Below are 57671 nucleotides of genomic sequence, written 5' to 3' on the forward strand. Positions count from 1 at the left end.
CGCCTTCGGTGTACAGCCGCGCCAGCAGCGGCATCAATTCGAGGATGCGATACGGCTGCAGCAGTAGATGGTCGTTCTCGACCGCGTTGCCCATCGCCACCGTGATCTGCAGTTGCCAGTGGCTGGCGCCGACCTGGATGAGCTTGTGGAACAGCGGTTCCAGCTGTTCAATCGTCTCCGCGCCGATCTGCGTGTTGCAACTGGCGCCGAGGCCGAGTTCCTTCGCGGTCTCGATCGCGCGGATGCCTTCCTGCCACGCGCCCTTCACGCCACGCACGCGATCGTGCAGGTCTTCCATGCCGTCGAGCGACACGCCGATGCCGAAGAGGCCCGCGCGCTTGCCGTCTTCGAGCCGCTTGCGCGTCAGCGCACGCGCCCCGGTCTGCATGCCGCAGCGGATGCCATGGTGCGCGATGCGCTCGACCAGTTGCAGCCAGTCGCGACGCAGGTAGGCCTCGCCACCGATCAGCGTGATCTCGCGCGTGCCCAACGCCGCCAGCTGGTCGATGACCGACAGCGCCTCCGCCGTGTTGAGTTCGTCGGGACGCCGCTTGCCCGCACGCGAGCCGCAGTGCTGGCACTTGAGGTTGCACGACAGCGTGATTTCCCAGACCACGTGCACGGGCACGTGGCGATTCAGATCGATGAGGTTGCGCGCACGCGCCGGCTGCAGCTTCGTCAGCTCGTCCATCTCGCCCCCTGCCTTCCCTGGATGAGAAAGTGACCGGCCGCCCATCCCTGCATGGAACGGCCGGTCACCCGGAGAACCGTACTGCGCGGATCAGGACTTGCCGGCGTTCAACTGCGCCAGCAGGCCTTCGGCGACCTTCGTCAGACGCTCGACCTCGGCCTGGTCGCCGCGATCCTTCGCCTGCTGGATCGCGAGGCCGTACGGCGTCACCGACACCGCGCCGCTCTCGGGATTGGCGATCATCTGCGCATACGCGGCGATCTCGCCCTTGATGCGCCCGATCTCGGCCTGGTCGCCGCGTGCCAGCGCATCCTGGATGGTGACCGCGTACAGCGGCCGGATCACGCCGCCCTGCGCGGCCAGCGCCTTCTCCACCTGCGGCAGCAGGCGCGCGACGTCGGCGGCGTCGGACAGGAACTTCACCGCGTCGTCGCGGGCCTTCTGCAGATCAGCGAGCGTGCCGCTCTTCAGCGCGTCCTGCATGGCCACGCCGTACAGCGGAATGAAATGCGGGTTCGGGGTCGACATCGGCAATCTCCGTCATGGATGGACGAAACGAATCACCAGTTCCTTGTCCTGGAAATCCCTGCAAAGCCGGACATGCAGCGGGGCCGGTCCATGCCGAAGAAGGAACTGCACCGGGATGCGGGAGCGCGACATCGTCCGCGCCGGATCACGGCGCCGAGTGGCCAATACCCCCTGTGTCGGAAACCTGCATCGCGTCCATGGCGTCATGCGCGTCGGCATGCTGCGACATGTCCTTGTCCAAGCTTCCTGCGGTCAATCTAGGACCGCGCTTTCGTCGCTGTCAAGGCAAATCGCGACGAACGCGATTCGTATTTTCAATGCACGAAAAGCACTGCATTTTCCGAGGAATCACGAATGCCTGCGCCTCTTTCGAGTGATGGAATCAATCGCGATCGAAACGCGCGAACACGCCGCCTCGAAACCGCGAAGGCATGCAGCGTCAAGCTTCGTCCGAAGGACCTGCATCCATCTCCGACCCTTGCGCCTGCGTCGTTGCCGGACGACGTCATCCGCATCGCAGCTCGACGCGCCGCTGTGCGGGTTGCAGGCGCTGCGCCCGTCGGACGGCACACCGCTCACTCGAACCACTGCTTCGACCAGAGGGGTACGCGGAAAAAGGCATCGGCCAGCGCATCCGGGCAGCGGCCGTCGCCCTGGCCATCCATGCCACCGCCGGGGATGCAGACCTCGCGCCCCCAGCCGTCGTAGAGAACGCGGTAGCCGTCGGCGGCATCTTCCAGCAGCAGGTAGCGATCACCGCCCAGTCCCGGGACCCGGACAATGCTGCTCGGTGGCGACACCTCCGATGTCACGGCGATCTGCCACAGCATCGACGCCACGAAGACCGGAGAGGCGACGAACAACCAGAAGGACGCACCCGCGATGGCGATCCCGACCAACCAGCGTCGCACGCGGCGACGCCTCGACGACTCGGGCTTTTGCATGATGCGATCTCCGTGATCAAGTGGCGGCGTGCGGGCATCCTGACGCATCGAGGAGCCCGCGGGCGACGCAGACATCGCCATTCGGCGTCACACTCGTCACCGGGAGCAGGCAGCCACGCCCACACGCGAGGCCGAAGCTCGCGCATCCTTCACCGCGACGAGCCGCCCGTCGTCACGAGCATCAGCTCACCATCCGGTCGAGGACATGGCATCGGCTCGACACGCCGATCAAGCCCGAGATGCACGCACTGGAAGGGCCATACCCCGTCACGGGGTTCGATGTCCTTGTCGAGCATCGCGATGTCCAGCGATCCGTCCGTGCGCTGCCACGATTGCACCGCCGCATGCGGCAGGATCGCGAGCACATCGACGCGGAGCTTCCGGTCGCCGTTGCGCGTGACCAGCAGCAGCTTTCCGTCATCGGCCCGCATGTGCCAAAGGCCCGTCACGACGACATGGCCGAAAGGCATCCGATGGAGACCGACGACATTCGTGTCCAGCAGCCGCACGACGGTGCCGTCGTCGTACTGGAAGGACAACCGACCGCCCCATTCACCGTGATCGCTGCCGAGCAGGCGGCCGCCGAAGGCGGGGATCTGGTGCTGGTAGCGGTCGCGGATGGGCGGGGTGCCCGACGGGATGGCCGATGATCCGGTTTCGCCGCAACCGGCGATCGCACACGTCAGCAGCGCAATGGCGGACAAGCGCACGTGTCACCTCGCTTCGAGTTCCCTGCTGATGGCAGAGGCTGGTTGCTTTGCACCCAGCGCATGACGGATCGGAACATCGCTGGGTCGATGACCTAAGGTCTCCCCACTTTTTCCTAGGAAATTTACCCACGCCACGTTCCGGTCCTGCTGGCAATCCGAACCAACTGCGGCGGCCAACATCGCTGCCGCAGCCATTCCAGACCTCGGCGTTGATCGCTGTACCGGTGGCGATGATTTTTTTGGGACGTCATCGGGTCAACCTTCACGCCCTCCGTCCTGAATGCTTTCGCCAGCAGCCATGCCGCAAAGGCCGCCATTGCATGAAGCAACAGCAATACGGCCAACCGCTTCGGCCCCCGGGTCAAACTGTCTTCGAATCCCATCCCGAAGCGATGGCTTTTCAAATCCCGGAATGCCAGTTCGATCTGCATCCGTCTGGAATAGATCGCCACGATCTGTGCTGCGCTTGCCACTTGTGGTGACAGTGACGTCGCAAGCAACCAAGGCTCGCGTTCGCGCTTGAGGATCTTCTCGATTGTCCTGCCGCGCGATGGTGTGCTCGCACGCGTGCCTTGCTTGCGAGGTCTGCGCCGGATGCGGACCAGAAAGCACATCCACGGCCGACCCTTCACGATCTCCCACTGTCCCAACGCTTGGGCATCCCCTCTAGCGCCCGCATGCAGCGTGTTGCACGGGCGCCAGGCACGATGCCCTTGCCTGACTTTCGTGTTGTTGCGCAATCGACCGACATAGTCCCACCCTCGCGCAGCAACCGCCCTGAACCAATCGCTCCGAAAGCCGGCATCGCTGACGATCACGGGGCGCTTTCCCGCCGGAACCATTTGCGCCAAGGTCTCAAGAAACGCACGCTGCGCCCGTGGCGAGTTCAGCTCCGAAATCGGATAAATCCGTTCGCACACCGTGAGCGATCGACCGCCTACCGGCACCGCCGCGCGTAGCAGGCACCAACGCCCGTCACCCTTCAGATCCGACCAGTCCACCACGATCACCGGACAGGTCTGAGGCATCAGCCAGATCGCCATTGCAAGATGCAGGGCATCCAGTTCCCTGTGCAGATGCCGATTGCTCAGCAATCGGTCCAGCGCCTTCAGCGGCGCGTGCGCAAAGGTGGCGCCGGGCCAGGAACGGGCAAGATCGGTCAACGTCAAACGACGGCCGCCGATCAACGACTCGACGGCGCGCATCAAGACCTTGCGTCGGCCACCATGCATGGGCTCTAGCGCAGGCGAGAGCGCGCGGTTCAAAATCCCGGTAGCGTGCATGGCGTGGTCCTCAGGCTTCGACACCCCGAGGAAAAAACCGCGTCATGCACGCGCCGTTTTTTGCGGACACTACCCCCTATCTCATTGATCCGCAATCAGAAAAAGTGGGGAGACCTTAGGTCGATGACCCAGCCTACGGCCCTCGCACCGATTGACGTCTGGCGCCTGCTCAATTGCAGAGACGCCCGTTGTATCCGGCGATGTAAACGTAGAAGGCCATGGCGAGCAGCAGCATTTCGTGGCGGGTCTTCCTTCGGGTCGACGTCGTTCGGGAAAGCTCGCGGACCCAGACGGCCCAGATGCAGAGCAGCACGGCGAGGGTCACCGACCACGCCCGGAACCCGTGCAGATGCGGCCTGCCTGGCCCCACGTACACGTCGTCGATGATGGCGCCGAACAGACAATAGGCGCCGGCCAGGATCCCCAGCCCGACCAATACGACTTCATCGGTTTTGGAATGCTTGCGCCTCAACGGCCCCGACCTCCGATCATCTGCAAACCCGTGAACTCGTCCCGCACCCGCCGAGGGAATCGCAGGCCGGGCGCGAAGCGCCCGGCGGTGAAGCCGTCACCCGGCGCCGTCGAGCGGCACCAGGCGGCTGTCGGCATCGTATCGCAGGCCGCAGAGCATGGCGGCCATGCCGCGCAGGGTGGCCTGCGGGCTGGCGCCGCTGTCTTCGCACAGGGCGATGAACTGCGGCGGGACTTCGACGATGAGGACGTTGGACGGCTGGAACTGCGGCTTGGACATGGCGGAACTCCGCTTCGCCCGGAACCCGAAGTGGGCACCGTTGGCGAGTCCGAACCGCATCGCGCGCAGGCGCGTCAAGGTTTGCGCAGCAACTCGCCCCCGACCTTGACGCGCCGAGCACGGTGCGATGCTGGGACGACAACGGTGGGCACCTACACAACTCAACCCGCCTGCGCCTTTGATTTCGATGCGTCTGCCGAGTTCTCCGCTTCAACATCGGCGGGCCCAGGGCCCGCCCTACGAAAAACTTCTTGCTCGGCCGTAGGGCGGGCTCAAGCCCGCCTTACGAGTTGCGGCGGGACTTCGACGATGAGGACGTTGGACGGCTGGAACTGTGACTTGGACATGGCGGAACCCAATTTCGCCCGGCAGCCACTGTGGCCGCCGTTGGCGAGTCCAACCCGCATCGCGCGCAGGCGCGTCAAGGTTTGCGCAGCAATTCACCTCGACCTTGACGCGCCGAGCACGGTGCGATGCTGGGACGGCAACGGTGAGCATCTATCACCCTGTCCGTGCAGGCTTTGGCTTTTGTAGGGCGCATAAGCCGAAGGCGTCATGCGCCGTCATGGCTCGACGATGTCGGGGTCTCGAAGAAGGTGCATGACGCTTCGCTTATGCACCCTACGAAGCGTATGCACCTAACGGCCTTACGAAAAATCTTTTTTGCTCAGCCGCAGGGCAGGTTTAAGCCCGCCTTATGATTTCAAAAGAATTACTAGGTGCCCACCTGACGCAATTTTTCGATTGCCTTCTCAACAACAAGGTCAAAATTTCTTTCAAACTCATTTGAATTGTAAATTATCCCCTTGTCCTTGAATGGTTGCGCAGGATTACTTGACGTGCGAAGCCTGAAGCCTGTTTTCGCATTGTAGGAGTAAGATGTAAAAGTGGCATTAGCGGATTTACTTTCCGGGTGCTCAATAAGGTTGTTTCTTGCAAACAGCACGCCTTTGCACTTAAATGATTGCAAATGAGGCAACGGAATGCTCTTATGCGTCAATATTTTGTAAATTCGATGAGCAAAGTAATAATATGATTCCACATAATATCTTGCGCTTTTAAACAAAATATCGCCATGTGCAATGAGCTCAAGGTGATCACTTGGATCCATCTCAGCTGAATCATATAAATCCACATAGTGCTTTATCTGACAAAGTGAATGCGATAGTTGCCACAGCCTATCAGATACTTCAAGCGCAGCATCTTCATTAATCTTTATACCAAGACCATTGCATATTGCTGTGTAGCGTTCAAAATTTCTTCTCATTTTTTTCTTTTGCTCTTAACTTGGCATATACCGAATACTGACGCACAACATATCACCATGCAACAAGACTTCGGCAATACCGAGCGCAGCATAAAAGCGTATTGAGAATCTCTGCACGGCGTAGATCATGCATGTTAGGCGCCGGTGCGCCTTTATCTTACGCCGCCGCAAATGATCGCCTTATCAAGTTAGCTCGGCCGTAGGCAGAGCGAGTTTGCACTCATCCCGGCGAATATGCAGCCACAGGGGAAAGAACGAGATCGTTGAGAACGGTGCCACCGTCACGCTCAACCACTACATCAACATTTCTTTCATGCGCTTCAAGAAGATCAGTCTGCGACTGCGCCCTTAATGCCTCGATCACACCTAAAATCGGAAAATCTCGCCGCATCTCGAGCTCTCTCGCGACTTGCCGATCCGCAGGAACTGGCAGCGCAACTGGTGCAGGCAACCTAGCGTCGTAAGCGATGAATTGCTGAACAATCCTCCATCCCGTAAAAAATAATTCCATAAACGATCCATCATAAGGAATCGGGCAGACCACAAGATTCTTAGCATCGTCTCGAAATACCCTATCGCTTGCTCCTTGCGTTGCGGGCACTATGCCAATACGGAGCCCTCTGGCGCCTTCTAACTGCCGCGCATTGATCTTTAGAGTTGTGCCCAGCCAGCGATCGGCATCCGTCGTTCCAAAAAAAAGATCGGCTTTCCAAAGCCCGTTGATAGATGAAGGCAGAGATGCGCGCGTTTCCGGCCGATGGAATGCCGACGCAAGCATGTTCACGTAGGCCTTCAATTTTGGGGGTTGCGATTGAACGCCTGTCAAAATTCTCGACTCATCGGTTAGCAGCTCATTAGCTGAATCGATAATCCGTGTCTTTCCAGATTTTTCAACGCCAAAAAGTATCGATTGAAATGAATCGCCGGGCAACCTGCAGAGCCTTGAAGCTTCCGAAAGCCGATCCAACACTACTGGATCATTTCGCCTTATCGCGTCGTGTATCGCCCACTCAAAACAAAATCCGATATCACCAGCGCCCTCACGATAGGCTCTAGGAAGCATGAACAATCTCATTCCGTCAATGCCACCGAGCTCTTTTAATACGTCCGCCTTAATGCCCGCCAGTAGTGCAGTCAAAATAGGCCGCACAATCGCAATCCTCGCTAGGACCTCGCTGCCAACCGGGTTTTGTTGACTCTGAACCAATATTTTTATCGAAAAGCTCCCACGAGGCCGATTAAGCGAACTTAATGCCCCCCATCCAACGCCTTGAGTTCGCTCACGAGCTGATTCGCCATGTCTGCGCCATCGCCGTACAGCATCCGGGTGTTGTCAGCATAGAACAGCGCATTCTCGATACCCGCAAACCCCGTGCCCTTGCCGCGCTTGATGACGATGGTGTTCTTGCTGTTGACGACGTCGAGGATGGGCATGCCGTAGATCGGCGAGGCGGGGTCGGTCTTGGCGACGGGGTTGACCACGTCGTTGGCGCCGATGACCAGCGACACGTCGGTGTTGGCGAACTCGGGGTTGATGTCGTCCATGTCGGCGATGAGGTCGTACGGCACGCCGGCTTCGGCGAGCAGCACGTTCATGTGGCCGGGCATGCGGCCGGCGACGGGGTGGATGGCGAACTTCACCTTCACGCCGCGCTCGATCAGACGCTGGGTGAGTTCCCAGATCTTGTGCTGGGCCTGGGCGACGGCCAGGCCGTAGCCGGGCACGATCACCACGCGTTCGGCGAAGGCCATCATCGCGGCGACGTCGCTGGCGTCGATGGGCTTCTGGCTGCCGGTGATGGCCTGGGCCTCGCCGGTGGCGCCGAAGTTGGAGAACAGCACCGACTTGATCGAGCGGTTCATCGCCTTCGCCATCAGGCGGGTCAGCAGGATGCCCGCGGCGCCCACCATCATGCCGGCGATGATCAGGGCCTCGTTGCCCAGCACGTAGCCTTCGAACGCGACCGCGAGGCCGGTGAAGGCGTTGTAGAGCGAGATGACCACCGGCATGTCGGCGCCGCCGATGGGCAGGGTCATCAGCACGCCCAGCGCCAGCGCGGCGGCGAAGAAGCCGACGATGTACGGCAGTTCCAGCGTATGCAGCGCCATCGCACCCAGCACGACCGCGGCGATCGCGACCAGCGCGTTGAACACCTGCTGGCCGGGGAAGGTGTAGCGCTTGTCCATGCGGCCGTCGAGCTTGGCCCAGGCGATGATCGAGCCGGTCAGCGACACGGCGCCGATCAGCGCGCCGATCACGGCCAGCGCCAGCGTGACGTTGTTCGGCGATTCGCCGCCGGCGGAGAACTTCAGCAGTTCCACCGCGCCGATGGCCGCGGCCGAGCCGCCGCCCATGCCGTTGAACAGCGCGACCATCTGCGGCATGTCGGTGATGGCGACCTTCTTGCCCCAGATCCAGTTGACCGCGACGCCCAGCACGATGGCGACGGCGATCAGCGGCAGGTTGTGCAGGCCGGGCAGGAAGAACGTGGCGATGGTGGCCAGCACCATGCCCACGCCGGCCCACTGGATGCCGCTGCGGGCGGTCTTCGGCGAGGCCATGCGCTGCAGGCCGAGCAGGAAGAGGGTGGCGGCGACGAAGTAGCTGGCCTTGACCAGCAGCGAGAGCAGTTCGACCGCGCTCATGCCTTGTCCCCCTTCTTCGAGGACTTGAACATGTCGAGCATGCGTTCGGTGACGACGTAGCCGCCGGCGGCGTTGCCGGCGCCCAGCAGCACGGCGACGAAGCCGACCGCCTGCTCCAGCGGAGTCTCGGCGTGGCCCAGCACGACCATGGCGCCGATCAGGACGATGCCGTGGATGAAGTTGCTGCCGGACATCAGCGGGGTGTGCAGGATCACCGGCACGCGCGAAATGATCACATGGCCGGCGATGGCCGCCAGCATGAAGATGTAGAGCGCTACGAAACCATCCACGGACGATGTCCTCTCTTCCCCAGGGCCTGTCCGCATCATAACCGCGGGATGAATGCGACGGGGGCTGTCAACCGGCGCGGCATCGGGGCGTTCTCTGTCCCGCCGGCCGGCAAGCCCCCGACCACTCCGACAGGACCCCGATCATGAAATCGCTCCTTGCCCTTCCCCTCGCGCTGGGCGCGCTGCTCGCCGCCGGTTCTTCCCTCGCCGCCGATCGTGGCGACCGCCTCGACCACCGTTTCGACCGTCGTGGCGAACAGGCCGAGGCCCGCTTCGACCGCAAGGGTGATCGTCTCGAACACCGCTTCGACCAGCGCGCCGCACACGCCGAGACCAACGGCCACGACCAGCGCGCGGACCGGCTGGCGCAGGCCGGCGATCGCGCCGACGCCCGCTTCGACCGCAAGGGGAACCAGGCGGAGCAGCGCTGGGACCGTCGTGGCGACCGCGCCGAGCGTCGCTGGGACCATCGGCATTGAGCGGCGCCGATGGCGGACGGCTCGCCCGGCGGTCGCACCGCGCCTGCGGTACCGCATAAGCTTTCGCGCGTGAGTCCGGACGCAGGCCAGCGCGTTGTCCCCGCCGTTCCCTCCCCGGGGGCGGTCGGGGGCCTTTCCTTCGATGCCTTCCTGGAAGGCATCTCGGCGCGCGCGTTCCGGTTCGCCGAACTGGGGCTGCGCCACCGCGAGGACGCACTGGACGCAGTGCAGGACGCGATGATCCGGATGATGGGTTATCGCGACCGGCCGTCGGACGAATGGACGCCGCTGTTCTGGAGCATCCTGCGCAGCCGGATCGTGGACATCCAGCGCCGCGGGCTGTTCCGGATGCGCTGGCTGGTCTCGCCGAAGTCGTCGCGCGATGGCGAGGACGACATCGACTGGACCGAACAGGCGCCCGACGGCGCCCCCGATCCGTCGCAGGCCCACGATCATCGCGAGGCCTACGACACCCTGGCCGAGGCCCTGCGCGCGCTGCCCGCGCGGCAGCGCGAAGCCTTCACCCTGCGCGTGCTGGAAGACTGCGATGTCGCCACCACCGCGCGGATCATGGGTTGCAGCGAGGGGTCGGTGAAGACCCATCTCTCCCGCGCCCGCGACACCCTGCAGAAACGACTGGAGGATTTCCGATGACCTCGGATCGCCCCACCCCCGCCGAAACCGCCTTCGACGCCGCCGCACGGCGCGCCCACGCGGCCTCGCTCGACCGTCTGTCGCCGCGGGTGCAGGCGCAGCTCGTGCAGCGCCGGCGCGCCGCGCTCAAGGGCGAAGCCCCGGCCGGCGTCCGCCTGTGGCCGATGCTGGCCGTCGGCGGCAGTGCCGCGCTGGCGCTGACGGTGGGCCTGCTGTTCCTGCGCACGCCCGCCGACGACGCCGGCCGTGCACCGGCGCAGGCGCCGGCCATTGCCGAGGTCACGCCCGATGCGACGCCGACTGCGCCCCCCCCCGATCTGCCGGCAGCCGTACCGATGCCGCAGCAGGTCGCAGTCGCACCCGCGCCCGCCGCGCAGACGGACGAGGTCGTCGCCGTCGACGCACTGCCCGCCGACTGGACCGCCGCCGACTTCGACGCCGCACAGGCGGCCGGCGACCTCGGCGCGATGGACGAAAGTCCCGATTTCTATCTGTGGCTGGCCGCGCAGGGCGACCAGTCCGCCGCCCCGGAGTCGCTATGAACCGCTCGTTCCTGTCGCTGCTGCTGGTGTGCGCGGGCCTGCTGGCGCCGGCCGCTGCGCCGTTCGCGCAGTCCACCTCGCGCCCCCCTCCGCCCCCGCCGATGCGCCCGGGGACCGCGGCACCGGCCTCGCTGCCCGACTGGGACCACCTCTCGCCCGCGCAACGCGACGCGATCATGGCCGTGGTGCGCGAGCGCTGGAACGGCAACCCGGGCCAGCGCGCGCGGATGCTGCAACACGCCGAACGCTGGCGGCAGATGACGCCCGACCAGCGCCGCCAGGCGATGCACGGCCAGCATCGCTGGGAACAGATGTCGCCGGAGGAACGCGAACGCGCGATGTCCGCCTACCGGCAATCCCGCGGCGAGCCTCGCAACGGTTTGCCGCCGGACCAGCGCCAGCAACTGCGCGACGACCTCCGCGGCCTGCCGCAGGAGGATCGCCGCGACCTGCGCCGCCAGTACGACACGATGTCGCCCGAGCAGCGCGAGCAGATGCGCCGGCAGTGGCAGTCGATGACCCCGGAACAGCGCCGCGAGTGGATGCGCACCCGGCGCCGCGGCGGGCAGGGGGCACTGTGACCCCGCGGCAGCGGCGGGGAACCCCCTGGCCGCTGCTCGCCTTCCTCGCGGTGCTGGCCGCGAGCCCGTTCTTCCGCGCCGCCACGCCGGCGGCCGAAGCCGCACCGTCCGCTTCGACGCTGCGCGACCTCGCCTACGGCCCGGACCCGCACCAGCGCGTCGACGTGTATCTCCCGTCGAATCCGGTGCATGCGCCGACGCTGGTCTACGTGCACGGCGGCGGCTGGCAGGGCGGCGACAAGGCGTCGCCCGCGGGCATCGATGCCAAGCGTCGGCGCTGGAACGCACGCGGGGCGATCGTGGTGTCGGTCGACTATCGCCGCGTGCCGGCGATCGATCCGATCGAACAGGCCCGCGATGTCGGCCGCGCGCTGGCCTGGGCGCAGGCGCGTGCCGCGCAGGCCGGCGGCGATCCCGATGATTTCGTGCTGATCGGCCATTCCGCGGGCGCGCATCTCGTCGCGCTGCTGACCGCCGCGCCCGAGCTGCAGCGCGAGACCGGCGCACGACCGTGGCGGGCAACGGTGTTGCTGGATTCGGCCGCCGTCGACGTGGTGGCGACGATGCAGGCCCCGCCGGATCGTCCGCTGTTCGCGCAGGCCTTCGGTGACAATCCGGCGTTCTGGCAGGCGGCTTCGCCGCGCCACAGGCTGAAGGCGGCCACCGCGCCGATCCTCGCGGTCTGCGCCGAGGCGCGCCCGGATTCCTGCACGCGCAATCGCGACTTCCTCGCCCGCGCCGCGAACTTCGGCACGCGCACGCGGCTGCTGCCGGTGGCGCTGGATCACGGCGGGATCAATCGCCGGCTGGGCGAGGACAACGCCTATACCGAGGCGGTCGAGACCTTCCTGCGCGAAGCGGGCGTGCGACTGGACGCGACGGACGCGATCAGGGACAACCCGCGCCTTCCATCGCCAGCACCGCCGCGAACTGCGGCAGGGCGTTGAGCCGGCCGGCTTCGGCCTGTTTCTTCGCGTCGTCGAGATAGATGCGCGGGCGGCCCTGCGCGTCGGGGCGCAGCGGGGCGGCGTCGGCAGGCTTGCGCCAGATCCGGATCACGGCAACCTGCTTCGGGCAGGCGGCATTCGGCACGCGGAGTTCGTCGTTGAGGATCCAGCCACGCTCGGCGGCCGGCATCGCCTTCGCCGGATCCACCAGCCGCGCCCGCGGCTGGCAGCGCGGCGCGGTGCGTGCGGCACCGAGCAGGTAGGGCTTCGCGGGGTCGGCGACGAAACGGCCCCGCAGGTAGGCGCAGGTCTCGGGGATGATCCGCAGCGTGTGCACCTGGCCGACCGCCTGCGCCGGGAACGGGTCGCGCTTCACTTCGGGCCCCTGCGCGCCCGCCCAAACCGGCCACGAAAGCGCCAGGACCAGGGGCACCGCCATCGGCAGCGGGCGAACGAAGCGACGGGACGGCAGGCGCATGCGGGAATCCGGAAGAAGAAGACGGGACGGAAAGCGCCCCGGACACTGCCCGAATGCGCGTGAACTTGGGCTGGATCAAATCATCGCGTCGCATGCCCATGCATGCTGCGGCGCACCAACCGTGAAGGCCATCGCGCCCCCGTCGTCGCCGTTTCCACCCGGCGCGACGGCTGTGCCATAGTCGGGCGGTTGCCCGTCCAGGCCGCAAGGCCACACGGTCACGTACGGTCCGGCGGAGGATGCCTCCGTGCCGTTTTTCGCAGCGATTTCCGACTCTGGGGAGGGTTTCATGCTCGAGCAACACGCAATGTGGATCGCACTGGCCGCAGCGGCCATCGCGATCGTGTACGGCATCGTGTCCGCGCGCTGGATCATGGCGCAGCCCGCGGGCAACGAACGCATGCAGCAGATCGCCGCGGCGATCCAGGAAGGCGCCGGCGCGTACCTGCGCAGGCAGTACACGACCATCGCCGTGGTCGGCGTCGTGTTGTTCGCGGTGATCGGCCTGGCCCTCGACTGGCCGACCGCGATCGGATTCGCGATCGGTGCGGTGCTCTCGGGCGTGGCCGGCTTCATCGGCATGTTCGTCTCGGTCCGCGCCAACGTGCGCACCACGCAGGCCGCCACCAAGGGCCTCAACGACGCGCTGGCGGTGAGTTTCCGCGGCGGCGCGATCACCGGCATGCTCGTGGTCGGCCTCGGCCTGCTCGGCGTGGCCGGCTACTACTGGTTCGTCGGCAAGGGCGCGACGGACGAGGCCGGCATCAAGGCCGCGCTGCAGCCGATGATCGGCCTGGCGTTCGGCTCGTCGCTGATCTCGATCTTCGCGCGCCTCGGCGGCGGCATCTTCACCAAGGGTGCGGACGTCGGCGCCGACCTCGTGGGCAAGGTCGAGGCCGGCATCCCCGAGGACGACCCGCGCAACCCGGCCGTCATCGCCGACAACGTGGGCGACAACGTCGGCGACTGCGCCGGCATGGCCGCCGACCTGTTCGAGACCTACGCGGTGACCATCGTCGCCGCGATGCTGATCGCCGGCATCTCGTTCGCCACCTACGGCAACGGCGGCGTGCTCTACCCGCTGGTGCTGGGCGCGGTGTCGATCGTCGCCTCGATCGTCGGCACCTTCTTCGTGAAGGTCGGCAGCGACGGCAAGATCATGAAGGCGCTGTACAAGGGGCTGATCGTCGCGGGCGTGCTGTCCGCGATCGGCTTCTACTTCGTCACCCAGCAGATGATCGTCGCCAACGCCATGCCGGTGTTCTACTGCGCGCTGATCGGCCTGGCGCTGACCGCGGCGATGGTGGTGATCACCGAGTACTACACCGCCACCGAGTACGCCCCCGTGCAGCAGGTCGCGAAGGCCTCCGAAACCGGCCACGGCACCAACGTCATCGCCGGCCTCGCCGTGTCGATGAAGTCGACCGCGCTGCCGGTGCTCGCGGTCGCCGCCGCGATCTACGGCTGCTACACGCTCGCCGGCCTGTTCGGCATCGCGGTGGCCGCGGTGTCGATGCTGTCGATGGCCGGCGTGATCGTCGCCCTCGACGCCTACGGCCCGATCACCGACAACGCCGGCGGCATCGCCGAAATGTCGGAGCTGGGCAAGGACATCCGCAAGACCACCGACGCCCTCGACGCCGTGGGCAACACCACCAAGGCCGTGACCAAGGGCTACGCCATCGGTTCGGCCGGCCTGGCCGCACTGGTGCTGTTCGCCGACTACGCGCACAAGCTGCACGAGCGCATGGGCGATGCCTACAGCGATGCGATCTTCGCGATCAACGACCCGAAGGTGCTGATCGGCCTGCTGATCGGCGGCATGATCCCGTTCCTGTTCGGCGCGTACGCCATGCAGGCCGTGGGCCGCGCCGCCGGCGCGGTGGTGGAGGAAGTGCGCCGCCAGTTCCGCGAGATCAAGGGGATCATGGAAGGCACCGGCAAGCCGGAGTACGACAAGGCGGTCGACCTGCTGACCCGCGCGGCGATCAAGGAAATGATCTTCCCGTCGATGCTGCCGCTGATCATCCCGATCCTCGTCGGCTGGTTCCTCGGCCCGGCCGCACTGGGCGGCCTGCTGATGGGCACGATCGTCACCGGCCTGTTCGTCGCCATCTCCATGTGCACCGGCGGCGGCGCCTGGGACAACGCCAAGAAGTACATCGAGGAAGGCCACCACGGCGGCAAGGGCAGCGAGGCCCACAAGGCCGCGGTCACCGGCGACACCGTCGGCGACCCGTACAAGGACACCGCCGGCCCGGCGATCAACCCGCTGATCAAGATCATCAACATCGTCGCGCTGCTGCTGGTCCCGCTGCTGCCGCTGGACATGAGCCAGGCCTCGGGGACCGCCGGCACGCCGGCCGGCCATGACGACGCCGTCGCCGCGGCGGCCGCGGCCGCCGCCGCTGCGGCCGAAGCCGCGGCCGCCGCCGCCGAAGCCGCGAAGAAGGACGACGCCATGCCGGCCTCGGCGGACGCCGTGCGCGACGCCGCCGCCGAGCCGGCCGACGACGCCATGCGCACGGCGAAGCTGTACTTCGCCGCGGGATCGGCGGACCTGCCGGCCGATGCCGCCACCACCCTCGCCCACGTGCTGATGGCCCTCAAGGACAGCGAGGAGGCGAAGGCGGCGATCTCGGGCTACCACGACACGACCGGCGACCCGGCCAGGAACGCGGAGCTGGCGAAGAAGCGCGCCCAGGCCGTGGCCAAGGCCCTGGTCGACGCCGGCGTCGCCGAAGACCGCATCGACCTGCGCAAGCCGCAGGCGACCGGCGGCGGCGCCAACGCCGACGAAGCCCGCCGGGTGGACGTCACGGTGGAGTGATCCCGGTTTCCCTGCCGTACCCCGCGAACGGCGGCCTCCGGGTCGCCGTTCGCGTTCCCGGCCCGCCGGGCGACGCCGGCGCAGGTCCGGCGCGGGTCACCCGGACCCGGCCCATGTGGCCGAAACGGCGATGTCGTCACACTGTCGCCCCCGTGACGGGCCGGTGTCGTCACACTCCCGGCCGGCCGTCACCATGATCCCGTGCCACGGCCTGCCATGCCGGCGGGCCCCCGGCACGGGACACCACCATGACATCCGACCCTCTGCCTCCCGGCAGCACGTCTTCCAGCAATCCCTCTTCCAGCAGCATGCCGCCCAGCGCCCCGCCCTCCGCCAGCCAGCACATCGACAGCGCCCGCCTGCGCGAGTTGCGCAGCGCCCGCCAATGGTCCCAGGAGCAACTGGCCGAACTCTCCGGCCTGAACCTGCGGACCATCCAGCGTCTGGAAGCCGGCGCGAAGATCTCGACCGAGTCCCTGCGCGCCCTCGCCGCGGTGTTCGAGGTGCCGGCCGAGACCCTGCTGGTGCGTCCGCCCTCGCCCGGCCAGCCGGCGCTCGACGCCATGCGCGAGGGCGTGGTCCGCGGCCTGGATTTCACCGGCACCACCCCGCGCGCCGCGTTCTGGTGGTTCGCGCTGGCAGTAGCGATGGTGCTCGCCTTCGGCGAAGCCCTCGGCGAGGCGATGGGGCCGATGCCCGTCCGGCTCGCCGGGCTGGTGGTGCTGATCCCGTGGATCGCCGCCTGCACCCGACGGCTGCGCGACGCCGGCCTGAGCCCGTGGTGGCAGTTGATCAGCCTGGCGCCGGCCGCCGGCATCCTCGTCCTGCTCTGGCTGCTGACCTTCCCGGGCAAGCCTCGCGAAGCCGTGCAGGCGAAACCCGCGGGGTGATCCCTCCCCGCCCGGCACTTGCTGCGACGCAGCAAGCGGCGTCGTAGAATGCGCGCCTCTCTCACGTACCGATTTGGAGCGCCCCATGGGCCTGGACCTGGTTCCCACTGGCAAGAACCCGCCGGACGAAGTCAACGTCATCATCGAGATCCCCAAGGACGCCGAACCGGTCAAGTACGAGGTCGACAAGGAGACCGGCGCGATCTTCGTGGACCGCATCCTGTCCACCCCGATGCGCTACCCCTGCAACTACGGCTACATCCCGCACACCCTGTGCGGCGACGGCGACCCGGCCGACGTGCTGGTGATCCTGCCGCTGCCGCTGGTGCCCGGCTCGGTCATCCGCGTCCGCCCCGTCGGCGTGCTGCGCATGAAGGACGAGGCCGGCAGCGACGAGAAGCTGCTCGCGGTGCCGGTGGAGAAGGTGTTCGCCGGCTACGCGCACATCGCCGACATCGACAAGGTCAGCGAACACTGGCTGGAGCGCATCGGTCACTTCTTCGAGCACTACAAGGATCTCGAGAAGGGCAAGTGGGTGAAGCTCGACGGCTGGGGCGGCGCCGAGGAAGCGAAGCAGATCATCCTGCAGTCGATCGAACGCTACAACGCGGCGCCGGAAGGCGAAAAGCCGCACTTCTGATCGGCATCCCATCGCCCCCCCGGCCTCACGAAAAAGCCCGCGCATTGCGCGGGCTTTTTCGTTGGAGTTTCCTTTTTCATGCTTGGTAGAGCGGCCTTCAGGCCGCTGCTCTTTCCCCGCATCTTTGAAAAAGCAGCGGCCTGGTGTTCAACAGCCGAATGGCTGGTCAGGCCGCTCTACCAGGCAAAAGCGACAAGCACGGTCTGGGCTTCAACCGGCGAAGGCGGGTCAGGCGACTCCAGCGAAGAAGTGCCGTATCAGGCGTACTCACCCGGCGGCTTGTTCGCGCGCAGCCCCGCCGGCGCGACGGCGGTGCGCGAGAGCATCACCATCATCACCTGCATCCACGGCATCTCGTTGCGCAGGGTCAAGCCCTGGGCGAGTGGACGCGCGGCCAGCGCGAAGGCGTCGAAGGCGGCGCGGAACACGGCATGGCCCTCGGGGCCGTCGCCGTGCTGCGCCCACAGGCCCTTCCACTGGCGCAGGAGGCGTGCGGCGTGCTGCTGGAGCTGCGCCAGCTGCGGGTGCGGCTGGCATTCGCCGAACAGGAACGACAGGTGCTGGCCGAGTTCCCACGGGGTCATCACCACCGGCACGTTGAAGGTCTCGCAGGCGAAGGTGTCCGGGGCGTCGGTGCCGGGCGGCAGCAGGCGCGGCTGCCAGCCGTTCGCGGGCGTGTCGTGCGGGCGACCCTGCGCGACCTGGTCCCAGAACACGCCACCGCCGACGGTGTCGCAGACCAGATGGATGCGCGCGCGCTCGGCGTCGTTGACCACGCTGTGCTGGCGCCAGGTGTCGAAGATCCAGCAGTCGCCGGCGGCCATGTGGATGGTGTGGCCGTCGCACTCGAAACGCACCGTCGGCTGCGTCACCAGCGGCACGTGCACGCGCACGCGCTCGACCCAGTAGTAGCCCTGGTCGGCGTGGCGATTGACCTCGGCCTGCCCCGCGAGCCGCATCAATCGCGTGCGACCGATGGTGGCGCCAAAGCTGGCGATCACCTGCCGCAGGTAGCGGCACTGCTGCAACGCGGGCGTCGGCCGCATCGCGCCGGAAAAGGCTTCGTTGTCAGGATCGCCGTCACTGGCCAGCAGCGGCAGCATCGAGTTGCCGGCGAAGCCCTGCGGATGCGGTTTCCACACCGATTCGCCCAGCGCGTCGATCTCGGCGGCGAGCGCCGCGGCGTCGAAGCGCAGCGGCAGCTGGATGAAGGGAACCTGGAGTTTCAAGGCCGAAGACCCGGACGACGACGATGCCGGATTGTAGGCCGATTCCCGCCGGCACCCGGTTGCGCACGGTCAAATCCGGGGCCGGGCGCCCGCGTGCGGCCTCAGCGCCGCGGTGCGGGATCGCCCGGCGTTTCGCCGCGCCGCGCCGCCTCGCGCCAGGCGCTGGCGGTCATGCGGTGGCGGGCGCGGAACGCCCGCGCGAAGCTGCAGCTGTTGTCGAACCCGCAGGCCGCGCCGACCTCGCCGATCGCGTCGTCGGTCGCGACCAGCAGTTCGCGGGCGCGGTCCAGCCGCAGGCGCACCGAGGCCGTCTGCGGGCTTTCGTCGTAGAGCCCGTGGAAGGTCTTCGACAGGTACCAGCTGGAAAAACTGGTGAGTTCGGCCAGTTCGGCCAGGCGCACCACGCGGTGGCAGTGGCCTTCGAGGAACAGCCACGCCCGCTGCATCCGCGCGAACACCTGCCGCTTGCGGCGGAGCGTGCGCCCGGGACAGCGCGCGACGCCGGCCTCGAACCCGCGCTGCTGCGCGTACAGGTGCCGGAGCATCGCCGCCAGTGCACGGGCGGCAGCGGGATCACGGCGCGCGGCGGCATCGCGCCCGCCGCGCCACAGTCGCAGCGCGATCCGCAGGTCGTCCCGGGCCATGCGGCCCCGGCCGGGCAGCAGATCGCCGCGACGCTCGCCCGGTCCCGCCGGCAGCACCACGCCGAGCGTCAGGCCATGCCGCTCGGCGACCAGTTCCGGGGCCGAGTCGCGCTCGAAGACGACCCAGTCGCCCGGCCGCAGCTCGAACCGGCCTTCGCGGGCACTGACGCTGGTGCGTCCCCGCAGCTGGACCCAGACCGAGACGCCGGCCGTCCCCGAACGCAGTGCGCCCAGTCGCGCGACCGCCGGCCAGCGGGCCTCGGCGGGCGTCGTGGCCAGCGCCAGAGCGCCGCCGCGGTCGGCCAGCACGGACGCAGGCGGTCGCGCATGCAGCACGGACGACCGGAAGGTCGGCGGGCGGACGGGATGCGGGCCGTGGCCCGGGGCTTCGATCTGCATGGCGCCACTCCTTGTGGGGACTGGCTCCGGTGTGGCCCGACGGCGGCGCGGCGGCAGGAAATCACGCCGAGATTTCGCCTAATTCGGCGCGACGCCGTTCCGAAATCGTTCCGAAACCATGCAGATCAACGACTTGGCGAGCCCGTCGCGACCGGTGGCAGCGGCAGCGCCGACAGCGGCAGCACGCCGATGTCCATGTTCGAGGCGTCCCAGGTGGCGACCAGCAATCGCGGCGGCGACGGCAGCAGGGCCACGCCGGACACGGGTTTGGCCGGCTTGCCGAGGCACTGCGCGTCGGCGGGCCCCGCGCCGCCGGCCACCCGGCGCCACAACCAGCCGCAGGCGGGCGATCCGTCGAGCACCCGCACGCCATCGGGCTGTGTGACGAGGGTGCGGGTTCGCGGCGGGTAACCGACGTCGTCGATGCGCTTCGCCGCACCGAGGTCGAGATCGGTCTGCCAGATCTCCGGCTTCAGCGGCCGCACGAACACGATCCGCTTCGCCGCCGGGTCCGGCACCGCCAGGATCGCGTCCGCCACCTGCGCCAGCGGCCGCCATGGAGTGGCGCTGCGGTCATAGAGGGTCAGTCCCAGCCGACCGGCGTCGCGCTCGGCCACCACCAGCAGACGCCGCGGATCGGGGTGGTAGGCCACGTGCACGGGCACCGCGTCGGGCACCGGCAGCGTGCGCACCCGACCCTGCCGGGGCTCGATCTCGACCACCGTCTTGCGCCCGTCGGGATGGTCGGCGATCGCCAGCGCGCGCTGCGAATCCGCACGCCACACCGGCGCGAAGCGGGCCATCGGCTCGAAGCCGTCCAGCGCCCGCAGCGAGTCGGGACGGACCAGGTCCGCCCACCACAGGCGCATGCGGCCGTCGCGATCGGAGATGAACAGGATCTGGGTACCGTCGGGCGACACCGCCGGCAGCAGGTCCGAACGGGTCGACGGGAACAGCACCTCGGCGCGAGCCGGTGCGCGTTCGCCGTCCTGCAGCCGCAGCGCACGCAGCCGCGACTCGCCCTGCTCGATCACGAAGGCGATCGTCTCGCCGTGCAGCGCCACCGTCGGCGACACCAGCCCGTTGCCGGGCAAGCGGTATTCGGCCGTCGCGCCGTCGGCCAGACGCCGGTGCACCAGCATCGCGCCCTCGCTGGCGTAGCGCGCGAACACCACGCCGGCGCTGTCGCGGGTCCACGCCGCGCCGAAAAAGTTGGTGCGCAACGATGTCAGCCGCTGCGGCGTGCCGCCCGCCGCGGGAATGCGCCAGAGGTCGCCGAGCGAAAGGTTGCGCTGGAACAGGATCCAGCGGCCGTCCGGCGACACCCGCGGGTGGAGGTCGATGTCCTCGTCGCTGCGCGCGTAGGGAATCGGCCGCCACGTGCCTTCGTCGATGCGCATGCGGTGCAGTTGCCGCGCGCCGCCCTCGCCGCCGCCACCGACCAGCGAACGGCCGTCGGGGAACCACGCGATGTCCGCCGCGCCGGCCAGGCAGTCGCCGATCTCCCGCGGCGTGCCGCCCGTGGCGGGCATCAGCATCACCCGGCAGTCGTCATCGACGCGGCGCAGAAAGGCGATCTCGCGCCCGTCGGGCGACCACGCCGGCAACAGGTCGCGCCGCCCGGGCGCGGGTTCGGTGAGCGCGCGCGGCGTGACTGCGGCCGCGGTCTGCAGCATCAGCACGCTGCCGCCGGTGTCGCCGTCGCCTTCGACGCTGCGGGCATAGACCAGCAGCGCGCCGTCGGGCGAGAGCGCGGGCGTGTCCTCGCTGAGGCGCGAGGTCGCGACGCGCTGCACGTCCACCGGCGTCGAAACCGCCGCAGCCGTCGCCAGCAAGGGCGATGCCGCCGGCGCCGACGTGTGTGCGGCGCGCTGCCACCACCATGCGCCGGCGATGGCCGCCGCCAGCAGCAGCACGCCGGCGGCATCGATCGCGGCCCATGCGCGTCGCGCGCGACGGCCCGGGGCGGGCATCGCGACGGTGTCGGAAACGGCCGCGTCCGCGGGCGACGACGGCGCATCGGCGACGTCCAGCCATTCGATCGGCGCGATCAGCCGGTAGCCCTGCTTCGCCAGCGTCTCGATGTAGCGCGGGCGTTCGCGGTCGTCGCCCAGCGCCTTGCGCAACTGGGTGATCGCCTGGGTGACGACGTCGTCGGTCGGCAGCGTGTCCGGCCACACCCATTCCAGCAGCGCCTCGCGGCTGACCGGACGTCCGGCGTGCGCGACCAGCACCCGCAGCACGCCCAGCGATTTCAGCGTCACCCGCACGGCATCGCCGCCCGCGGCCGGCGCGATCTCGCGCAGCGGAATGTCGACGACGCAGTCGCCGATGCGCAGGCGGTCGGAGGGACGCGGTTCCAGCAGGTTACGATGCGATTTCAGCATGGCGCCTCCGCGACGCCGGGACGCGTCGTCGCAGACCGACGCGCGCCCGCGCCGGCGATCGCGACGCAGGCACCACGATCGGCGCGGGCGTCAGGGCGCCGCGTCACTGCTGCGGCGTCCGATCATGCCGGCCAGGCGCGAGACGATCAGCGCCATGTACATCACGCCGTTCCACTGCGCGACGATCGTGATCACCCGCGCCACCGGCGACAGCGGCAGGATGTCGCCCAGGCCGGTGGCCGAGAAGTTGGTGGCGCTGAGGAACAGCAGTTCCACCCACACCGGCGCACGATCCGTGCCGGCCGGCGACTGGAAGGCGTGCGGCTCCCACAGCTGGCACAGCACGTAGACCCAGGCGTAGGCCTCGACGAACAGCATGAACGTCGCGCCCGCCGCCCACAGTTCGTCGCGGGTCGCGCGCTGGTCGCCCATCATGTAGGTGATCAGCGACATCGCGGCGTAGAAGTACGCGGCGGCGTAGCCCAGCGCACCGAGCGTGCCGAACAGTTTCGCGACGGACGACGGTGCCGCCGGCGCCGGCGCACCGAGCAGGGTGTACGTGGTCCATGCACCGACACCGACGACGGCGAGCACGCCCGCGACCCAGCCCGGCCGCGGCGAGCGATGCACCATCCACACCGCCGCCGACAGCACGCCGACGCTGATCGCGGTCGACACCACCTGGCCCGCGGGCGTATGGCCGACGAACGGATACAGCAGCAGCGCCATCAGCTGCACCAGCAGCAGCGTGCGCGAGGGATGGCGGATCCAGCGCCGCAGCGGGGTGTTCATCGTGCGAGTCCTCCCGTGCGCGTCCCTGTCCGCGCCGCACGCTCGCAGTCGAGCACGGCGCGCGACCATGCCGCCAGGAACGGCAGCCCGACGCTCTCGTATTCGTAGCGATCGTCGTTGTAGATGCCGTCGGCGTTGCACTGCACGCTGGCGGCGAGCAGGCACTCGGCGCCGGAGGCGCGGTCGACCACCCACGCCACTTCGCTCAGGGAGCCGTAGGCCATGCCGCTCTTGCCGAACACCGTCAACTCCTGCGGATACCGTTGCGTGCCATCGCCGACGAAGAACCAGCGCGCCTCGCCGTCGGGATGCGCGGCTTCGGGGTACACCGGGTCCTCGCTCTCGCGCGGACGCAGCGCGAGCATGCGCAGCAGGCGGTCGCGCAGCGCCCCGTCGATGCGCCAGCGTTGCGCGGGCGGCACCGACTCGGGCGCGAGGAACGCCTGCAGCATCCGCAGGCTGTCGGCCAGCGGCAGGAAGTTCGCGTGCGAGAAGTCATGCGACCCCGGCACCAGCACGCCGTCGTCGCCCAGCCAGCCCTCGCCGCGCAGCGCGGTGCCGAACGGGAACCGCCGCGCTTCTGCGGTCGCCGGCGCGCAGCGGGCCAGGACGCGTCCATCGGCGCCGAGGAAGGCTCCGCCGCCCGTGCGCCGGTTGGCCTCGGGATCGGGCGAGCCCAGCCGCGCGATCAGCCGCGCATGCGGATAACCCAGCGCCGCGAGCCGCGCGTGGACGCGATCGCCACCGAGCAGTTCGTACCAGCGGTTGAACGGGCGGTTCTCGCTGACCGCGAAGGTACGACGCAGGCCGCGCGCGAAGGACTCCGCCAGCGGGTCGTCGCCCCATTCGCCGGTGGCCGGCGGCGCATCGAGCGCGAGCACGGTGTCCGGATCGCCGCCGGCGGCCTGCACCGCCTCGGCCATCAGCAGCGCCATCGGCAGCTTGACCACACTGGCGGCGGGGAACCAGCGCCGCGGCGCCAGTCCGAAATCGTGGGTGCGGGTGCGCACGTTGCCGTCGGCGTCGCGCGCGATCCGCACCCAGCGCAGCTGCACCTCGCGCACCGGATCGTGCGCGATCGTGGCCAGCGCCGGCGGCATGCGCGCGAAGACCTCGGCCCAGGGATCGTGCAGCGGAGGGTGAGACGCAGCGTGCACCGGCGCCGCGAACGCGCGCGGCATGGCCGCCGCGGCCAGGCCCAGGGCCGTCCCGCCGAGGAAGCGTCGTCGCTGCATGCCGTCTCCCTCGTCGTGTGCATCGTCGCGCCGGCTTCGCGCTGGGAAGTGCTGCATCGCAAAAACCCGGCGCCGACACGACTGCATGAATACGTATGCAGATCGACGCGATGTCCGTGTTTCCACGCCTGCCGCCTGAATACGATTGTAGCGGGCTCGCCGCGGAGGCAAGCGACTCCTAAGCTTCGGCAGCTTCAGCGGCGGGGTCGTGCAGACGCCCCCGCATCCCGGGCCCGTGCGGCTCCGAGCGGAGACCCCGCGATGCATCCAGTTCCGACCCGCGCGCCGCGCGCCGATCACGTGACGCTGCAGGCCACCCTGCGCACCGCCCTCGCCCGGGCCGATGCCGCTGCCGGCGACGCCCCGGCCACCCGCCGCGCCCTGCGCGCCGCCGCGGACGTCTGCCGCGAGGCGCTGGCCGCGCGCTGGTCCCGGACCCAGTCCGAAGACGCCCGCCGCGATCCGTCGCAGCGCCGCGTGCACTACCTGTCGATGGAATTCCTGATGGGCCGCGCCCTGCGCAACGCGCTGGCGGCGCTGGGGCTGGAAGACGTCGTCGCCGAAACGCTGTCCGGCCATGGCGTGTCGCTGGGCGACGTGCTGGAGGCCGAGCCCGACGCGGCGCTGGGCAACGGCGGCCTCGGCCGCCTCGCCGCCTGCTTCCTCGATTCCTTCGCCGAGACCGGCCTCGCCTCGTTCGGCTACGGTCTGCGCTACCGCTACGGCATGTTCGCGCAGGGCACCGAGGACGGCCGCCAGGTCGAGCGTCCCGATGACTGGCTGCGCCACGGCGCGCTGTGGGACATCGAGCGTGCGGACATCGAGTACGTGATCGGCTTCGGGGGCCGCGTCGAACCCGACGGCATCGGTGGCCGCCGCTGGCAGCCGGCCGAACGCGTGGTCGCCCGCGCCTTCGACTTCATCGTGCCCGCGCACCACGGCCATCGCGTGTCGACGTTGCGCCAGTGGCAGGCCAGCGCCGAGGCGCCGATCGACTTCGCCGCCTTCTGCCGCGGCGACCACGCCGGCGCCGCACGCCACCAGCTCGCCGCCGATGCGCTGAACTGGGTGCTGTATCCCGACGACAGCACCGACGCCGGCCGCGCGCTGCGCCTGAAGCAGGAAGCGCTGCTGGTCAGCGCGTCGCTGCAGGACCTCATCGCCCGCCACCTCGCCGAAGGCCACGCGCTGGACACGCTGGGCCGCGGCAACGCGATCCACCTCAACGACACGCATCCGGCGCTGGCCCCGGCCGAGCTGATGCGGCTGCTGGTCGACGAGCACCGGCTGGGCTGGGACGAGGCCTGGGCGATCACCCGCCAGGCGGTGTCGTACACCAACCACACGCTGATGCCCGAGGCGCTGGAAACCTGGCCGCTGGCGCTGTTCGAGGCGCTGCTGCCGCGGCACCTGGAGATCATCTACCGCCTCAACCACGAGTTCCTCACCGACGTCCGCGCGCGCCATCCCGGCGACGAAGCGCTGGTACGCAGCGTGTCGCTGATCGACGAAACCCAGGGCCGCCGGGTGAAGATGGCCGCGCTCGCGGTGCTGGCCTCGCACAAGGTCAACGGCGTGGCGAAGCTGCATTCCGACCTGATGGTCGACACGATCTTCGCCGACTTCGCGAAGCTGTTCCCCGAACGCTTCCTCAACGTCACCAACGGCGTCACCCCGCGGCGCTGGCTGCAGCAGGCGAACCCCGGGCTGTCGACGCTGCTGGACGACGCCATCGGCACCGGCTGGCGTCGCGATCTCGGTGAACTGGCGAAGCTGCAGCCGCTGGCAGGCGATCCCGCGCTGGGCGCGCGACTGGCCGCGGTCAAGCATGCGAACAAGCAGCGGCTGGTCGAACGCGTGCGCCGCGACCTCGGCGTCGAGATCGACCCGGCGTCGCTGTTCGACGTGCAGATCAAGCGCATCCACGAATACAAGCGCCAGCTGCTCAACCTGCTGCACGTGGTCGCGCGCTGGCAGGCGATGCTGGCGCAGCCCGAAGGCCCCGACGGCCGCGGCTGGGTGCCGCGCACGGTCATCGTCGCCGGCAAGGCGGCCTCGGCGTACCAGACCGCGAAGCAGATCATCCGCCTCGCCCACGACATCGGCCGCGTGGTGAACGCCGATCCGCGCCTGCGCGGCCAGCTGAAGGTCGTGTTCCTGCCGAACTACGGCGTGAGTCTGGCCGAGACGATCATTCCCGCCGCCGATCTGTCCGAGCAGATCTCCACCGCCGGTACCGAGGCCTCGGGCACCGGCAACATGAAGTTCGCGATGAACGGGGCGCTGACCATCGGCACCTGGGACGGCGCGAACATCGAGATGGCGCAGGCCATCGGCGAGGACGACCTGTTCGTGTTCGGCCTGCGCACCGAGCGCGTGGCCGAATTGCGTGCGCTGGGCTACGACCCGCGCGCGATCGCCGGCACGAACGCGCAGCTGCGCGCGGTGCTCGACGCGATCGGCGGCGGCGCGTTCAGCCCCGGCGAGCCGGGCCGCTACCGCGCGCTGGTCGACGGCCTGCTCAACGCCGACCCGTACCTGCTGCTGGCCGACTTCGCCGACTACCTCGCCGCGCAGGCGCGCGTCGACGCGCTGTACCGCGATCCCGCCGCGTGGAATGCCTGCGCGCTGCGCAACATCGCCGGCATGGGCTTCTTCTCCACCGACCGCACCGTGCGCGAATACGCGACGCAGGTCTGGGCCGCACCGGCACGCACGCCCGGGTGAGCATGCTGGGACAGGGGGACATCGCGGCGCTACTGGAGGCACGACACCCGGATCCGTTCGCGGTGCTGGGCCTGCACGCCGACGACGCGGGCAAGCTGTGGATCCGCGTGCTGCTGCCGGGCGCGGCGTCGGTCGAACTGGTCGACGTCGCCGGCGATCGCGTGCTGATCGACATCCCGCAACTGCGCGATGGCCTGTTCGAGGCCCGCGTGCCGCTGCGGCGCAAGCGCTTCGACTATCGCCTCAAGGTGCGCTGGGCCAACGGCGACGAAGGCATCTACGCCGATGCCTTCGCATACGGCCCGCAGCTCGATGAAGTGCAGTTGGCGGATTTCCGCGATGGTCGCGAACTGCGGCCGCAGCAGTTCCTCGGCGCGCATCCGGTCCGCATCGGCGGCGTCGACGGCGTGCGCTTCGCGGTGTGGGCGCCGAACGCGCGCCGGGTCAGCGTCGTCGGCGACTTCAACGCGTGGGACGGCCGCCGCCATCCGATGCGCCTGCGCCACACCGCCGGCGTGTGGGAAACCTTCATCCCGCATGCGGCGGCGGGCGATCTCTACAAGTTCGAACTCATCGGCGCCGACGGCACGCTGCACGTGCACGCCGATCCGTTCGCGCGCGCCACCGAGCTGCGCCCCGGCACCGCGAGCCGCGTCGCCGCGCCGATGTCGCTGCGCCCGTTGCCACCCGAACGCGCCGCTGCCAACGACCGCCACGCGCCGATCAGCGTCTACGAAGTGCATCCGGGCTCGTGGCAGCGCGCGGACGACGGCGGCTTCCTCGACTGGGACACGCTGGCCGAACGGCTGCCAGCCTACGCCGACGACCTCGGCTTCACCCACATCGAACTGCTGCCGGTCAGCGAGCATCCGTTCGACGGCTCGTGGGGCTACCAGACGCTGGGCATGTTCGCGCCGACCGCGCGCTTCGGCACGCCGGAAGGCTTCGCGCGCTTCGTCGACGCCTGCCACGCGCACGGCCTCGGCGTGATCGTCGACTGGGTGCCCGCACATTTCCCGAAGGATGCGCACGGCCTCGCCCGCTTCGACGGCACCGCGCTGTACGAATACGCCGATCCGCGCGAAGGCGAACACCGCGACTGGGGAACGCTGATCTACAACTTCGGCCGCACCGAGGTGCGCGCGTTCCTCGTCGGCAGCGCGCTGCACTGGCTGGAGCAGTTCGGCCTCGACGGCCTGCGCGTGGACGCGGTGGCGTCGATGCTCTACCGCGACTACTCGCGCAACGACGGCGAATGGGTGCCGAACGCGTTCGGTGACCGCGAGAACCTCGAAGCGATCTCGCTGCTGCAGACGATGAACGCGATGGTCGGCGGCGACGTGCCGGGCGCGATCACCGCCGCCGAGGAATCCACCAGTTTCCCCGGCGTGTCCGCACCCACGCACGTGGGCGGCCTCGGCTTCCATTTCAAATGGAACATGGGCTGGATGAACGACACGCTGCGCTACGTGCACGAGGATCCCGTGCACCGGCGCTGGCACCACGACCTGATGACCTTCGGTCTGGTGTACGCCTTCAGCGAGAACTTCATGCTGCCGCTGTCGCACGACGAAGTGGTGCACGGCAAGGGTTCGCTGCTGCAGAAGATGCCCGGCGACGACTGGCAGAAGTTCGCCACGCTGCGCGCCTATCTCGGCTTCATGTGGGGGCACCCGGGCAAGAAGCTGCTGTTCATGGGCCAGGAGTTCGCGCAGCCCCACGAGTGGCGCCACGACGAAGCGCTGCCGTGGCATCTGCTGGGCGACGCACGCCACGCCGGCATGCGCGATCTCGTGCGCGACCTCAACCGGCTGTATCGCGACACGCCGGCGCTGCATCGCCTCGACTGCGTCGCCGCCGGGTTCGAGTGGCGCGTGGGCGACGACCGCGACCAGTCGGTGTTCGCGTGGCTGCGCCGCGACGGCGACGGCGGCATGGCGCTGGTGGCGTGCAACTTCACCCCGGTGCCGCGCCACGGCTACCGCGTGACGCTGCCCGACGACGCCCCAGCGCAATGGCGCGAGGCGCTGAACACCGATTCGCGCCACTACGGCGGCAGCGACCTCGGCAACGGCGCGTCGACGCTGCACGTCGACGGCGGCGCGCTGGCGCTGACCCTGCCGCCGCTGGCCACGCTGGTGCTGCTGCCGGCATGACCATCTCCGCGCCCGCCATCGCCGCATCGAACGCGCTGCTGCCCGGCCGCGCGGCGCCGCTGGGCGCGCACGTCGTCGACGGCGGCGTGCACTTCGCGGTGTTCTCGCAGCGCGCCGCGCACATCGAACTGTGCGTGTTCGATGCCGGTGGTACGCAGGAACTGCAGCGCCTGCCGATGCATGGCTCGGACGACGGCGTCTGGCACGGCGTGCTGCCCGATGCGGCGCCGGGCCTGCTCTACGGCTATCGCGCACACGGCCGCTACGCGCCGGAGGCCGGCGACCGCTTCAATCCGCACAAACTGCTGCTCGATCCCTACGCCCGCGAGATCGCCGGGCGCTTCGAGTGGCGCGCCGAACACTTCGGCCACGTGCGCGGACATCCCGACGGCGCACGCGTCGCCGACACCCGCGACAACGGCGCGTTCGCGCTCAAGGCCCGCGTGACCGCGCCCGATGCGCCCGCGTCGCGCCGGCCCGCGCAGCCACGGCGCCCAGTCGCCGAGCACGTGCTGTACGAACTGCACGTCAAGGGCTTCACGATGACGCTGCCCGGCGTGCCCGACGCGCTGCGCGGCACGTTCGCGGGACTGGCGCATCCGGCGTCGATCACGCACCTGAAGCGGCTGGGCGTGACCGCACTGTCGCTGCTGCCGGTGCAGCAGGCGCTGGACGAACAGGGTCTCGTCGAACGCGGGCTGACGAACTACTGGGGCTACAACACGCTCGGGTTCTTCTGCCCCGATCCGCGCCTCGCCGCGGACCGCAGCCCGGGCGGCGCCATCGCCGAATTCCGCGCGATGGTCGCGACGCTGCAAGCCGCCGGCTTCGAGGTGATCCTCGACGTGGTGTTCAACCACACCGCCGAGGGCGACGAGAACGGGCCGACGCTGTCGTACCGCGGGCTCGACAACGCCAGCTGGTATCGCCTGCTGCGCGACGATCGCAGTCGCTACGAAAACGTCACCGGCTGCGGCAACACGCTGCGCGTGATCCATCCGAACGTCACCCGGTTCGTGCTCGACTGCCTGCGTTACTGGGTCAAGGTGATGGGCGTCGACGGCTTCCGCTTCGACCTCGCGCCGGCGCTGGGCCGCACGCGCCACGGCTTCGATCCGACCGCACCGTTCTGGGTCGCGCTGCGGCAGGACCCGATCCTCGCGCAGGTGCATCTGATTGCCGAGCCCTGGGACGCCGGCCATGACGGCTACCAGCTCGGGCGCTTCCCGGGCCGCTTCCTCGAATGGAACGACCGCTTCCGCGACGCTGCGCGCGGCTACTGGCTGGGCGCCGACGGCAACGCGCCGGTCGGTCGCAGCGAATTCGCGCGCCGCTTCGTCGCCTCCAGCGACCTGTTCCACCACGGCCAGCGCGCACCGACCGCGAGCGTGAACTTCGTCGCCGCGCACGACGGCCGCACGCTGGCCGACGTGGTGACGTATCGCGAGAAGCACAACCTCGCGAACGGCGAGCAGAACCGCGACGGCCACGGCCACGAGGTCTGCGCGAACTTCGGCATCGAAGGTCCCGGCGACCACCCGCAGGTCGTCGAGACCCGCCGCCGCGTGCGCCGCGCGCTGCTCGCGACCGTGCTGCTGGCGCAGGGCACGCCGATGCTACGCGCCGGCGACGAGTTCGGCGACAGCCAGCGCGGCAACAACAACGCCTACTGCCAGGACAACGCGCTCGGCTGGCTCGACTGGTCGAACGCCGGCAGCGACGACGACATCGACTTCGTCGCGCACGTCATCGCGCTGCGTCGCGCCGATCCGCTGCTGCGCCATCCGCGCTGGTTCTCGACCACGCCCGCCGCGCACGAACCGGCGATCCACTGGCGCCGCCCCGACGGCGCGCCGATGGCCGTCGACGACTGGCACGACGCGCACGCGCAGGCGTTCGCCTGCCTGCTCGCGTCGGATGCCGCATCGCCGCCGCGCTGGTGCCTGCTGTTCAATCCCGGCGCGCAGCCGGTGCGCTTCCGCCTGCCCGACGGGCCTTGGCGCGTCGCCGTCGACAGCGCCGCACCCGCCCATCACGGCCGCGAGGTGCGCACCGACGACGGCGCGCTCGAAATCCCGTCCCGCGCCCTGCTGCTGCTGCGGCATGCCCTCGCAGCGCATGCGCCGGCGCAGGACGACACGTCTTTCCAGGAGAGTTCCCGATGATCGATCTCGAACAACGCGCGGCCGGCGTGCTGCTACACGTCACCTCGCTGCCCGGACCGCACGGCATCGGCGATTTCGGGCCGGAGGCCTATCGCTTCGTCGACTGGCTGCAGACCGCCGCCCAGCGCATCTGGCAGTGGCTGCCGACCAATCCCATCGGCCCGGGCAACTCGCCGTACCAGAGCGTGTCGGCGTTCGCCGGCAGCCCGCTGATGGTGGCGCTGGAACCGCTGGTCGCCGCGGGCTGGCTCGCCGCGCCGGCGCTGCCGGAGGACGGCTTCGATCCGCAGCGCGTCGACTTCGACAAGGTCATCGGCTGGCGCCAGGCGCAGCTGCGCGCCGCGCATGCGGGCTTCGCCGCCAAGCGCGACGCGGCCGAACACGCCGCGTTCGCCGACTACCGCCAGGCGCAGGCCGGCTGGCTCGACGACTACGCGCTGTTCATGGCGCTGGAGACCGCGCACGGCGGCCAGCCATGGTGGCGGTGGCCGGCGCCGCTGCGCGACCGCGACGCCGCCGCGCTGTCCGCCGCGCGCACCGCGCATGCGGACGAGATCGCGTTCTGGTCGTTCGTGCAGTGGTGCTTCGACACCCAGGCGCTGGCGCTCAAGCGCTACGCCAACGACCGCGGCATCGCGATCATGGGCGACCTGCCGATCTTCATCGCGCACCACAGCGCCGACTGCTGGTCGCGGCCGGACCTCTATTCGCTGGACGACCAGTGCCAGCCGACCATCGTCGCCGGCTGTCCGCCGGATGCGATGGCGCCGACCGGCCAGCGCTGGGGCAATCCGCTGTATCGCTGGGACCGCATGGCCGCCGAGGATTTCGCGTGGTGGACCGCACGCCTGCGCCGCGCGCTGGACCAGGCCGACGTGTTCCGCATCGACCATTTCCGCGGCTTCGCCGGCTATTACGAGATCCCCGCGAGCTGCCCCACCGCCGAGGAAGGCACCTGGGTCCCAGGCCCGGGCAAGGCGCTGTTCGACGCGATCGAACGCGTGCTCGGCCCGCTGCCGATCGTGGCCGAGGATCTCGGCTTCATCACGCAGGACGTGCACGACCTGCGCGACGCGCTGCGCTTCCCGGGCATGAAGATCCTGCAGTTCGGGTTCGGCACCGATGCCACCGACGAATACCTGCCGCACAACTGGGGCCGCCCGTTCGTCGCCTACACCGGCACCCACGACAACCACACCGCGCGCGGCTGGTGGGACAGCGCCACCGCGCACGAACGCGCCTACGCGGGCAGCTACCTGCCTGCGGGCGACGGCGACATCCACTGGGCGATGATCCGCGCCTGCTGCAACTCGGTCGCCAACCTCGCCGTCTGCCAGTTGCAGGACGTGCTCGGCCTGGGCGGCGCGCACCGCATGAACGTGCCCGGCACCGTCGGCGACCACAACTGGAGCTGGCGTTTCACCTGGGACATGATCGACGGCGAAGCGACGCGCGTGCTGGCGCTGATCACCGCCGCCAGTGGCCGCGGCGATTTCGCGCTGGCACGGCTGCCCTGACGCGCGGCATCGACGGCGACGACGCGGCCAGCGATGTCCGCTCGTCCCGCCGCATCGCGAATCTCCCGGTGGACGGCGCGCGCAAGGCCACAGACCACGCGCCCGTCCGGGTTGGCGGGCATCCGCCGGCTCCCACGCAGCCAATGCACATGGAGTTCGTCATGCAGAAGGAAAACGACCGCGTCCTCGGACGCACGCTCGCCGTCGAGGAAATGAAGGACGTGTCGGGGGCGGCGCCCACTTCGCCGCTCGTCGATCACCAGACCACGCCGCAAGCCGACAGCGGCACGCTGAAAGACGTCCCGCAGCCCTGAGGCAGCCCCACCCCCGCAGGGCGGAGACCCGCCCTGCGGCTTGCGGGCCGCGCGGGACGGCCTCCGGTATTCCGCATCCCGCCGCCGATGCGATACCGTCTCGGCTCCCGTCCTTCCGAGTCCTGCCGCGATGGCCCTCTTCGTCGTCCTTGCCGTCGTCGCACTCGTCATCGTCCTCCTTGCGAAGAGCGCCACGCCCGCAGGCCGGAAGTCCTCTTCCTCCCCCTCCTCGTCGGACACGTGGCACGGCGATGGCGCCGCGGGCAGTTCCCCGTATTCCGGCAACGACACGGCCGGCGACGATGGCCGCCACGACAACGACTGCAACGACAGCGACGGCGCCGCCGGCAACGACAGCTGCGATGCCGGCGGCGACAGCGGCGGAGGCGATGGCGGCGGAGGCGATGGCGGCGGAGGCGGCGATTGAGCGCGGAGACCGCACGCATGCACCACGCCGGACACTACCGCCCGATCCTCGATTTCCTCGCCGGCATCGGCATCCCGGTGGTCGAGACCCCGCTGCCGCCGGACAGCTTCCTGCCCGGCATCGTCATCCGCGACGGCGGGCTGCAGGTCGATCCCGACCGGCTGCAGTGGCCCGGCGACCTGCTGCACGAGGCCGGACACCTCGCGGTACTGCCGCCCGACCTCCGCGCACGCGCGAGCGACGACCTCGCCGACGAGCAGGACGTGCCGCATGCCGGCGAAACCGAGGCGATGGCCTGGGCATGGGCGGCCGTGCACGCGATCGGGCTGCCGCCCGAGGTGCTGATGCACGAAGGCGGCTACCACGGGCAGTCGCCGGCGGTGCTGCAGATGTATGCCTTCGGCATCGTGCCCGGCCTGCGCGGCCTGTGCGAAACCGGCATGGCCGCGGCCCGCGGCTTCACCCCGGATCCGGGCGACGTGCTCTACCCGCGCATGCTGCGCTGGCTGCGGGACTAGGTCGCGCGCATGGGTACGGCCGCGTGGGTCTGCTTCCATTGCCGAAGCGCCGTGCGTCGCCATACGCACTACGACGGCGATGTTCCCTGTCCGAACTGCAGCCGACCCTGCACCTGGATCGGATACAAGATTCCCGTCCCGCCCAAACGCAAACAGCGCGACTGGTCCGCACTGCACGCGTGGCTGGTGCAGCGGCAGGCAGAGCGGGACATGCAGGTCCATCTGAACCGCATCCGCGAGAGCACGGCCCTGCGCAACGAGATCGACCGCCTCGAAGCCCGTGCACCGAACGCGCACCGGAACCAGCGTGTCCGCCGCCTGCGTCGCCGGCTGGAGCACCTAGGCGGCTGAGTGGCGCCTGCGTATCCCAGCACCGTAGGGCGGGTCTTGACCCGCCATCGCAACGTATCCGGCCATGATTGCGATGATCGAAACCGCTTCGATCGTTCGGCGGTGCGATCGTGAATGCCGCAATGGCGGGTCAAGACCCGCCCTACGGCATCCGGGGTGCGGAGGCGGCGAAACGCGACGCGAACCGCTCGCGCAGCAGGTTCTTCTGCACCTTGCCCATCGTGTTGCACAGCAGTTCCGGCAGCACCGTAGGGCGGGTCTTGACCCGCCATCGCAACGTATCCGGCCGTGATTGCGACGATCGAAACCGCCTCGATCGTTCGGCGGTGCGATCGTGAATGCCGCAATGGCGGGTCAAGACCCGCCCTACGTCGCCGATGTGGCGAACCGCGACACGAACCGCTCGCGCAGCAGGTTCTTCTGCACCTTGCCCATCGTGTTGCGCGGCAGCTCGGGCAAGACTTCCAGCGCCTTCGGCTGCTTGTAGCGTGCGAGCTGCTCGCGCAGCACGGCGTCGATCGCGGCGAGGTCGATTTCCGCGCCCGGCTGCGGCACCAGCACGGCGAGCACCGCTTCGCCGAAATCCGGATGCGGCACGCCGACGACCGCGGATTCGAGCACGCCGGGCATTTCGTCCAGCAGTAGCTCGACTTCCTTCGGATACACGTTGAAACCGCCGGTGATGATCAGGTCCTTCTGCCGGCCGACGAGCGTGAGGTAACCGTCGTCGCCGAGCGTGCCGAGGTCGCCGGTGATGAAGAAGCCGTCGTCGCGGAACTCCTCGCGGGTCTTCTCGGGCAGGTTCCAGTAGCCGCGGAACACGTTCGGGCCGCGCACCTCGACCACGCCGGTCTCGCCCGCGGGCAACGGCGCGCCATTCGCGGGATCGCACACGCGCACGTCCACGCCCGGCAGCGCGCGCCCGACCGTGCCCGCGCGGCGGTCGCCCGCGTACGGGTTCGAGGTGATCATGTTGGTCTCGGTCATGCCGTAACGTTCGAGGATGCGATGCCCGGTGCGCGCCTCGAACGCGAGATGCGTCTCCGCCAGCAACGGCGCCGAGCCGGACACGAACAGGCGCATGTGCGCGACGAGGTCGCGGTCGAACCGCTCGTCATCCAGCAGCCGGGTGTAGAACGTCGGCACGCCCATCAGCACGGTCGCGCGCGGCAGCAGGCGCAGGATCGCCTCGAGGTCGAAGCCCGGCAGGAAGATCATCGACGCGCCGCTCAGCAGCGACACGTTGCAGGCCACGAACAGGCCGTGGGTGTGGAAGATCGGCAGCGCGTGCAGCAGCACGTCGTCGGCCGTGAACCGCCACTCGCGCGCCAGCGCCTCGGCGTTCGACAGCAGGTTGGCGTGGCTGAGCATCGCGCCCTTCGAGCGCCCGGTGGTGCCGGAGGTGTAGAGCAGCGCGGCGAGGTCGTCGCCGGTGCGCGCCGCGACCTCGGCACGATCCGGCTGCGCGTCGCACAGCGTGCGGAAGTCGCCCTGCCCGTGCGCGTCGAGCGTCGCGAGCACCGCGCCGTGACGGGCCGAGATCGGCGCCAGCGCCGCGGCCTTCGCCGGATCGACCAGCAGCACCCGCGGCGTGGCGTCACCGACGAAGTAGTCGACCTCCGCCGGCGTGTAGGCGGTGTTGAGCGGCAGGAACACCGCGCCGACGATCGCGGTGGCGCCGTAGAGCGCGAGCGCTTCCGGCGTCTTCGCGACCTGTGCGGCGACGCGATCGCCCGGGCCCACGCCCAGCGCGCGCAGCGCACCCGCGGCGCGATGCGCCATCGCGAGGAACGCATCCGCGGACAGGGCGTCGCCGTCCGGGCGGATCAGGAACGCATGGGGGCTGCCCGACAGGGGCGCGAACAGTCGGTCGTGGAGCGGGTTGTGCACGATAGATGTCCTGGATCAAACCATGTAACGACGAAACGCGACGCGCGTCATGCTAATCATTCCCGAATCGCCGGGCCATGCCACCCGCACGAGACCAAAGTCGACGCACGATACCCGCAGTCACGCTTGAAAACCGTGCACGAGATTGTTAACCATATCGAACACGGGCGATCGACGCGATGAATCGATGTCATCGCGTCAGTCGACAGGAGGCCCGCGACATGTCCCCCGCCAGAGATGGCGTGGGTGGGAACGGATTCCGGTGACGTTCGCGTCGCCGTGCACGCGGCGTCGAACGCCGACAGGGGTGGCATGGACGCGATACCGAATCTACAAGGCCCCGACCAGGACGATCTGGTCTGCCACTGCGCCCACGTCGGCCGCGCGCAGATCAAGGCCGCCATCGCGACCGCACCCGCGTCCACGCTGGAATCGCTGGGCAGCCAGCTCGGCTGCGGCGTGCACTGCGGCTGCTGCCGTCCGCTGCTGCAGGAAATGCTGGGCGGATCGCCGTGGTACGAGGTCGCGAACGCGACCCGCACGGTGCTCACCGACGGCAAGTTCCCGCAGCGGAACATCGTGCAGCTGGACATGCAGCTGGCGGGCTATCCGCCCTACCCGCGCGCGAAACCGGCGCAGCACGTGGTGCTGCAGGCCTGGATCGACGAGACCTGGGTCACGCGCACTTACACGGTGGTGGACCAGTCCGAGGACGGCAATCGCGTCAGCATCGCGATGCGCCGCCTGCCCTACGGCGAACTGACCACGCGCCTGCTCGACGCCGACGACAGCATCTTCGCGGCGATCCCGATGCGCATCGCGGTACCGGCCGGCGCAGCCGACCCCGCGGACGGACGCCCGGTGGTCGCGTTCGTGGCCGGCGTCGGCGTGACCCTCGCGCTGTCGCTGCTGAGCGGCCGACGCGAAGGGCAGAACCTCCACATCGACTACAGCGCCGCCTATCGCGGCGACATGGTCTACGCCGACCGGATCGAAGCCTCGGCGAGCAGCAACCCCGAAATCAGCTGCCACCTGCGCGCCGACGACGTCGATGGTTTCATCGACGACGAGGACGTGCGCGACACGGTGCAACTGTTCCCGGGCGCGCGCTTCTACGTGTGCGGACCGGAGGTCTACACCCGCAACGTGGTCGAGGGCCTGCGCAAGGCGGGCGTGCCCGACGCGGACGTGCGCGTGGAGGCGTTCTTCCTCAAGACCCGCATCCGCAAGCGCCGCAGCGTGCGCCAGCTGGCGTACGCGGCCGGGCTGGCGATCGCCTTCCTGCCGCTGCTGCTGCTGACACCGGCACTGGCGACGTTCGTGCCCAACGATGTCCACAACCCCGGGCACGAAAAGCTCGAATGCACCGACTGCCACCGCGAAGCGCCCGGGTCGGTCCGGCAGCAGTTGCAGGCGAAGACCCGCCACCTGCTGGGCCTGCGCGAGGATGGCGCGGAGTTCGGCATGCGCGAAGTGAACAACGGCACCTGCATCGGCTGCCACGACAATCCGGACGACCGACATCCGGCGCATCGCTTCCTGGAGCCACGCTTCGAGGCCGCGCGCCGCGAACTCGCGCCGCAGAACTGCGTCAGCTGCCATCGCGAGCACACCGGCACGCGGCTGAGCCGCACCGACGCGCGCTTCTGCGGCACCTGCCACACCGACACCAAGGTCAAGAACGATCCTGCGAAACCCACGCACGCGGTGCTGATCCACGACCAGCGCTGGGACACCTGCCTCGCCTGCCACGACTTCCACGGCAACCACCATCACGAGCCACCACACGATCTGAAACAGGCGATCGCCCCCGCGACGATCGCCGCCTACCTGAAGACCGCGGCGTCGCCCTACGGCGAACGCACGGTCAAGGCCCGGACCCCGGAGACACGGCAATGACGCTGACCAGGATTCCCCGTTCCGTGATCGCCCTCGCCGTGCTGGCGGTGGCCGGCATCTACCTGCTCGTCACCGCCCCCGCCGACCTCGACGAGAGCGTCGGCGCGCGCGACGTCCCGGTGGAAACGCTGTTCCGCCTGCTCAACGCCGAGAACGCCTCCATCCGCAAGCTGTACACCGGCGAGATCGTGACGCCGGGGCAGAAGATCGGCCTGAAGTTCAGCGAGGACTGGAAGAAGAAGGACGTCCACGCGGGCCCGCTGCCGGCGCTGCTGTTGCGCGAGACCGCCAACCGCCTGCAGCAGCGGGTGCCGGAACTGAGCCTGTTCCTGGGGTCGAGCTATCCGATCGAGATCACCAACAAGTTCAAGGGCGCGCAGCAGACGTATTTCGAGCAGATCGAGAAGGACCGCCAGCCGAAGTTCTTCCTCGACACCAGCACCGGCCGGCAGACGGCGATGTTCGCCGACATCGCCGCCGCGCCGGCCTGTGTCACCTGCCACAACGACCATCCCAAGAGCCCGCGCAAGGACTGGAAGCAGAACGACGTGATGGGCGCCACCACGTGGTCGTTCCCGCGCGACAAGCTCTCCACCGACGAAGTCATCGCGATCCTTGCCGCGTACCGCGCCTCGGCGCTCGACGCCTACGACGCCTACCTGCGCAAGACCGCGAGCTTCGATCCCGCCGCGCGGCCGCAGGTCGGCACGCAGTGGCCGGCGAGCGGCCTGTTCGTGCCGGACGCGAAGACCTTCCGCGACAAGGTCGAGGAGAAGAACTCGATCGCCACGCTCAACCTCCTGCTGGAGATGCGCGAAGGCGAGCGGCGCGAGGTCGCGGGCAAGCCCGCGGCGCCCGCCGCCGCGTCCGCGGGCAAGGCGGGGACGGCGCCATGAGCACGACCGCAAGCGGCATCACGCCGCCGCGCCGGCCGATCGTCACCCGCAGCGCCTACCAGAAGGCGCTCGCCGCGGCTTCGTGGATCGCGCTCGTCGGCGTCGCCCTCGCCTGCATCGCCTGGCTGTGGTCGCCGCGCGTGGCCGCCCTCACGTCGTTGCAGCGCCTGCATGCGTACAAGCAGTTCACCGGCTACACGCTGGTGGGGCTGCTGACCTTCGACCTGTCGCTGGCGCTGATCAAGCGCCGGCTGATCGGCGGGCGGGCCCAGCGCGTGCTGCAACTGTCGCACCGCTTCCTCGGCCTCACCATGCTGATCCTGCTGGTGCTGCACGCCGGCTTCGCGCATGCCGGTTTCCTGCACGCCACCTTCGCGGTGACGATGCTGGTCGTGGCCGCCGGTGCACTGCTGAACCTGCTGCCGGCCAGCCGGCTGGGCACCTGGGGCCAGTGGACCACCGCGTTCCACATCTGCGCCGGCTGCCTGCTGGCCGCGCTCGGCGTGATGCACCTGTACTTCGTCTACGCCTACGCCGGCTGAGCCCCGACGCCCGCTCTCCGCGGAGGCCCGACCGCTTGTCGGGGTGTCTCTACCGCGCGCAGCGGCAGCGTCGGGAAGTCGTCGTCTCCTTCGTCCCGACCGGTGCGCCATCCCGGCGCATCGACATCCCCAAGCTCAAGGAGAGCTGACCATGACATATTCGTTCCGCGCCGCACTGTTCGCGCTGGGCCTCGCGGCCTGCGCCTGGTTGCCAGGCACCGCATCCGCCCAGGGCGTCCTGATGGGCAGCGCCGACCTCGACGGCGACAACATCGCCGAGACGGTCTACAACAACGGCTCGTACATCACCGTCAAGAGCACGAACGGCAGCAGCTACAACTACCAGATCAGCACCGGCTCGTGGGCGCTGCTCTACGGCAACTTCACCAGCGTGCAGGACCTCGACGGCACGCCCGGCGCCGAGATCCCGATCAACATCGGTGGCGCGCTGAAGGTGATCAACCACAATTCGCGCAGCAGCTACAACTACCAGATCAGCACCGGCTCGTGGGCCGCATCGCCCGGCGGCATCACCGACCTCAACGGCATCGCCGGCAACGAGATCCTGATCGTGGCGTCGGATTCCCTGAAGGTCGTCGACCATCGCGCGCGCAGCACCAGCTCGCAGCCGATGTCCGGCACCTACGCCGTCGCGGTCTACGGCATCAGGGACCTGGATGGCCAGCCCGGCGCCGAGGTCCCGATCGCCAACGGCTCCGCGTTGCGCGTCTACAACTACCGCACCCGCAGCATGAGCAGCACGCCGGTGAGCAGCGGCAGCTGGGCCATCTGCAACGATCCGGGCATCCCCAACTGCGTCAGCGACCTGAACGGCACCGCGGGCGCCGAGCTGATCCTGATCCTGCCCAACTACATCAGCGTCTACAGCTACGTCACCGGGTCGATGAGCAACTACATCATCAACGCCCAGTACGCGATCCTCTCCGACGGCGTGCGTCAGTTCGACGGCACCACCGGCAACGAGATCGCAGTCGCCCGGAACGACGGCAACATCAACATCATCTACCCGCGCACCGGCACCGTGCAGTACATCAACGGCAGCAACACCTTCGGTACCTGGTGGTCGCTGCTGAACTACGCCAACCTCGACGGCGTGGCCGGCGACGAGATCCGCGTCCGCAACAACGGCACCGCCCGCAACTACCGCATCTATCCGCGCAGCGGTTCGGTGGTCGCCGAGTGACCCCCGGTGCGGGCGCGTGCAACGCGCGCCCGCATTCCACCTGCCCCGGGCTGCCGGGAACGACCTGCCACCGGGACGCCTTCCGCGCCGGTCTTCGTGCACGCGGCAGCGTCATCCGCCCCCTCGCCGCCCCCCTGATCCTCTCTTGCCGCGGATTCCGCTGTTCCATCCGGAAACGCGCGCACCGCATCACCGACGACGTCGACGGATCGTCGACGGCTTGCCGCGCCGCGCGGATTCCATCGCCCTTTCCAAGCAAGGAATCGCTCACATGACGGCACTCCCCAGGGTCTTCGCAGCCTTGTTGCTGCTACTCGCCTTCACCGACGCCTCCGCGGCCAAACGCGCGAACTTCGGTGGCACCCTCCACTTCATCCATTCCTACGGCACCACCGACGGCGACAACCCCAACAACACCTGGTACATCCCCGCCCAGAACCTCAGGACACCGGTCGCCTTCTACCACCTGAACCCGAAACTGGTGCAGTCGCAGATCTATTCGCTGAAAGCCAGCGGCCAGTCCGCCTACGGCATCATCCTGCACCACTCGAGCATCGGCGAGTGCGAATACAACGCCTGCAACGACGGCGTCTACGACGGGGTCTGGGGCGAGGTCATCGACGATTCGCAATCCGCAATGCGTCCGCAGCATCGCCTCAACCTGAAAGCCGTCATCGGCGCCGCGCTGGATGCCGGGTTCCGGCGGATCTACATCCGGTTCGGCTACAACAACAATCCGGACAGCTGGACGCAGTGGAACGAAACCCGTTACCAGCAAGCCTGGAATTTCATCGTCGATGCGCGCAACGCCGCGCGCGAGGAAGTGAACAGCCGCGGCCTGTCGCATCTTTACGCTTCGCCCAACAACATCCTGATCTTCGATCTCGGTGGCGAATCCGGCGGTCTCAGCGGCGGCCAGCTCGAGCCGTTCATGGTGCGCCTGTGGCAGGACTACACCTATTCGTTCGGCAACGACGACACGGTCGGCTATTCGATCGCGTGGGCGCCCGGCCGCTTCAGCCGGCTGAAGAACCTGCTGGCACCCACCGGCGTCCTGCCGAAGATGTGGGGTGTCGACATCTACGACAACATGACCACGGGCTTCAGCCAGATGTACAGCGAAATGGGTCCGCTGCGGAACCAGCCGATCCATCTCATCGAGACCTACTTCAACCGCGCACAGACCGCACAGGAAGCACAGGCCGCACTGAACCAGAACGAGTTCCTGAACGTGGCGTACTTCGGGCAGTGGCCGACCGCCCCGGGTGCGGGGCACTTCTCGCGCCCGGTCGTCGATTCGCTCATCACGACCACCACGTTCTCGAACTACCTGTCGACCATGCTCGGCGTCCGCAGGATGCACATCACGTCCAGCAACGCCGACTTCCTCGGGGTGAAGGACATCGACTGCACGACCAAGGCCAGCTTCCCGTGCAGCGTCGGCCTGCGCTGGGCCAAGCCGCCGACCGGCAGGAAATACGGCATCTACGTCCGCATTTCGGGCAGCACCTCGCTGGTGCATTGCGAAACCGTGGCGGGCAGTTCGACCGTTTCGTGGATCTCGTCGTATCCGGAGTACAAGTTCGACATCTACGAGATCAACGCTGCGTCGTGCAACCACCCAACGCCCAACCCCGGCGCGATCCTGCGGGCCACTGCGGAGGCAACACCGTTCTGACCACGTCGCCGCGGGCGGGACACCGCTCCGCCCGCGGCGCGTTCCATGCCAAGATGGCGCATGGACCGCGCACTCGACCTCATCGTCTTCGGCGCCACCGGCTTCACCGGCCGGCTGGTCGCCGAATATCTCCACAACACGTATGGCGACACCGGCGACCTGCGCTGGGCCATGGCCGGCCGCAGCGCCGCGAAGCTGGCCGAGGTGCGCGACGCCCTCGGCATCGACGCCGCGCTGCCGCTGCTGGTCGCCGACGCCGCCGACGGCGACGCGCTCACCGCACTCGTGCGCCGCGCGAAGGTCGTGCTCACCACCGTCGGCCCGTACCAGCGCTTCGGCGAACCGCTGATCCGCGCCTGCGCCGCCGCCGGCACCGACTACGTCGACCTCTGCGGCGAGCCGGGCTGGATGGCGAAGATGATCCCCGAACTGCAACCGATCGCGCAGGGCAGCGGCGCGCGCATCGTGTTCTCCTGCGGCTTCGACTCCATCCCGTTCGACCTCGGCGTGCTCTACGCGCAGCACGAGGCACAGGCGCGTCTCGGTGCACCACTGAAGCGCGTCCACGGCCGCGTGAAGACGATGAAGGGCACGTTCTCCGGCGGTACCGTCGCCAGCATGCTCGCGACCTACGCGGCCACGAAGGCCGATCCGTCGCTGCGGCGCACGCTGGTCGACCCGTTCGCGCTGACGCCGGGCTTCAAGGGCCCGCGCCAGCCCAACGATTTCGTCGCCGAACGCGACGCGCTGGCCGGCGGCTGGACCGCGCCGTTCGTGATGGCGACGATCAACACCAAGAACGTACATCGCAGCCACGCGCTGCTCGGCCATCCTTGGGGCACGGACTTCGTCTACAGCGAACGCATGCTCACCGGCGACGGCCCCGCGGGCGAGAAGCGTGCGAAGAAGATGCTGCGCCAGGCGAAGACCCAGAATCTGCTGCTCGCCTTCGCGCCGACCCGCGCCCTGCTCGCCCGCTTCGCGCTGCCGAAACCCGGCGAGGGCCCGAACGCCGAACAGCGCGAGAAGGGCCGCTACGAGCTGCTGTTCTTCGGCGAGACCGCCGACGGCAAGACGCTTGTCGCCCGCGTCACCGGCGACCGCGATCCCGGCTACGGCTCGACCTCGAAGATGATCGGCGAAGCCGCGATCAGTCTCGCCCGCGACATCGACCACGCGCGCACGCCCGGCGGCGTGTGGACGCCGGCCGCGGCGATGGGCCTGCCGCTGGTCGAACGCCTGCGCGCGAAGGCCGGGCTGACCTTCGATCTCGTCGGCGCGTGACGCGGGCCGCGGCTCGCTTCGCATGGCGCACGCGTCGCCACGCCGCGGCATGAGCGCATCACCGCGCGTCATGTAGAGCGCGCGATCCGCCCGGAATCAGGCGCCCAGGAAAATCGTCGGAATCGCGGGAATTCCGACGAAAACCGATTTTTCACACATCGCTCGCGCGGCGCTGCGCAGACTGCGTCCATCCCCTCGGAGGACGCCCGCATGCGCATCACCATCGTCGGCGCCGGATTCAGCGGCGCAACGCTCGCCACCGCGCTCGCCACGTCGCGCGACACCGACGTCGATCTTTGTCTCGTCGGCGTCGCGAGCAATTTCGGCTGCGGCGTCGCCTACGGCGATGCCCGCGGCGAACACCTGCTCAACACCCGTGCGGGGCAGCTCGGCGCCGACGCAGCGAAGCCGGCCGGTTTCGCGCAGTGGCTCAACCTCTCGCCGCGCGCCCGCGACGAATTCCTGCCGCGCGTCGCCTACGGCGAATACCTGCTCGACCGCCTGCACGAAGCCGAACGCACTTCCACCAACCTCACCACGCTGGAACACGAGGTCGTGGAGATCGACCGCCTGACCGGCGGCGGCTTCCGCGTGCACCTCGACGACGGCGCCAGCTTCTTCAGCGACGTGGTGGTGCTCGCCGTCGGCGCGCTGCCGCCGCAGCGGCTGGCGGGCGTCGGCCCGCGGCTGGCGCGGAGCCCGCGCTACATCGCGTCGCCGTGGCAGGAAGGCGAACTGCAGCGGATCGATCCCGATGCGCGACTGCTGATCGCGGGCACCGGCCTGACCATGGTCGACGTGCTGGCGACGCTGCGCCGGCAGGGGCATCGCGGCGAGATCGTCGCACTGTCGCGGCATGGCCTGCTGCCGCAGCGCCACACCGCGGACGCGGCCGATCCGATCGAACTGCCACCCAGCGTGCGCCATGCGTTGCGTGCTCAGGACCTGCATGCGCTGGTGTCCTCGCTGCGCTCGGTCGCGCAGATCGTCGACGATTGGCGCCCGCTGGTGGACGCGCTGCGCCCGCACACGCAGGCGTTCTGGCGCGGCCTGACGCCGGTGCAGCGCGCACGTTTCCTGCGCCATGTGCGCGCGTTCTGGGAGATCCATCGGCACCGCATGGCACCACGCGTCGCCACCGAGGTCGATGCGATGCGTGCGAGCGGCCAGTTGCGGATCGTCGCCGGCCGCCTGCTGCGCGCCGGCGTCGCCGGCGATCGCGTGTCGGTGGTGTTCCGCGAGCGCGGCAGCGACACCGCCGATGCCGGGATGTTCGACGGCCTGGTCCGCGCCACGGGCCTCGATACCGACATTACCCGCACCACGCATCCGCTGATCCAGCATCTCTACGCCACCGGCACCGTCGCGGCCGACCCGCTGGACCTGGGCCTGCGCGTCACCGCCGCCAGCGAAGTGATCGATGCCCGCGAACGACCGGTCCCCGACCTGTACTGCATCGGTGCGCTGGCCCGCGGCGAAAGCTGGGAGATGACCGGCATCGCCGAACTGCGTGCGGCGGTGCATGCGCTGGCGAAGCGGCTGCGCGCGCCGGTGAAGACGCACGCCACCGCATCGACAGCCGCGCCTCACGCACGCGAGGCACGGCCGGGTTGACGCCGCAAGATCACTCGCGGCGGTACACCTGCGCGCCCTGCGCCAGGAATTCCTGCGACTTCTCGGCCATGCCGGCTTCAAGCGCCTGCGCTTCGTCGACGCCGTGCTCGGCCGCATAGTCGCGCACGTCCTGGGTGATCTTCATCGAACAGAAGTGCGGACCGCACATCGAGCAGAAGTGCGCGACCTTGTGCGCGTCCTTCGGCAGCGTCTCGTCGTGGAATTCCTTGGCTTTCTCCGGGTCGAGGCCGAGGTGGAACTGGTCGTCCCAGCGGAACTCGAAGCGCGCCTTGCTCAGCGCGTTGTCGCGCACCTGCGCGCCGGGATGGCCCTTGGCGAGATCGGCCGCATGCGCGGCGATCTTGTACGCCATGATGCCGTCGCGCACGTCCTGGCGATTCGGCAGACCGAGGTGTTCCTTCGGCGTGACGTAGCAGAGCATCGCGGTGCCGTACCAGCCGATCATCGCCGCACCGATCGCGCTGGTGATGTGGTCGTAGCCCGGCGCGATGTCGGTGGTCAGCGGGCCGAGCGTGTAGAACGGCGCTTCGCCGCACTCGCGCAGCTGCTTGTCCATGTTCTCCTTGATCAACTGCATCGGCACGTGGCCGGGGCCTTCGATCATGGTCTGCACGTCGTGCTTCCACGCGATCTTGGTGAGTTCGCCGAGCGTTTCCAGCTCACCGAACTGCGCCGCGTCGTTGGCATCGGCCAGGCACCCCGGACGCAGGCCGTCACCGAGCGAGAAGGCCACGTCATAGGCCTTCATGATCTCGCAGATGTCCTCGAAGTGCGTGTAGAGGAAATTTTCCTTGTGGTGCGCCAGGCACCACTTCGCCATGATCGAACCGCCACGGCTGACAATGCCGGTGGTGCGCTTCGCGGTCAGCGGCACGTAGCGCAGCAGCACGCCGGCGTGGATGGTGAAGTAGTCGACGCCCTGCTCCGCCTGCTCGATCAGCGTGTCGCGGAAGATCTCCCAGGTCAGCGCCTCGGCGCGGCCGTCGACCTTCTCCAGCGCCTGGTAAATGGGAACGGTGCCGATCGGGACCGGCGCATTGCGGATGATCCACTCGCGGGTCTCGTGGATGTGCTTGCCGGTGCTGAGGTCCATCACCGTGTCGCCGCCCCAGCGGATCGCCCACACCAGCTTCTCGACTTCTTCCGCGATCCCCGACGACACCGCGCTGTTGCCGATGTTCGCGTTGATCTTGGTGAGGAAATTCCGGCCGATGATCATCGGCTCGCTTTCCGGATGGTTGATGTTGCACGGCAGGATCGCGCGGCCGCGGGCGATCTCGTCGCGCACGAACTCGGGCGTGATGATCGTCTGGATGCTCGCGCCGAAATGCTCGCCCGGATGCTGCTTCAGCAGGTGCGCCTCGCGCACCGCCTCCAGCCGCTGGTTCTCGCGGATCGCGACGAATTCCATTTCCGGGGTGACGATGCCGCGCTTGGCGTAATGCATCTGGGTGACGTTGGCACCGGCCTTCGCCCGGCGCGGCAGCGCACGGTTCGGGAAGCGCACCGCGTCGAGCTTCGGATCGTGTTCGCGCGCGCGACCGAACTCCGAGCTGAGGCCCGGCAGTTGTTCGGAATCGCCGCGGGCTTCGATCCACGCGGCGCGCACCGGCGCGAGGCCGGCGGCCAGATCGATGCGGGCATCGGGATCGGTGTAGGGACCGGAGGTGTCGTAGACGGTGACCGGCGGGTTGTCCTCGCCGCCGAACAGCGTCGGCGTGCGCGCGAGCGCGATCTCGCGCATCGGCACGCGCACGCCGGGCTGCGCGCCGTCAACGAAGATCTTGCGCGAGCCCGGGATCGGCCGGGTCACGGATTCGGACAGCTGTTCGGTCTGCTGCAACAGCGGGGAAGGCACGGCATTCATCGGCGCACTCACTCTGCGTTCGTCCTGCGGTTCTGGACGTCCGCGCTGGGCTGCGGACGGATCGGGACGAAGCGGCGGCGCATCGACCGCACGGGCGGTGCGGGCCTTGCGAAGCTTCCCTACGCCGGTCTGAACCGGTCAGTGGCCACCGCCCATGCAAGGCGTGAAGCCCAGGTTCGAAGGGTCTGTCTCAACCGCCTGCGGCCGGGGCCGCGGACGATACCCCCGCTTCTCGAACCGGCATTGAACCATTCTTTCCCCCTTCGCCGCCAGCGCCTCCCGCCTGGCGCCCGTCGATCGTCCCGGCGCACCTGCAGGGCCTCCCGCGGCGCGAGACTGAATGCATTCAAAATACGCGAACGTCGGCGACGAACGGGACGTCCGTCGTACGCCGTGGATGCGGCGCGTCGGAAACGTCCGCATCGATTCGGAATCGGAATGACACCATCGCGATGCAGGACGGTGGATCTTCCGTTTCCCGATGTTGCGTTCACGAATCGCGCCGGAGACTTCGCAGCGCCATCACTCGCGAATGATCACGGCTATCGGCCACGCCACGCATCGTCCATGCGCGAGTGATGATGTCTTTCGCCGGGGATTCACATGCCTTCGCATGCATCGCGGATTGCGCACGCGGCCGCGCAGACCACGCATGTCGCGACGATTGACCAGGCAGCACGTCGTTCCTAGAGTCCGGCTAGCAGGGCGTACCGGATCGCATGCGCGCCGCTGCCGATGGAAACACCCACTGACAGACAAGGAGTTCGTCATGAAATGCATGAGTACCCTCTGTGTGATGCTGCTGATCGCCGTGCCGACGGTGCACGCGGCCGATGCGGGCAGGAATTCGTTCAAGCGACTGCCCGGGAAGGCCGTCTTCCTCCGCGGCGACAACCTGGTGACGCACGCGCTGCCCGAGTTCGGCGCAAGCAGGCCCGCCGCCCTCCAGACGCCGCAGGAAAAGGCCGCCGGCCTCAGCGCGGTCATGGTCACGCCCAACGGCGACCTGTATGAATCCAGGATGGATCCGCAGGATGTCGCCATCTTCGAGAAAGCCATCCAGGAGATGCAGCGTCTCGGCCGCAATGCCACGACCTTCGGCACGCCACCGACCCTGCCCATGTCCGGCGCGAAGACGATGTTCACGCCCAGCGTCGTCATCGGCAGTGACGACCGCGTGCAGGTCACCAACACGGTGGCGTCGCCTTACTGGCACATCGGCCGCATCGCCGTCGGCTGCACCGGCACGCTGATTTCGCCGAAGCACGTGCTGACGGCCGGGCACTGCGTGTCCAATGGTGCGGGCACCTGGTACTCGAACCTGAACTTCACGGTCGCGCAGAACGGAAGCTACGCACCGTGGGGCACGCAGACGTGGACGCGCGCCGTCACCACCACCGCATGGCACAACAGCGCGGATTCGAACTACGACTACGCGCTGATCGTGCTCGGCGCGGCGCCGCACGGCGGCAATTCCGGCTGGGGCGTCTATTCGGGCGGCACCCACACCATCACCGGCTACCCGGGCGACAAGCCCACCGGCACGATGTGGACGCACTCGGGCAGCGTGTCGACCAGCGGCTCCTACCGGCTGTGCTACACGATCGACACCGCCGGCGGACAGAGCGGCAGCGGCATCGCCGACGGTGGCGGCGTCTACGTCCGCGGCATCCACACGACCGGCTCCTCGTCGCAGAATTGCGGCACGCGGATCACCAGCACCGTCTACAGCACGCTCCAGAACTGGATCGCGACCTACCCCAACTGAGACGTGGCTCGCCCGTGTCTTCCGCAACCCCGGGATGCGTCGCGCAGGCGGCACATCCCGGTCCATCCCGCCGATGGCACACAAGGCCGCCCGCCATGAGATTCCTGTTCCCGCTGGCACTGCTCCTGTCCACGAGTTGCGGCATGGCGGGCGATCGCCCGACCGCCCCGACGCCGCCGATGGAGACTGCGCTGATCGTCGGCAGCGCCGAAACGCCCGACCCGGTGCTGGCCAAGGTGCAGGAACTCGAGCGACGCGGCGTCGTGAAGGACGTCGTCGTCTACGAGTCCTTTCCCGTGCAGATCCGCCTGCGCGCACCGAAAGCGGTGATCGACGAACTCGACCGCATGCCCCGCGTGGGCGGGATCGAACGCAAGCCGTGAACGCGGAATCGTGGCGTCGCGCAAAGCGCGAGCGCCTCCGTTCGCGATGGCGCCGCCTCAGCGCAACGCTGCGTTGATCTTCTCCAGCGCCGCGGCGCCGGGATTGAGGTCGGCGGCTTCCAGCGTGTTCAGCGGCCGGGCGACGGTGCCGAGGTGGCCGTGCAGGTCGGGCGCCTCGGGATCGACATGCAGCAGGCCGGTGACGACTTCGCCGCGGGCCTGGCGCTGCTGGATGAGGTTCATCGCCGCGATGCGGTCACGCGGGTCGTAGCTCGCATCGAGCTTGTGCAGGCGCAGCACCGAGCCGTCGTGCTGCTCAATCTCCAGCGTCTCGCCGTCGGCGTAGTCGACCGCGATCTCGGTGCGGTGCGGCATCACGTCGAGGTAATTCACCGCGTCGTTGTGCTCGCGCACGTAGTCGTAGCTCTTGGTGCTGCCGGCATGGTTGTTGAACGCGATGCACGGGCTGATGACGTCGATGAACGCGGCGCCGCGGTGCGAGAGCGCGCCCTTGATCAGCGGCACCAACTGCTTCTTGTCGCCCGAGAAGCCGCGCGCGACGTAGGTGGCACCGAGTTGCAACGCCATCGTCACCAGATCGAGCGGACTGTCGGTGTTGGCGACGCCCTTCTTCGACACCGAGCCCTGGTCCGCGGTCGCCGAGAACTGGCCCTTGGTCAGGCCGTACACGCCGTTGTTCTCGACGATGTAGGCCATGTTCACGCCGCGGCGGATGGCATGCACGAACTGGCCGATGCCGATCGACGCCGAGTCGCCGTCGCCGGACACGCCGAGGTAGATCAGGTCGCGGTTGGCGAGGTTGGCGCCGGTCAGCACCGACGGCATGCGCCCGTGCACGGTATTGAAGCCGTGCGACTGGCCGAGGAAATAGTCCGGCGTCTTGCTGCTGCAGCCGATGCCCGACAGCTTGGCGACGCGGTGCGGCTCGATGTCGAGTTCCCAGCAGGCCTGGATGATCGCCGCGGAGATCGAATCGTGGCCGCAGCCCGCGCACAGCGTGCTGATCTTGCCTTCGTAGTCGCGACGGGTGAACCCGATCGCGTTGCAGGCCAGCGTGGGATGGTGCAGCTTCGGTTTGGCGAGGTAGGTCATCTCGGAGTCCTCGAATGCGTCATGCGTACAGCGCGTGTTCGCGCAGCGTGGAGCGCCACAGCCATTTCTCGCCTTCGACCACCGGCAGTCCCGCATGCAGCGATTCGGGATCCGGTCGGCCGTCGGCGACGTTGTAGTGCACCACCGCCATGCCGCGGTGGCCGCGCACGCGCAGCCCGGCGCGCGGATAGTCGGTCTCGCCGCCCTGCACGGGGGCCTGCAGATAGACCAGGAAGGTCGCGACGCGCTGGCCGCCGCCGTCGCCGGCATGCTCGCGGTTCAGCGCGATCTGCTCATCGGTGAAGTAGTCGACGTGGACGTCGTAGGCGTTGCCCGGCGCGTAGCGGATCACCGAACTCGGTTCGAGATCACGCGCACGCCAGCCCAGCGTGGATACCGCGCGATGCTGGAGCAGGCGGACGACGGCATCGGTTTCGAGCGGGCGCAGCGGACGTACCTGGCCGTCGAACTGTTCGATCTCGGACGCATCGTTGGCGCTGTGACGCCTGCCGCTCTGGTCGGGGCGCAGCAGCGAATCGGCGACCTTGTGGATCAGCCATGCGCATTCCTCGCGCGTGGCGAAGGCGTCGGCCGTGCCCACGCGCGGCCGACCGTCGGACCAGCGCCACTGCGGCATCGCCATCGCCGCGGGACGCACGGCATCACGCACCGCGGCGCGGCCGTCGGCATCGACGAAGAACGCCGGGTGCCCGATCGCGACCAGATGCGCTTCGAGCCGCTGCACGCGCGGATCGACGCCGCGCGTCGGGATGACCTCGTCGCGGCCGACCGAAGCGAGCAGCGGCTGCGCAGCGGCGAGATTGGCCTTGAGCGCGGCGTGCAACGTCGCGGTCGCGGCGGAATCGGCGTCGGCAGTGAACTCGTCCGCGGCTGCGCGCGCATCGCGCAGGCCCGCGTCCGCGGCGCGCAGCAGCAGCGTGCGCCCGAGCGTGGCGTCGCGCGGCACGCCGTCGCCGGTTGCGATGCGCAGCCCCAATCCGTAATACGCCGGCCCGAAACCCAGTGCGCAGGCGCGCAGCCACAGGCTGGCCGGCGCGACGCCGAGGTCGGGCGCGTCACCCTGCCCGGCGAGATAGGCAAACTGCCACGCCGATGGCGGATGGCCGTGCTCGGCCAGCAGGCGCAGCGGCGGCAGCGCAGCGGCGATCGAGAACGGCGTCGCGATGTCCTGCAGCAGCGCATCGGCAAGGCGATCGAGCGCCGGCGCGACACCGGCGTCGGCGGCACGGCGCAGCCAGACCAGCGCTTCCGCAGAAGCGCCGGGGCGCTGCACGACCTGCAAGTGATACGCACCCAGCATCCACTGTGCCCGTGCGCCACCCGGCGCCTCGGCCGCGGCACGCAACAGCGCGTAGCCCTGCTCGTGCTCCGGCGTGCCGTAGCGATGCCGGGCCAGCAACTGGTTCGCGAGCGCCAGCCGTTCGCGCGCGTCCTGCATCGGCGCGGCATCGCCGCGCGGGCCCGCCGGGCCCGAGGTCCATTGCATCACGCCGCGCGCTCCGGCCGCGCACCGCTGCGCCCGATCCGCTCGGCGATGGCGTCGGCGATGAAGCGCGCGGTGATCGGCGTGCCGTCGTAATGCAGCACCGCGACCAGTCGCGCCGGATCGATGCCGAACGCGTCGATCAGCAGCGTGCGCAGCTGGCCATCGCGGTTCTGCTCGACCACGAACACGGTCTCGTGCGCGGCGATGAAGTCGCGCACGCTGTCCGGGAACGGGTAAGCGCGCACGCGCACGGTGTCGATCGCGATGTCGTCGCGGCGCAAACGGTCGACGGCTTCGGCCATCGCCGGGCTGGTCGAGCCGAAGAACAGCGCACCGTGCCGCGCCGGCACGTCGCCGCGGTCGAACACCGGCTGCGGCACGAGGTTGCGCGCAGTGTCGAACTTCAGCAGCAGCCGCTTCATGTTGTAGACGTAGTCCGGCCCGCGCTCGGAATACTGCGCCTGCGGATTGCGCGAGGTGCCGCGGGTGAAGTACGCGCCCTTGTCCGGATGCGTGCCGGGATAGGTGCGGTACGGGATGCCGTCGCCGTCGATGTCCTTGTAGCGCGCGAACTCCTTGCCTGCGTCCAGGTCCTCGGCGCTCAGCACCTTGCCGCGGTCGTAGACGCGACGGTCGTCCCAGACGAACGGCGCGCACAGGCGCTGGTTCATGCCGATGTCGAGATCGGTCATCAGGAACACCGGCGTCTGCAGGCGATCGGCGAGATCGAGCGCATCGGCGGCGAAGGTGAAGCACTCGTGCGGGTCCTCGGGGAACAGCAGCACGTGCTTGGTATCGCCGTGCGAGGCGTGCGCCGCGGCGAGGATGTCCGACTGCTGCGTGCGCGTGGGCATGCCGGTGGACGGGCCGCCGCGCTGCACGTCGATGATGGTGACCGGAATCTCGGCGAAGTACGCCAGGCCGATGAACTCGTTCATCAGCGACACGCCCGGGCCCGAGGTCGCGGTGAACGCACGCGCGCCGTTCCAGCCGGCGCCGACCACCATGCCGATCGAGGCGATCTCGTCCTCGGCCTGCAGGATGGCGTACTTCTTCGCGCCGTCCTCGTCGTGGCGGTACTTCTGGCAGTACTTCTGGAACGCCTCGGCCAGCGACGATGACGGCGTGATCGGATACCACGCGCACACCGTGGCGCCGCCGTAGACGCAGCCCAGCGCGGCGGCGGCGTTGCCTTCGGCGAAGATGCGGTCGCCCACCTTGTCGGACCGCTGCACGCGCAGGCCGATCGGGCAGGACAGGTGCTGCAGCGCCCAGTCGCGGCCGAGATGCAGCGCTTCGACGTTCGGCCTCAGCAGCTTTTCCTTGCCCTTGTACTGCTCGCCGATCAGCCGCTCGATCTCGGCCGGGTCGATGTCCAGCAGCGCGCTGAGCGCGCCGACGTACATGATGTTCTTGAACAGTTGGCGCTGGCGCGGATCGCTGTAGGTCGCGTTGCAGATCTCGGTCAGCGGGATGCCGATCACCTGCACGTCGTCGCGGAACTTCGAGCGCGGCATCGGCTTGCTGTTGTCGTACACGAGATAGCCGCCGGCTTCGATCTCGGCGATGTCGGCGTCCCAGGTCTGCGGGTTCATCGCCACCATCAGGTCGACACCACCGCGCCGGCCCAGCCAGCCGGCTTCGCAGACGCGCACCTCGTACCAGGTCGGCAACCCCTGGATGTTCGACGGGAAGATGTTGCGCGGGCTGACCGGCACGCCCATGCGCAGGATGGACTTGGCGAACAGCTCGTTGGCGGAAGCCGAACCGGAACCGTTGACGTTGGCGAACTTGACGACGAAATCGTTGATCGACTGCAGTGGAGCGTGGCCGGCCGTCATGCCGCCTCCTTCTTCTTGACGTCGCGGCAGCGCGGGCCGGCGTGGGTTTCCAGCAACAGGAACTTCTGCATGTCCCAGGCGCCGGTGGGGCAGCGCTCGGCGCACAGGCCGCAGTGCAGGCAGACGTCCTCGTCCTTCACCATCACCCGGTGCGTCTTCAGCGGGCCGGCGACGTACAGCGGCTGTTCGAGGTTGAGCGCCGGTGCGGTCAGGCGACCGCGCAGGTCGGCTTCGTCGCCGTCGGGCGTGAAGGTGATGCAGTCGGTCGGGCAGATGTCGACGCAGGCATCGCACTCGATGCACTTGTCCTTGGTGAAGACGGTCTGCACGTCGCAGTTGAGGCAGCGCTGGGTTTCCTTCAGCGCGGTCGCGACGTCGAAGCCCAGTTCGACCTCGACGCGGATGCTGTCGAGCTTCTTCGCGGCTTCCGACCACGGCACCTTGTAGCGCTCGTCGGGCGAGACCGCGTTGTCGTAGCTCCACTCGTGGATGCCCATCTTCTGCGAGACCAGCGTCGCGTCGGGCGCCGGCCGCAGCTTGGGATCCTCGCCGTGCAGCAGGCGGTCGATGCTGACCGCCGCGGCGTGGCCGTGCGCGACCGCCCAGATGATGTTCTTCGGCCCGAACGCCGCGTCGCCGCCGAACAGCACGTGCGGCAGCGTCGACTGGTGCGTGACCGTGTCGACGACCGGCATACCCCACTGGTCGAAGTCGATGCCGAGGTCGCGCTCGATCCACGGGAAGGCGTTTTCCTGGCCCACCGCGATCAGCACTTCGTCGCAGGCGTGGAACTCCTCCGGCTCGCCGGTGGGCACGAGTTTGCGGCGGCCGTTGGCATCGTACTCGGCGCGGACCTTCTCGAAGGTCATGCCGGTGAGCCGGCCGCTGGCGTGGACGAAGCTCTTCGGCACGCGGCAGTCGAGGATCGGGATGCCTTCGTGCATCGCGTCCTCCTTCTCCCACGGGCTGGCCTTCATCTCGTCGAAACCGGAGCGGACGATGACCTTCACGTCCTCGCCGCCGAGCCGGCGCGCCGAGCGGCAGCAGTCCATCGCGGTGTTGCCGCCGCCGAGCACGATCACGCGCTTGCCGACCTTCGTGACGTGGCCGAAGTAGACGTTCGCCAGCCAGTCGAGGCCGACGTGGATCTGCGCCGCGGCCTCCTGCCGGCCGGGGATGTCGAGGTCGCGCCCGCGCGGCGCACCACTGCCGACGAACACCGCATCGAAGCCCTGTGCCAGCAGGTCGCGCATCGATTCGATGCGGTGGTTGCCGATGAACTCGACGCCGAGGTCGAGCACGTAGCCGGTTTCCTCGTCGATGACCTCCTCGGGCAGGCGGAAGCGCGGCACCTGGGTGCGCATGAAGCCGCCGGCCTTGGGATCGGCCTCGAACACGGTCACGTGGTAGCCCAGCGGCGCGAGGTCGCGGGCCACGGTCAGCGAGGACGGCCCGGCGCCGACGCAGGCGATGCGCTTGCCGTTGTGCCGGGTCGCAGGCTTCGGCATCCGCGCGGAGACGTCGCCCTTGAGGTCGGCGGCCACGCGCTTGAGCCGGCAGATCGCGACCGGTTCCGGATGCTCACCGTTGTTCTCCTCGACCCGCCCGCGCCGGCAGGCCGGCTCGCAGGGCCGGTCGCAGGTGCGGCCGAGGATCCCGGGGAAGACGTTGCTGCGCCAGTTCACCATGTAGGCGTCGGCCGGGCGGCCGGCGGCGATCAGGCGGATGTACTCGGGGACTGGCGTATGTGCGGGGCACGCCCACTGGCAATCGACGACCCGATGGAAAGTGTTCGGGTCCTGTGGATCGGTCGGCTTCACTGCGACCTCATGCTGGCTTCCGACCGAGAGCGTCGGTCAACGCACTGCAGCGCGAGTCTAGCCCCCGGCTCGGGGCGTCGTCACGTGGGGCGATGCGCTGCGATGCCGACCGCGATTTCGCGCAGCGCCCCGATTGCATACGGTTTCAGCACACGCTCCCACCCGCCCGGAAAACCCGCATTCGACCATCGTCGAGTGCACGTCGCGAACAGCTAGCGCATTGATTCGCATGGGATTGCATCCTGCCCGCGGGGGCACCCGACCCCATATGCCGATTCGTCACGAGACCGGGGGTTGACATTCCGCAGAGAAGCATGTTTCTCTGCGGACATGACGCAGCGCAACATCCACCGCCCGCCTCGCCCCATCGCCATCGCGGCGATGCGCGACCACGCGGAAGCGGTGCGCGCAAGGTTCTTCCTCGCAGGGACCGCGCTGGTCGTCCTCGTTCTTGTCGTCGTTCTTATTACCACGCCACCAGGTGCGGGATAGGGTTGCGCGACACACAACCCCGGGTTCAGACGAAACCCCCGCACCTGAGAAGGCGCGGGGGTTTTGCTTTATCGGGCCCGGCATTTTCCGAATCGTTCCGAAGGATCCAGAGTCAGATGCACAGCGACGCGATCAAATCCGGCCCCGCCCGCGCTCCCGCCCGCGCCATGCTGCGCGCGACCGGGCTGGACGATGCCGCCATCGCCAAACCCTTCGTCGGCGTGATCCACACCTGGTCCGACGTGTCCCCGTGCAACCTGACGCTGCGTGACCTGGCACAGGACGTGCGCCGCGGCGTGATCACCGCCGGCGGCACGCCGATCGAGTTCAACACCATCGCCGTGACCGACGGCATCGCGATGGGCAGCGATGGCATGCGTGCTTCGCTGGCGTCGCGCGAGACCATCGCCGATTCGATCGAACTCGCGGTGTCCGGCCACTGCCTGGACGCGATGGTGCTGCTGGTGGGCTGCGACAAGACCATCCCGGCCGCGGCGATGGCGGCGGCGCGGCTGGACGTGCCGACGGTGATCCTCTACGGCGGCACGATCCTGCCGGGCAAGTGCAAGTCGAAGCACGCCGACGGCAGCGAAGGCGAGCGTGCGCTGACCGTGCAGGACGTGTTCGAGGCGGTGGGCGCGCATTCGGCCGGCCGCATCGATGATGCCGAACTGGGCGAGATCGAGCGTCGCGCCTGCCCCGGTGCCGGCGCCTGCGGCGGCCAGTTCACCGCGAACACGATGGCGATGGTGCTGACCTTCCTCGGCCTGTCGCCGCTGGGCGACAACGACATCCCGGCGGTGCACGCCGACAAGCCGAAGGCCGCCGAGCGCTGCGGCGAGCGCGTGATGCAGCTGCTGCGCGACGGCGGCCCGACGCCGCGCCAGTTGCTGACGCCGACCGCGCTGCGCAATGCCGCGCGCGCGGTGTCGGCGACGGCGGGCTCGACCAACGCCGCGCTGCATCTGCTGGCGATCGCGCACGAGGCCGGCGTGGCGTTCGACCTGGAGGAATTCGAGGCCGCCAGCGCGAACACGCCGGTGATCGCCGACCTGAAACCGGGCGGCCGCTACACGGCGGCGGAGATGTTCCAACAAGGCGGCACCGCACTGGTGGCGCAGGCGCTGATCGCGGCCGGCTTGATCGAGGATATCCCCACGGTCGCCGGCCGCAGCTTTTTTGCGGACGCGAACGCCGCGACGACCTCCCCCACGCAGGATGTCGTGCGTCCCGTGTCCGATCCCATCAAGCCGCGCGGCGGCTATTCGATCCTCTACGGCGACCTCGCGCCGGAAGGCTGCATCGTGAAGCTCGCCGGCCACGGCCGCGAGAAGCACAGCGGCCCGGCGCGCGTGTTCGACAGCGAGGACGCCGCGTTCGCCGCGGTGCAGGCGCGACAGATCCGGGCCGGCGACGTGGTGGTGATCCGCTTCGAAGGCCCGGCCGGCGGCCCCGGCATGCGCGAGATGCTGGCGGTGACCGCGGCGCTGGTCGGCCAGGGCCTGGGCAACGACGTGGCGCTGATCACCGACGGCCGCTTCAGCGGCGCGACCCACGGCTTCATGGTCGGCCACATCTCGCCGGAAGCCGCGCACGGCGGCCCGATCGCGCGGCTGCGCGACGGCGACATCGTGACGATCGACGTCGTCGCGCGTCGCCTCGACGTGGCCGCCGACCTCGCCGCGCGCGCACCGGAACGCATCGCCCCGCGCGTGCGCCACGGCGTGCTGGCGAAGTACGCGCGCGACGTGCGCTCGGCCTCGCGCGGCGCAGTGACCTCGCCCGGCCTGCTCGACGCCGCGGCGGCCGACGCGAAGCGCATCGACGCCGCACTCGTCGC

General features: G+C 68.8%; 49 protein-coding genes and 1 pseudogene (2 of these 50 only partly in view). 27 read left to right on the forward strand and 23 right to left on the reverse strand.

The genetic code is table 11. The annotated features are described in order from the left end of the window. The 11 genes from ACT53R_RS03640 to ACT53R_RS03690 form a co-directional block, all read right to left on the reverse strand. A protein-coding gene (locus ACT53R_RS03640) for a GDL motif peptide-associated radical SAM/SPASM maturase (RefSeq protein WP_476170480.1) crosses the window boundary here: on the reverse strand, positions 1-691 show its 5' end (the start). It extends 758 nt beyond the left edge of the window; the window shows 691 of its 1449 coding nt (coding positions 1-691); its start codon is at positions 689-691; its stop codon lies beyond the left edge, outside the window. Between the two features lie 90 nt (positions 692-781). Beyond that, positions 782-1219: a DUF1843 domain-containing protein gene (locus ACT53R_RS03645; protein WP_476170481.1), complete on the reverse strand. Its 438-nt coding sequence runs from the start codon at positions 1217-1219 to the stop codon at positions 782-784. A gap of 575 nt (positions 1220-1794) precedes the next feature. Further along, positions 1795-2238 (reverse strand): DUF6970 domain-containing protein, encoded by a 444-nt coding sequence (locus tag ACT53R_RS03650; protein ID WP_476170482.1) that lies wholly within the window; start codon positions 2236-2238, stop codon positions 1795-1797. 74 nt (positions 2239-2312) lie between these two features. After that, complete coding sequence (locus ACT53R_RS03655) at positions 2313-2873, reverse strand: hypothetical protein (RefSeq protein WP_476170483.1); 561 nt, start codon at positions 2871-2873, stop codon at positions 2313-2315. 122 nt (positions 2874-2995) lie between these two features. Next, positions 2996-4156, reverse strand: a complete 1161-nt coding sequence (locus ACT53R_RS03660) for an IS4 family transposase (RefSeq protein ID WP_476170484.1) — start codon at positions 4154-4156, stop codon at positions 2996-2998. Positions 4157-4325: 169 nt separating this feature from the next. Next, the gene (locus tag ACT53R_RS03665) at positions 4326-4628 is read right to left on the reverse strand and encodes a hypothetical protein (protein WP_476170485.1); all 303 of its coding nucleotides are present in this window, start codon (positions 4626-4628) and stop codon (positions 4326-4328) included. Positions 4629-4724: 96 nt separating this feature from the next. Further along, positions 4725-4907 carry a hypothetical protein gene (locus ACT53R_RS03670; RefSeq protein WP_476170486.1) on the reverse strand — a complete coding sequence of 61 codons (183 nt, stop codon included), beginning with the start codon at positions 4905-4907 and terminating at the stop codon, positions 4725-4727. Between the two features lie 715 nt (positions 4908-5622). Then, on the reverse strand, positions 5623-6174 hold the full coding sequence (locus ACT53R_RS03675; RefSeq protein WP_476170487.1) for a hypothetical protein: 552 nt from the start codon (positions 6172-6174) through the stop codon (positions 5623-5625). A gap of 220 nt (positions 6175-6394) precedes the next feature. Continuing rightward, positions 6395-7324: a hypothetical protein gene (locus tag ACT53R_RS03680; RefSeq protein WP_476170488.1), complete on the reverse strand. Its 930-nt coding sequence runs from the start codon at positions 7322-7324 to the stop codon at positions 6395-6397. A gap of 98 nt (positions 7325-7422) precedes the next feature. Continuing rightward, positions 7423-8820, reverse strand: coding sequence for an NAD(P)(+) transhydrogenase (Re/Si-specific) subunit beta (locus ACT53R_RS03685; protein WP_476170489.1), 1398 nt, complete (start codon positions 8818-8820; stop codon positions 7423-7425). Beyond that, positions 8817-9146 carry an NAD(P) transhydrogenase subunit alpha part 2 gene (locus tag ACT53R_RS03690; protein ID WP_476170490.1) on the reverse strand — a complete coding sequence of 110 codons (330 nt, stop codon included), beginning with the start codon at positions 9144-9146 and terminating at the stop codon, positions 8817-8819. Before ACT53R_RS03690 ends, ACT53R_RS03685 begins: the two co-directional genes overlap by 4 nt. Before the next feature lie 107 nt (positions 9147-9253). Between ACT53R_RS03690 and ACT53R_RS03695 the strand changes: the two genes are divergently transcribed. From ACT53R_RS03695 to ACT53R_RS03715, 5 genes are all read left to right on the forward strand, one after another. After that, entirely contained in the window at positions 9254-9589 is a 336-nt protein-coding gene (locus ACT53R_RS03695) for a hypothetical protein (protein WP_476170491.1), read from the forward strand. A gap of 69 nt (positions 9590-9658) precedes the next feature. Then, positions 9659-10243, forward strand: coding sequence for an RNA polymerase sigma factor (locus tag ACT53R_RS03700; protein WP_476170492.1), 585 nt, complete (start codon positions 9659-9661; stop codon positions 10241-10243). After that, positions 10240-10785 (forward strand): hypothetical protein, encoded by a 546-nt coding sequence (locus tag ACT53R_RS03705; protein WP_476170493.1) that lies wholly within the window; start codon positions 10240-10242, stop codon positions 10783-10785. Before ACT53R_RS03700 ends, ACT53R_RS03705 begins: the two co-directional genes overlap by 4 nt. After that, the gene (locus tag ACT53R_RS03710; RefSeq protein ID WP_476170494.1) at positions 10782-11366 is read left to right on the forward strand and encodes a DUF3106 domain-containing protein; all 585 of its coding nucleotides are present in this window, start codon (positions 10782-10784) and stop codon (positions 11364-11366) included. Before ACT53R_RS03705 ends, ACT53R_RS03710 begins: the two co-directional genes overlap by 4 nt. Next, positions 11363-12313, forward strand: a complete 951-nt coding sequence (locus ACT53R_RS03715) for an alpha/beta hydrolase (protein ID WP_476170495.1) — start codon at positions 11363-11365, stop codon at positions 12311-12313. Before ACT53R_RS03710 ends, ACT53R_RS03715 begins: the two co-directional genes overlap by 4 nt. Here the strand turns inward: ACT53R_RS03715 and ACT53R_RS03720 are convergent. Then, complete coding sequence (locus ACT53R_RS03720) at positions 12255-12791, reverse strand: hypothetical protein (protein WP_476170496.1); 537 nt, start codon at positions 12789-12791, stop codon at positions 12255-12257. The genes ACT53R_RS03715 and ACT53R_RS03720 overlap by 59 nt on opposite strands. A 289-nt stretch (positions 12792-13080) precedes the next feature. On the opposite strand from ACT53R_RS03720, the pseudogene ACT53R_RS03725 reads away from it, so the two are divergent. The 4 genes and pseudogenes from ACT53R_RS03725 to ppa form a co-directional block, all read left to right on the forward strand. Beyond that, positions 13081-15111 (forward strand): annotated as a pseudogene (locus ACT53R_RS03725) (sodium-translocating pyrophosphatase); the annotation flags it as partial. A 198-nt stretch (positions 15112-15309) separates the two neighbouring features. After that, complete coding sequence (locus tag ACT53R_RS03730) at positions 15310-15621, forward strand: OmpA family protein (RefSeq protein ID WP_476170731.1); 312 nt, start codon at positions 15310-15312, stop codon at positions 15619-15621. 248 nt (positions 15622-15869) lie between these two features. Then, entirely contained in the window at positions 15870-16511 is a 642-nt protein-coding gene (locus ACT53R_RS03735) for a DUF805 domain-containing protein (RefSeq protein WP_476170497.1), read from the forward strand. Between the two features lie 85 nt (positions 16512-16596). Continuing rightward, positions 16597-17151, forward strand: a complete 555-nt coding sequence (gene ppa, locus ACT53R_RS03740; RefSeq protein ID WP_476170498.1) for an inorganic diphosphatase — start codon at positions 16597-16599, stop codon at positions 17149-17151. A 257-nt stretch (positions 17152-17408) separates the two neighbouring features. Here ppa and ACT53R_RS03745 read toward each other — a convergent pair whose 3' ends face one another. The 5 genes from ACT53R_RS03745 to ACT53R_RS03765 all read right to left on the reverse strand — a co-directional run bounded on the left by ACT53R_RS03745 (position 17409) and on the right by ACT53R_RS03765 (position 23837). Beyond that, the gene (locus ACT53R_RS03745; protein ID WP_476170499.1) at positions 17409-18380 is read right to left on the reverse strand and encodes an aspartyl/asparaginyl beta-hydroxylase domain-containing protein; all 972 of its coding nucleotides are present in this window, start codon (positions 18378-18380) and stop codon (positions 17409-17411) included. Between the two features lie 101 nt (positions 18381-18481). After that, a complete protein-coding gene (locus ACT53R_RS03750; RefSeq protein ID WP_476170500.1) occupies positions 18482-19423 on the reverse strand; it encodes a helix-turn-helix domain-containing protein in 942 nt (313 codons plus the stop codon). Positions 19424-19548: 125 nt separating this feature from the next. Beyond that, a complete protein-coding gene (locus ACT53R_RS03755) occupies positions 19549-21810 on the reverse strand; it encodes a winged helix-turn-helix domain-containing protein (protein ID WP_476170501.1) in 2262 nt (753 codons plus the stop codon). A 90-nt stretch (positions 21811-21900) separates the two neighbouring features. Then, complete coding sequence (locus ACT53R_RS03760; RefSeq protein WP_476170502.1) at positions 21901-22602, reverse strand: ion channel; 702 nt, start codon at positions 22600-22602, stop codon at positions 21901-21903. Beyond that, the gene (locus ACT53R_RS03765) at positions 22599-23837 is read right to left on the reverse strand and encodes a serine hydrolase (protein WP_476170503.1); all 1239 of its coding nucleotides are present in this window, start codon (positions 23835-23837) and stop codon (positions 22599-22601) included. Before ACT53R_RS03765 ends, ACT53R_RS03760 begins: the two co-directional genes overlap by 4 nt. 261 nt (positions 23838-24098) lie before the next feature. On the opposite strand from ACT53R_RS03765, the gene ACT53R_RS03770 reads away from it, so the two are divergent. The 8 genes from ACT53R_RS03770 (at position 24099) to ACT53R_RS03805 (ending at position 34012) form a co-directional block, all read left to right on the forward strand. Then, positions 24099-26564, forward strand: coding sequence for a glycogen/starch/alpha-glucan phosphorylase (locus ACT53R_RS03770; protein ID WP_476170504.1), 2466 nt, complete (start codon positions 24099-24101; stop codon positions 26562-26564). Between the two features lie 2 nt (positions 26565-26566). Continuing rightward, positions 26567-28720 carry a 1,4-alpha-glucan branching protein GlgB gene (gene glgB / locus ACT53R_RS03775; protein WP_476170505.1) on the forward strand — a complete coding sequence of 718 codons (2154 nt, stop codon included), beginning with the start codon at positions 26567-26569 and terminating at the stop codon, positions 28718-28720. Then, entirely contained in the window at positions 28717-30885 is a 2169-nt protein-coding gene (gene glgX / locus ACT53R_RS03780) for a glycogen debranching protein GlgX (protein WP_476170506.1), read from the forward strand. Before glgB ends, glgX begins: the two co-directional genes overlap by 4 nt. Beyond that, positions 30882-32402 carry a 4-alpha-glucanotransferase gene (gene malQ, locus ACT53R_RS03785; RefSeq protein ID WP_476170507.1) on the forward strand — a complete coding sequence of 507 codons (1521 nt, stop codon included), beginning with the start codon at positions 30882-30884 and terminating at the stop codon, positions 32400-32402. Before glgX ends, malQ begins: the two co-directional genes overlap by 4 nt. 161 nt (positions 32403-32563) lie before the next feature. Beyond that, a complete protein-coding gene (locus tag ACT53R_RS03790; protein WP_476170508.1) occupies positions 32564-32716 on the forward strand; it encodes a hypothetical protein in 153 nt (50 codons plus the stop codon). Between the two features lie 130 nt (positions 32717-32846). Then, positions 32847-33143, forward strand: coding sequence for a hypothetical protein (locus tag ACT53R_RS03795; RefSeq protein WP_476170509.1), 297 nt, complete (start codon positions 32847-32849; stop codon positions 33141-33143). Positions 33144-33160: 17 nt separating this feature from the next. Then, positions 33161-33661, forward strand: coding sequence for a hypothetical protein (locus tag ACT53R_RS03800; protein WP_476170510.1), 501 nt, complete (start codon positions 33161-33163; stop codon positions 33659-33661). A 210-nt stretch (positions 33662-33871) separates the two neighbouring features. Beyond that, positions 33872-34012, forward strand: a complete 141-nt coding sequence (locus ACT53R_RS03805) for a hypothetical protein (RefSeq protein WP_476170511.1) — start codon at positions 33872-33874, stop codon at positions 34010-34012. Between the two features lie 366 nt (positions 34013-34378). Here ACT53R_RS03805 and ACT53R_RS03810 read toward each other — a convergent pair whose 3' ends face one another. After that, positions 34379-35902: a malonate--CoA ligase gene (locus tag ACT53R_RS03810; protein WP_476170512.1), complete on the reverse strand. Its 1524-nt coding sequence runs from the start codon at positions 35900-35902 to the stop codon at positions 34379-34381. A gap of 312 nt (positions 35903-36214) precedes the next feature. Here ACT53R_RS03810 and ACT53R_RS03815 point away from each other — a divergent pair, with 312 nt between their 5' ends. The 7 genes from ACT53R_RS03815 (at position 36215) to ACT53R_RS03845 (ending at position 45019) form a co-directional block, all read left to right on the forward strand. Next, positions 36215-37801 carry a (2Fe-2S)-binding protein gene (locus ACT53R_RS03815; RefSeq protein WP_476170513.1) on the forward strand — a complete coding sequence of 529 codons (1587 nt, stop codon included), beginning with the start codon at positions 36215-36217 and terminating at the stop codon, positions 37799-37801. Positions 37802-37824: 23 nt separating this feature from the next. Next, positions 37825-38697 carry a c-type heme family protein gene (locus tag ACT53R_RS03820; protein ID WP_476170514.1) on the forward strand — a complete coding sequence of 291 codons (873 nt, stop codon included), beginning with the start codon at positions 37825-37827 and terminating at the stop codon, positions 38695-38697. Beyond that, positions 38694-39239, forward strand: coding sequence for a hypothetical protein (locus ACT53R_RS03825; protein ID WP_476170515.1), 546 nt, complete (start codon positions 38694-38696; stop codon positions 39237-39239). Before ACT53R_RS03820 ends, ACT53R_RS03825 begins: the two co-directional genes overlap by 4 nt. A 151-nt stretch (positions 39240-39390) precedes the next feature. Further along, positions 39391-40443, forward strand: a complete 1053-nt coding sequence (locus tag ACT53R_RS03830) for a PA5033 family protein (RefSeq protein WP_476170516.1) — start codon at positions 39391-39393, stop codon at positions 40441-40443. Between the two features lie 271 nt (positions 40444-40714). After that, positions 40715-42121, forward strand: coding sequence for a hypothetical protein (locus ACT53R_RS03835; RefSeq protein ID WP_476170517.1), 1407 nt, complete (start codon positions 40715-40717; stop codon positions 42119-42121). Between the two features lie 60 nt (positions 42122-42181). Beyond that, a complete protein-coding gene (locus ACT53R_RS03840) occupies positions 42182-43405 on the forward strand; it encodes a saccharopine dehydrogenase family protein (RefSeq protein ID WP_476170518.1) in 1224 nt (407 codons plus the stop codon). 210 nt (positions 43406-43615) lie between these two features. After that, on the forward strand, positions 43616-45019 hold the full coding sequence (locus ACT53R_RS03845) for an FAD/NAD(P)-binding protein (protein ID WP_476170519.1): 1404 nt from the start codon (positions 43616-43618) through the stop codon (positions 45017-45019). A gap of 10 nt (positions 45020-45029) precedes the next feature. Here the strand turns inward: ACT53R_RS03845 and thiC are convergent, their stop codons facing one another. Next, on the reverse strand, positions 45030-46907 hold the full coding sequence (thiC, locus tag ACT53R_RS03850; protein WP_476170520.1) for a phosphomethylpyrimidine synthase ThiC: 1878 nt from the start codon (positions 46905-46907) through the stop codon (positions 45030-45032). A gap of 778 nt (positions 46908-47685) precedes the next feature. Here thiC and ACT53R_RS03855 point away from each other — a divergent pair. Beyond that, positions 47686-48675, forward strand: a complete 990-nt coding sequence (locus ACT53R_RS03855; RefSeq protein WP_476170521.1) for a trypsin-like serine peptidase — start codon at positions 47686-47688, stop codon at positions 48673-48675. Between the two features lie 95 nt (positions 48676-48770). Then, positions 48771-49058, forward strand: a complete 288-nt coding sequence (locus ACT53R_RS03860; RefSeq protein ID WP_476170522.1) for a hypothetical protein — start codon at positions 48771-48773, stop codon at positions 49056-49058. Positions 49059-49115: 57 nt separating this feature from the next. On the opposite strand, the gene ACT53R_RS03865 is transcribed toward ACT53R_RS03860, so the two are convergent. From ACT53R_RS03865 to ACT53R_RS03880, 4 genes are read right to left on the reverse strand one after another with little or no spacing between them, the layout of a single operon-like run. Then, positions 49116-50171: a 2-oxoacid:ferredoxin oxidoreductase subunit beta gene (locus ACT53R_RS03865; protein WP_476170523.1), complete on the reverse strand. Its 1056-nt coding sequence runs from the start codon at positions 50169-50171 to the stop codon at positions 49116-49118. 19 nt (positions 50172-50190) lie between these two features. Then, positions 50191-51678: a 2OG-Fe(II) oxygenase gene (locus ACT53R_RS03870; RefSeq protein WP_476170732.1), complete on the reverse strand. Its 1488-nt coding sequence runs from the start codon at positions 51676-51678 to the stop codon at positions 50191-50193. After that, complete coding sequence (locus tag ACT53R_RS03875; RefSeq protein ID WP_476170524.1) at positions 51678-53519, reverse strand: 2-oxoacid:acceptor oxidoreductase subunit alpha; 1842 nt, start codon at positions 53517-53519, stop codon at positions 51678-51680. Before ACT53R_RS03875 ends, ACT53R_RS03870 begins: the two co-directional genes overlap by 1 nt. Further along, positions 53516-55339 carry an FAD-dependent oxidoreductase gene (locus ACT53R_RS03880; RefSeq protein ID WP_476170525.1) on the reverse strand — a complete coding sequence of 608 codons (1824 nt, stop codon included), beginning with the start codon at positions 55337-55339 and terminating at the stop codon, positions 53516-53518. Before ACT53R_RS03880 ends, ACT53R_RS03875 begins: the two co-directional genes overlap by 4 nt. A 608-nt stretch (positions 55340-55947) precedes the next feature. Between ACT53R_RS03880 and ilvD the strand changes: the two genes are divergently transcribed. Next, positions 55948-57671: the 5' portion of a dihydroxy-acid dehydratase gene (gene ilvD / locus ACT53R_RS03885; RefSeq protein ID WP_476170526.1), read on the forward strand. Its footprint extends 16 nt past the window's final position; the window shows 1724 of its 1740 coding nt (coding positions 1-1724); its start codon is at positions 55948-55950; the stop codon falls past the right edge of the window.

The sequence above is a fragment of the Lysobacter sp. DMC104 genome, from assembly GCF_056313665.1.

What these genes read in the sequence shown, in the direction of transcription:
- ACT53R_RS03645 (WP_476170481.1), bottom strand. Translation starts at nt 1,219, where the DNA reads ATGTCGACCCCGAACCCGCATTTCATTCCGCTGTACGGCGTGGCCATG.
- ACT53R_RS03650 (WP_476170482.1), bottom strand. Translation starts at nt 2,238, where the DNA reads ATGTCTGCGTCGCCCGCGGGCTCCTCGATGCGTCAGGATGCCCGCACG.
- ACT53R_RS03660 (WP_476170484.1), bottom strand. Translation starts at nt 4,156, where the DNA reads ATGCACGCTACCGGGATTTTGAACCGCGCGCTCTCGCCTGCGCTAGAG.
- ACT53R_RS03670 (WP_476170486.1), bottom strand. Translation starts at nt 4,907, where the DNA reads ATGTCCAAGCCGCAGTTCCAGCCGTCCAACGTCCTCATCGTCGAAGTC.
- ACT53R_RS03675 (WP_476170487.1), bottom strand. Translation starts at nt 6,174, where the DNA reads ATGAGAAGAAATTTTGAACGCTACACAGCAATATGCAATGGTCTTGGT.
- ACT53R_RS03685 (WP_476170489.1), bottom strand. Translation starts at nt 8,820, where the DNA reads ATGAGCGCGGTCGAACTGCTCTCGCTGCTGGTCAAGGCCAGCTACTTC.
- ACT53R_RS03690 (WP_476170490.1), bottom strand. Translation starts at nt 9,146, where the DNA reads ATGCGGACAGGCCCTGGGGAAGAGAGGACATCGTCCGTGGATGGTTTC.
- ACT53R_RS03695 (WP_476170491.1), top strand. Translation starts at nt 9,254, where the DNA reads ATGAAATCGCTCCTTGCCCTTCCCCTCGCGCTGGGCGCGCTGCTCGCC.
- ACT53R_RS03705 (WP_476170493.1), top strand. Translation starts at nt 10,240, where the DNA reads ATGACCTCGGATCGCCCCACCCCCGCCGAAACCGCCTTCGACGCCGCC.
- ACT53R_RS03710 (WP_476170494.1), top strand. Translation starts at nt 10,782, where the DNA reads ATGAACCGCTCGTTCCTGTCGCTGCTGCTGGTGTGCGCGGGCCTGCTG.
- ACT53R_RS03720 (WP_476170496.1), bottom strand. Translation starts at nt 12,791, where the DNA reads ATGCGCCTGCCGTCCCGTCGCTTCGTTCGCCCGCTGCCGATGGCGGTG.
- ACT53R_RS03730 (WP_476170731.1), top strand. Translation starts at nt 15,310, where the DNA reads ATGCGCACGGCGAAGCTGTACTTCGCCGCGGGATCGGCGGACCTGCCG.
- ACT53R_RS03735 (WP_476170497.1), top strand. Translation starts at nt 15,870, where the DNA reads ATGACATCCGACCCTCTGCCTCCCGGCAGCACGTCTTCCAGCAATCCC.
- ppa (WP_476170498.1), top strand. Translation starts at nt 16,597, where the DNA reads ATGGGCCTGGACCTGGTTCCCACTGGCAAGAACCCGCCGGACGAAGTC.
- ACT53R_RS03750 (WP_476170500.1), bottom strand. Translation starts at nt 19,423, where the DNA reads ATGCAGATCGAAGCCCCGGGCCACGGCCCGCATCCCGTCCGCCCGCCG.
- ACT53R_RS03755 (WP_476170501.1), bottom strand. Translation starts at nt 21,810, where the DNA reads ATGCTGAAATCGCATCGTAACCTGCTGGAACCGCGTCCCTCCGACCGC.
- ACT53R_RS03760 (WP_476170502.1), bottom strand. Translation starts at nt 22,602, where the DNA reads ATGAACACCCCGCTGCGGCGCTGGATCCGCCATCCCTCGCGCACGCTG.
- ACT53R_RS03765 (WP_476170503.1), bottom strand. Translation starts at nt 23,837, where the DNA reads ATGCAGCGACGACGCTTCCTCGGCGGGACGGCCCTGGGCCTGGCCGCG.
- ACT53R_RS03770 (WP_476170504.1), top strand. Translation starts at nt 24,099, where the DNA reads ATGCATCCAGTTCCGACCCGCGCGCCGCGCGCCGATCACGTGACGCTG.
- glgB (WP_476170505.1), top strand. Translation starts at nt 26,567, where the DNA reads ATGCTGGGACAGGGGGACATCGCGGCGCTACTGGAGGCACGACACCCG.
- glgX (WP_476170506.1), top strand. Translation starts at nt 28,717, where the DNA reads ATGACCATCTCCGCGCCCGCCATCGCCGCATCGAACGCGCTGCTGCCC.
- malQ (WP_476170507.1), top strand. Translation starts at nt 30,882, where the DNA reads ATGATCGATCTCGAACAACGCGCGGCCGGCGTGCTGCTACACGTCACC.
- ACT53R_RS03790 (WP_476170508.1), top strand. Translation starts at nt 32,564, where the DNA reads ATGCAGAAGGAAAACGACCGCGTCCTCGGACGCACGCTCGCCGTCGAG.
- ACT53R_RS03795 (WP_476170509.1), top strand. Translation starts at nt 32,847, where the DNA reads ATGGCCCTCTTCGTCGTCCTTGCCGTCGTCGCACTCGTCATCGTCCTC.
- ACT53R_RS03800 (WP_476170510.1), top strand. Translation starts at nt 33,161, where the DNA reads ATGCACCACGCCGGACACTACCGCCCGATCCTCGATTTCCTCGCCGGC.
- ACT53R_RS03805 (WP_476170511.1), top strand. Translation starts at nt 33,872, where the DNA reads ATGCAGGTCCATCTGAACCGCATCCGCGAGAGCACGGCCCTGCGCAAC.
- ACT53R_RS03815 (WP_476170513.1), top strand. Translation starts at nt 36,215, where the DNA reads ATGGACGCGATACCGAATCTACAAGGCCCCGACCAGGACGATCTGGTC.
- ACT53R_RS03825 (WP_476170515.1), top strand. Translation starts at nt 38,694, where the DNA reads ATGAGCACGACCGCAAGCGGCATCACGCCGCCGCGCCGGCCGATCGTC.
- ACT53R_RS03830 (WP_476170516.1), top strand. Translation starts at nt 39,391, where the DNA reads ATGACATATTCGTTCCGCGCCGCACTGTTCGCGCTGGGCCTCGCGGCC.
- ACT53R_RS03835 (WP_476170517.1), top strand. Translation starts at nt 40,715, where the DNA reads ATGACGGCACTCCCCAGGGTCTTCGCAGCCTTGTTGCTGCTACTCGCC.
- ACT53R_RS03840 (WP_476170518.1), top strand. Translation starts at nt 42,182, where the DNA reads ATGGACCGCGCACTCGACCTCATCGTCTTCGGCGCCACCGGCTTCACC.
- ACT53R_RS03845 (WP_476170519.1), top strand. Translation starts at nt 43,616, where the DNA reads ATGCGCATCACCATCGTCGGCGCCGGATTCAGCGGCGCAACGCTCGCC.
- thiC (WP_476170520.1), bottom strand. Translation starts at nt 46,907, where the DNA reads ATGAATGCCGTGCCTTCCCCGCTGTTGCAGCAGACCGAACAGCTGTCC.
- ACT53R_RS03855 (WP_476170521.1), top strand. Translation starts at nt 47,686, where the DNA reads ATGAGTACCCTCTGTGTGATGCTGCTGATCGCCGTGCCGACGGTGCAC.
- ACT53R_RS03860 (WP_476170522.1), top strand. Translation starts at nt 48,771, where the DNA reads ATGAGATTCCTGTTCCCGCTGGCACTGCTCCTGTCCACGAGTTGCGGC.
- ACT53R_RS03865 (WP_476170523.1), bottom strand. Translation starts at nt 50,171, where the DNA reads ATGACCTACCTCGCCAAACCGAAGCTGCACCATCCCACGCTGGCCTGC.
- ACT53R_RS03870 (WP_476170732.1), bottom strand. Translation starts at nt 51,678, where the DNA reads ATGCAATGGACCTCGGGCCCGGCGGGCCCGCGCGGCGATGCCGCGCCG.
- ACT53R_RS03875 (WP_476170524.1), bottom strand. Translation starts at nt 53,519, where the DNA reads ATGACGGCCGGCCACGCTCCACTGCAGTCGATCAACGATTTCGTCGTC.